Origin of the sequence: Paracoccus zhejiangensis, assembly GCF_002847445.1 — a bacterium.
GTDB lineage: Bacteria > Pseudomonadota > Alphaproteobacteria > Rhodobacterales > Rhodobacteraceae > Paracoccus > Paracoccus zhejiangensis.
The window spans coordinates 721244-776792 of record NZ_CP025430.1 but is presented as its reverse complement, the minus strand read 5'-3'; the positions used below and the strand labels follow the sequence as shown (position 1 = coordinate 776792).

At 66.9% G+C, this 55549-nt stretch carries 55 protein-coding genes (2 of these 55 cut by a window edge); 32 read left to right on the top strand and 23 right to left on the bottom strand.

From position 1 onward, the window contains the following. From tsf to CX676_RS03920, 3 genes are all read right to left on the bottom strand, one after another. On the bottom strand, positions 1-144 hold the beginning of the coding sequence (gene tsf, locus CX676_RS03930) for a translation elongation factor Ts (protein ID WP_101751458.1). The gene continues 768 nt to the left of window position 1, outside the view; only the first 144 of its 912 coding nucleotides appear in the window; the start codon lies at positions 142-144; the stop codon falls past the left edge of the window. 113 nt (positions 145-257) lie between these two features. After that, the gene (rpsB, locus tag CX676_RS03925) at positions 258-1055 is read right to left on the bottom strand and encodes a 30S ribosomal protein S2 (protein ID WP_101751457.1); all 798 of its coding nucleotides are present in this window, start codon (positions 1053-1055) and stop codon (positions 258-260) included. 221 nt (positions 1056-1276) lie between these two features. Next, positions 1277-2833, bottom strand: coding sequence for a trimethylamine methyltransferase family protein (locus tag CX676_RS03920; protein ID WP_101751456.1), 1557 nt, complete (start codon positions 2831-2833; stop codon positions 1277-1279). Between the two features lie 238 nt (positions 2834-3071). Here CX676_RS03920 and CX676_RS03915 point away from each other — a divergent pair, with 238 nt between their 5' ends. Both CX676_RS03915 and CX676_RS03910 read left to right on the top strand, forming a co-directional pair. After that, on the top strand, positions 3072-3716 hold the full coding sequence (locus tag CX676_RS03915; protein WP_101751455.1) for a bifunctional 4-hydroxy-2-oxoglutarate aldolase/2-dehydro-3-deoxy-phosphogluconate aldolase: 645 nt from the start codon (positions 3072-3074) through the stop codon (positions 3714-3716). Between the two features lie 72 nt (positions 3717-3788). Continuing rightward, positions 3789-4979 (top strand): MFS transporter, encoded by a 1191-nt coding sequence (locus tag CX676_RS03910; RefSeq protein ID WP_101751454.1) that lies wholly within the window; start codon positions 3789-3791, stop codon positions 4977-4979. A gap of 55 nt (positions 4980-5034) precedes the next feature. On the opposite strand, the gene xseA is transcribed toward CX676_RS03910, so the two are convergent. After that, the gene (gene xseA / locus CX676_RS03905; RefSeq protein WP_101751453.1) at positions 5035-6588 is read right to left on the bottom strand and encodes an exodeoxyribonuclease VII large subunit; all 1554 of its coding nucleotides are present in this window, start codon (positions 6586-6588) and stop codon (positions 5035-5037) included. 62 nt (positions 6589-6650) lie between these two features. Here xseA and purD point away from each other — a divergent pair, with 62 nt between their 5' ends. After that, positions 6651-7916, top strand: a complete 1266-nt coding sequence (gene purD, locus CX676_RS03900; RefSeq protein ID WP_101751452.1) for a phosphoribosylamine--glycine ligase — start codon at positions 6651-6653, stop codon at positions 7914-7916. Between the two features lie 9 nt (positions 7917-7925). Here the strand turns inward: purD and CX676_RS03895 are convergent, their stop codons facing one another. Beyond that, complete coding sequence (locus tag CX676_RS03895; protein WP_101751451.1) at positions 7926-8804, bottom strand: LysR family transcriptional regulator; 879 nt, start codon at positions 8802-8804, stop codon at positions 7926-7928. A 99-nt stretch (positions 8805-8903) separates the two neighbouring features. Between CX676_RS03895 and CX676_RS03890 the strand changes: the two genes are divergently transcribed. The 3 genes from CX676_RS03890 (at position 8904) to CX676_RS03880 (ending at position 11574) form a co-directional block, all read left to right on the top strand. After that, the gene (locus CX676_RS03890) at positions 8904-10223 is read left to right on the top strand and encodes a serine hydroxymethyltransferase (protein WP_101751450.1); all 1320 of its coding nucleotides are present in this window, start codon (positions 8904-8906) and stop codon (positions 10221-10223) included. 149 nt (positions 10224-10372) lie between these two features. Further along, positions 10373-10930 (top strand): GNAT family N-acetyltransferase, encoded by a 558-nt coding sequence (locus tag CX676_RS03885; protein WP_101751449.1) that lies wholly within the window; start codon positions 10373-10375, stop codon positions 10928-10930. Between the two features lie 56 nt (positions 10931-10986). Next, entirely contained in the window at positions 10987-11574 is a 588-nt protein-coding gene (locus CX676_RS03880) for a hypothetical protein (protein WP_101751448.1), read from the top strand. 3 nt (positions 11575-11577) lie between these two features. Here the strand turns inward: CX676_RS03880 and CX676_RS03875 are convergent, their stop codons facing one another. Continuing rightward, on the bottom strand, positions 11578-12603 hold the full coding sequence (locus CX676_RS03875) for a ribose-phosphate pyrophosphokinase (RefSeq protein WP_101751447.1): 1026 nt from the start codon (positions 12601-12603) through the stop codon (positions 11578-11580). Positions 12604-12688: 85 nt separating this feature from the next. Here CX676_RS03875 and CX676_RS03870 point away from each other — a divergent pair, with 85 nt between their 5' ends. Both CX676_RS03870 and CX676_RS03865 read left to right on the top strand, forming a co-directional pair. Further along, a complete protein-coding gene (locus CX676_RS03870) occupies positions 12689-13285 on the top strand; it encodes a 2-hydroxychromene-2-carboxylate isomerase (protein WP_101751446.1) in 597 nt (198 codons plus the stop codon). Next, entirely contained in the window at positions 13282-14070 is a 789-nt protein-coding gene (locus CX676_RS03865) for an alpha/beta fold hydrolase (RefSeq protein WP_232816577.1), read from the top strand. Before CX676_RS03870 ends, CX676_RS03865 begins: the two co-directional genes overlap by 4 nt. A gap of 9 nt (positions 14071-14079) precedes the next feature. Here CX676_RS03865 and CX676_RS03860 read toward each other — a convergent pair whose 3' ends face one another. From CX676_RS03860 to fnrL, 15 genes are all read right to left on the bottom strand, one after another. Further along, on the bottom strand, positions 14080-14430 hold the full coding sequence (locus tag CX676_RS03860) for an H-type lectin domain-containing protein (protein ID WP_101751445.1): 351 nt from the start codon (positions 14428-14430) through the stop codon (positions 14080-14082). Between the two features lie 260 nt (positions 14431-14690). Further along, positions 14691-15137 carry a F0F1 ATP synthase subunit epsilon gene (locus tag CX676_RS03855; protein WP_101751444.1) on the bottom strand — a complete coding sequence of 149 codons (447 nt, stop codon included), beginning with the start codon at positions 15135-15137 and terminating at the stop codon, positions 14691-14693. 9 nt (positions 15138-15146) lie between these two features. Then, the gene (atpD, locus tag CX676_RS03850; RefSeq protein ID WP_101751443.1) at positions 15147-16571 is read right to left on the bottom strand and encodes a F0F1 ATP synthase subunit beta; all 1425 of its coding nucleotides are present in this window, start codon (positions 16569-16571) and stop codon (positions 15147-15149) included. 17 nt (positions 16572-16588) lie between these two features. Next, positions 16589-17470, bottom strand: a complete 882-nt coding sequence (locus CX676_RS03845) for a F0F1 ATP synthase subunit gamma (protein WP_101751442.1) — start codon at positions 17468-17470, stop codon at positions 16589-16591. Between the two features lie 12 nt (positions 17471-17482). Further along, entirely contained in the window at positions 17483-19018 is a 1536-nt protein-coding gene (atpA, locus tag CX676_RS03840; RefSeq protein WP_101751441.1) for a F0F1 ATP synthase subunit alpha, read from the bottom strand. Continuing rightward, the gene (locus CX676_RS03835) at positions 19018-19584 is read right to left on the bottom strand and encodes a F0F1 ATP synthase subunit delta (RefSeq protein WP_101751440.1); all 567 of its coding nucleotides are present in this window, start codon (positions 19582-19584) and stop codon (positions 19018-19020) included. Before CX676_RS03835 ends, atpA begins: the two co-directional genes overlap by 1 nt. A 268-nt stretch (positions 19585-19852) precedes the next feature. Next, positions 19853-20044 carry a cbb3-type cytochrome oxidase assembly protein CcoS gene (gene ccoS, locus CX676_RS03830; RefSeq protein ID WP_101751439.1) on the bottom strand — a complete coding sequence of 64 codons (192 nt, stop codon included), beginning with the start codon at positions 20042-20044 and terminating at the stop codon, positions 19853-19855. 3 nt (positions 20045-20047) lie between these two features. Beyond that, positions 20048-22159 carry a heavy metal translocating P-type ATPase gene (locus CX676_RS03825; RefSeq protein WP_101751438.1) on the bottom strand — a complete coding sequence of 704 codons (2112 nt, stop codon included), beginning with the start codon at positions 22157-22159 and terminating at the stop codon, positions 20048-20050. Then, a complete protein-coding gene (locus CX676_RS03820; RefSeq protein ID WP_101751437.1) occupies positions 22156-22611 on the bottom strand; it encodes a FixH family protein in 456 nt (151 codons plus the stop codon). The genes CX676_RS03825 and CX676_RS03820 overlap by 4 nt, the downstream gene beginning before the upstream one ends. Then, positions 22608-24137 (bottom strand): cytochrome c oxidase accessory protein CcoG, encoded by a 1530-nt coding sequence (gene ccoG, locus CX676_RS03815; RefSeq protein ID WP_101751436.1) that lies wholly within the window; start codon positions 24135-24137, stop codon positions 22608-22610. The genes CX676_RS03820 and ccoG overlap by 4 nt, the downstream gene beginning before the upstream one ends. A gap of 164 nt (positions 24138-24301) precedes the next feature. Beyond that, a complete protein-coding gene (gene ccoP / locus CX676_RS03810; protein WP_101751435.1) occupies positions 24302-25168 on the bottom strand; it encodes a cytochrome-c oxidase, cbb3-type subunit III in 867 nt (288 codons plus the stop codon). Beyond that, positions 25168-25383, bottom strand: a complete 216-nt coding sequence (locus CX676_RS03805) for a cbb3-type cytochrome c oxidase subunit 3 (protein WP_101751434.1) — start codon at positions 25381-25383, stop codon at positions 25168-25170. The genes ccoP and CX676_RS03805 overlap by 1 nt, the downstream gene beginning before the upstream one ends. A 10-nt stretch (positions 25384-25393) precedes the next feature. Further along, positions 25394-26203, bottom strand: coding sequence for a cytochrome-c oxidase, cbb3-type subunit II (ccoO, locus tag CX676_RS03800; RefSeq protein ID WP_232816576.1), 810 nt, complete (start codon positions 26201-26203; stop codon positions 25394-25396). Between the two features lie 6 nt (positions 26204-26209). Beyond that, positions 26210-27808, bottom strand: coding sequence for a cytochrome-c oxidase, cbb3-type subunit I (ccoN, locus tag CX676_RS03795; protein WP_101751433.1), 1599 nt, complete (start codon positions 27806-27808; stop codon positions 26210-26212). A 291-nt stretch (positions 27809-28099) separates the two neighbouring features. Then, on the bottom strand, positions 28100-28843 hold the full coding sequence (fnrL, locus tag CX676_RS03790; RefSeq protein ID WP_101751432.1) for a transcriptional regulator FnrL: 744 nt from the start codon (positions 28841-28843) through the stop codon (positions 28100-28102). Between the two features lie 55 nt (positions 28844-28898). Between fnrL and hemN the strand changes: the two genes are divergently transcribed. After that, complete coding sequence (gene hemN, locus CX676_RS03785) at positions 28899-30242, top strand: oxygen-independent coproporphyrinogen III oxidase (RefSeq protein ID WP_101751431.1); 1344 nt, start codon at positions 28899-28901, stop codon at positions 30240-30242. Here hemN and qhpG read toward each other — a convergent pair. Continuing rightward, the gene (gene qhpG / locus CX676_RS03780) at positions 30226-31434 is read right to left on the bottom strand and encodes a flavin-dependent monooxygenase QhpG (protein WP_101751430.1); all 1209 of its coding nucleotides are present in this window, start codon (positions 31432-31434) and stop codon (positions 30226-30228) included. The two genes, hemN and qhpG, sit on opposite strands and share 17 nt — an antisense overlap. A 181-nt stretch (positions 31435-31615) precedes the next feature. Here qhpG and peaA point away from each other — a divergent pair, with 181 nt between their 5' ends. The 6 genes from peaA to CX676_RS03750 are packed head-to-tail and all read left to right on the top strand — an operon-like array spanning position 31616 to position 38394. Next, positions 31616-33172 carry a quinohemoprotein amine dehydrogenase subunit alpha gene (peaA, locus tag CX676_RS03775; protein WP_101751429.1) on the top strand — a complete coding sequence of 519 codons (1557 nt, stop codon included), beginning with the start codon at positions 31616-31618 and terminating at the stop codon, positions 33170-33172. Between the two features lie 10 nt (positions 33173-33182). After that, positions 33183-34613: a quinohemoprotein amine dehydrogenase maturation protein gene (peaB, locus tag CX676_RS03770; protein ID WP_101751428.1), complete on the top strand. Its 1431-nt coding sequence runs from the start codon at positions 33183-33185 to the stop codon at positions 34611-34613. Then, positions 34613-34939, top strand: a complete 327-nt coding sequence (qhpC, locus tag CX676_RS03765; RefSeq protein WP_101751427.1) for a quinohemoprotein amine dehydrogenase subunit gamma — start codon at positions 34613-34615, stop codon at positions 34937-34939. Before peaB ends, qhpC begins: the two co-directional genes overlap by 1 nt. 2 nt (positions 34940-34941) lie before the next feature. Further along, entirely contained in the window at positions 34942-36024 is a 1083-nt protein-coding gene (peaD, locus tag CX676_RS03760) for a quinohemoprotein amine dehydrogenase subunit beta (RefSeq protein WP_101751426.1), read from the top strand. A 1-nt stretch (position 36025) separates the two neighbouring features. Continuing rightward, the gene (qhpE, locus tag CX676_RS03755) at positions 36026-36679 is read left to right on the top strand and encodes a subtilisin-like serine protease QhpE (protein WP_101751425.1); all 654 of its coding nucleotides are present in this window, start codon (positions 36026-36028) and stop codon (positions 36677-36679) included. Then, positions 36676-38394 carry an ABC transporter ATP-binding protein gene (locus tag CX676_RS03750; protein ID WP_101751424.1) on the top strand — a complete coding sequence of 573 codons (1719 nt, stop codon included), beginning with the start codon at positions 36676-36678 and terminating at the stop codon, positions 38392-38394. Before qhpE ends, CX676_RS03750 begins: the two co-directional genes overlap by 4 nt. Here the strand turns inward: CX676_RS03750 and qhpR are convergent. Next, entirely contained in the window at positions 38298-39290 is a 993-nt protein-coding gene (qhpR, locus tag CX676_RS03745; RefSeq protein WP_101751423.1) for an AraC-like transcriptional regulator QhpR, read from the bottom strand. The genes CX676_RS03750 and qhpR overlap by 97 nt on opposite strands. Before the next feature lie 133 nt (positions 39291-39423). Between qhpR and CX676_RS03740 the strand changes: the two genes are divergently transcribed. The 17 genes from CX676_RS03740 to CX676_RS03660 form a co-directional block, all read left to right on the top strand. Continuing rightward, entirely contained in the window at positions 39424-40092 is a 669-nt protein-coding gene (locus CX676_RS03740; protein WP_157935841.1) for a cytochrome b/b6 domain-containing protein, read from the top strand. A 39-nt stretch (positions 40093-40131) separates the two neighbouring features. Further along, complete coding sequence (locus CX676_RS03735) at positions 40132-41844, top strand: AMP-binding protein (RefSeq protein ID WP_101751421.1); 1713 nt, start codon at positions 40132-40134, stop codon at positions 41842-41844. Between the two features lie 130 nt (positions 41845-41974). Further along, positions 41975-42778 (top strand): urease accessory protein UreD, encoded by an 804-nt coding sequence (locus CX676_RS03730; protein WP_101751420.1) that lies wholly within the window; start codon positions 41975-41977, stop codon positions 42776-42778. A gap of 9 nt (positions 42779-42787) precedes the next feature. Then, on the top strand, positions 42788-43090 hold the full coding sequence (locus tag CX676_RS03725) for an urease subunit gamma (RefSeq protein ID WP_101751419.1): 303 nt from the start codon (positions 42788-42790) through the stop codon (positions 43088-43090). 22 nt (positions 43091-43112) lie between these two features. Further along, positions 43113-43667 (top strand): HupE/UreJ family protein, encoded by a 555-nt coding sequence (locus CX676_RS03720; RefSeq protein ID WP_101751418.1) that lies wholly within the window; start codon positions 43113-43115, stop codon positions 43665-43667. A 3-nt stretch (positions 43668-43670) separates the two neighbouring features. Beyond that, positions 43671-43988, top strand: a complete 318-nt coding sequence (locus CX676_RS03715) for an urease subunit beta (RefSeq protein ID WP_101751417.1) — start codon at positions 43671-43673, stop codon at positions 43986-43988. Further along, positions 43978-45681 (top strand): urease subunit alpha, encoded by a 1704-nt coding sequence (gene ureC, locus CX676_RS03710; RefSeq protein WP_101751416.1) that lies wholly within the window; start codon positions 43978-43980, stop codon positions 45679-45681. Before CX676_RS03715 ends, ureC begins: the two co-directional genes overlap by 11 nt. A gap of 7 nt (positions 45682-45688) precedes the next feature. Beyond that, positions 45689-46162, top strand: coding sequence for an urease accessory protein UreE (locus CX676_RS03705; protein ID WP_101751415.1), 474 nt, complete (start codon positions 45689-45691; stop codon positions 46160-46162). After that, positions 46134-46793: an urease accessory protein UreF gene (locus CX676_RS03700; RefSeq protein WP_101751414.1), complete on the top strand. Its 660-nt coding sequence runs from the start codon at positions 46134-46136 to the stop codon at positions 46791-46793. Before CX676_RS03705 ends, CX676_RS03700 begins: the two co-directional genes overlap by 29 nt. Then, the gene (gene ureG, locus CX676_RS03695) at positions 46790-47422 is read left to right on the top strand and encodes an urease accessory protein UreG (RefSeq protein ID WP_101751413.1); all 633 of its coding nucleotides are present in this window, start codon (positions 46790-46792) and stop codon (positions 47420-47422) included. The genes CX676_RS03700 and ureG overlap by 4 nt, the downstream gene beginning before the upstream one ends. A 291-nt stretch (positions 47423-47713) precedes the next feature. After that, entirely contained in the window at positions 47714-48982 is a 1269-nt protein-coding gene (urtA, locus tag CX676_RS03690) for an urea ABC transporter substrate-binding protein (RefSeq protein ID WP_232816575.1), read from the top strand. Positions 48983-49038: 56 nt separating this feature from the next. Next, positions 49039-50940 carry an urea ABC transporter permease subunit UrtB gene (urtB, locus tag CX676_RS03685; RefSeq protein ID WP_101751411.1) on the top strand — a complete coding sequence of 634 codons (1902 nt, stop codon included), beginning with the start codon at positions 49039-49041 and terminating at the stop codon, positions 50938-50940. A 3-nt stretch (positions 50941-50943) separates the two neighbouring features. After that, positions 50944-52167, top strand: coding sequence for an urea ABC transporter permease subunit UrtC (urtC, locus tag CX676_RS03680; RefSeq protein WP_101751410.1), 1224 nt, complete (start codon positions 50944-50946; stop codon positions 52165-52167). Further along, a complete protein-coding gene (gene urtD, locus CX676_RS03675; RefSeq protein WP_101751409.1) occupies positions 52164-52904 on the top strand; it encodes an urea ABC transporter ATP-binding protein UrtD in 741 nt (246 codons plus the stop codon). The genes urtC and urtD overlap by 4 nt, the downstream gene beginning before the upstream one ends. A 2-nt stretch (positions 52905-52906) precedes the next feature. Next, a complete protein-coding gene (gene urtE / locus CX676_RS03670; RefSeq protein WP_101751408.1) occupies positions 52907-53614 on the top strand; it encodes an urea ABC transporter ATP-binding subunit UrtE in 708 nt (235 codons plus the stop codon). A gap of 68 nt (positions 53615-53682) precedes the next feature. Beyond that, positions 53683-55455, top strand: coding sequence for a DNA polymerase III subunit gamma/tau (locus CX676_RS03665; RefSeq protein WP_101751407.1), 1773 nt, complete (start codon positions 53683-53685; stop codon positions 55453-55455). A 2-nt stretch (positions 55456-55457) separates the two neighbouring features. Further along, positions 55458-55549, top strand: partial view of a YbaB/EbfC family nucleoid-associated protein gene (locus CX676_RS03660; RefSeq protein ID WP_101751406.1) — the 5' end (the start) only. It continues 253 nt past the right edge of the window; only the first 92 of its 345 coding nucleotides appear in the window; it begins with the start codon at positions 55458-55460; its stop codon lies off the right edge, out of view.

Genomic DNA, 55549 nt, shown 5'->3' with positions numbered 1-55549 from the left:
GGCTTTCGCCAGGCCCTTGGTGCGCAGCCAGTCGATGGCGGCTTCCATGTTGCCGTCGGTTTCGGTCAGCGCCTTCTTGGCGTCCATCATGCCTGCGCCGGTGGTCTCGCGCAGCTCTTTCACCATCGCAGCGGTGATAGCCATGTCATTATCTCCTTCGGATCAATGCGTCAGGCGGGGCATATCCCCGCCTGATGACATTCAGATGTCGTGTTGCTTGGCCCCGCGCCCGGGGGCGCAGGGGCACAACGGTCGGATCAGGCGTCGGCAGCCGACTGCGCTTCGGCAGCAACGGCGGCTTCGTCTTCGTCCAGATCCTCGACCGGCGCTTCGGTCAGCGCGCCCAGGTCGACGCCGGCGGCGCCCATCTGGACCGACATGCCGTCCAGGGCAGCGCGGCTGGCCAGGTCGGTATAGAGCGCGATGGCGCGTGCGGCGTCATCGTTGCCCGGGATGATGTAGTCCACGCCTTCGGGCGAGCAGTTGGTATCGACCACGGCGACGACCGGGATGCCCAGCTTCTTGGCTTCCAGGATGGCCAGGTCTTCCTTGTTCACGTCGATGACGAACAGCAGGTCCGGCAGACCGCCCATTTCGCGGATCCCGCCAAGCGAGGCCTGCAGTTTGGCCTGCTCGCGCTCGAGACCCAGACGCTCTTTCTTGGTCATGCCCTCGGCGCCCGATTCCATCGTCTCGTCGATGGCCTTCAGACGGTTGATCGACTGCGACACGGTTTTCCAGTTGGTCAGCGTGCCACCCAGCCAGCGGTGGTTCATGTAGAACTGCGCCGATTTCTCGGCAGCTTCCGCGACCGATTTCTGCGCCTGCCGCTTGGTGCCGACGAACAGCACGCGGCCGCCCTTGGCAACGGTGTCACGGATGACCCGCAGCGCCTGGTCCAGCATCGGGACGGTCTGGGTCAGGTCCAGAATGTGGATGCCGTTGCGGTCGCCATAGATATACTGGCCCATGCGGGGATTCCACCGCTGGGTTTGGTGACCGTAGTGAACGCCAGCTTCCAAGAGCTGACGCATGGTGAATTCGGGAAGCGCCATTCCATGTCCTTTCCGGTTTGCGCCTTGGCAGAGGATTCAGGGCAAATGCCCCAACCGGTGGACCGCATGCGGATTTCTCCCGCACTGGCCCGCCTCTGCCTGTGAAGTGCGCTGCATGTAGGCCGGGACGGGCGCGGATGCAAGCGCAAAAACGTGGGGAAATTCAGCCCCGGCACACCCGTAGGGTGCGTGCTCGCACGCACCCCCGGCGCCGCCTCACCTCACATGAAGCTGTCGGGAACCGCGGCCTTCTTGCGCGCCACGTAATCCGCCAGCGCCTCGGCCTTGGCCGGGTCGAGATCCGGGGCCTGGTACTCGCCCAGCATCTTCTTGACCTTCAGCGCGGCCAGCGTCGCAGTGTCGCGCGCGCCCTCTTCTTCCCAGGTCTCGTAGGGCTTGTAGTCCAGAACCCCGGTGCGCCAGAAGGCTTCCTTGAAATTGGCCTGGGTATGGGCAGAACCCAGGTAGTGACCGCCCGGGCCGACCTCGCGGATGGCACCCATGGCCTGACCGTTCTCGGAGATATCCACGCCCGCCGCCAGCCGGTGCAGGATGCCCAGCTGATCGGCATCCATGACGAATTTCTCGTAGGAGCTGACCAGCCCGCCCTCGAGCCAGCCGCAGGCGTGCAGCATGAAGTTCACTCCCGACATCAACCCGATGTTCAGGCTGTTCGCCGTCTCGTAAGCCGCCTGCGCATCCGGCAGCTTCGAGCCGCAGAACGACCCGGCCGAGCGATAGGGCAGCCCCAGGCGCCGCGCCAGTTGCCCCGCGCCAAGGGTGATCTGCGCCGCCTCGGGCGTGCCGAAGGTGGGCGCACCCGAGTTCATGTCGATCGAGGTGACGAAGGCGCCAAAGATCACCGGCGCGCCCTTGCGCACCAGCTGGCTATAGGCCACGCCCGCCAGCACCTCGGCCAGAACCTGCGTCAGCGTGCCCGCGACGCTGACCGGGGCCATGGCACCGCCAACGATGAACGGGCTGATGATCGCCGCCTGGTTGGCCTTGGCATAGACCTCCAGCGCGCCCATCATGATCCCGTCGAAGGTCAGCGGCGAGTTGATGTTGATGAGGCTGGTCATCACCGTGTTCTGGTCGACGAAGTCATCGCCGAACAGGATCTTCGACATCTCGACCGAATCCGCCGCCCGCGAGGCTTCGGTGACCGAGCCCATGTATGGCTTGTCCGACAGCGTCATATGCGCGTGCAGCATGTCCAGGTGGCGCTTGTTCACCGGCACGTCGGTCGGTTCGCAAACGGTGCCGCCGGAATGGTGCAGCCATTTCGACATCTGGCCCAGCTTCACGAAATTGCGGAAGTCGGCGATGGTGGCATAGCGCCGGCCACCGGCCTGATCGCGCACGAAGGGCGGGCCATAGACCGGGGCGAGGACCAGGTTCTTGCCGCCGATCTCGACATTGCGGTCGGGGTTGCGGGCGTGCTGGGTGAATTGCGAGGGCGCGGTCTTGCACAGCTGACGCGCCAGGCCCTTCGGAATGCGCACACGCTCGCCATCGACATCGGCCCCGGCCTCTTTCCACAGCCGCAGCGCACCGGGATTGTCGACGAAATTGACCCCGATCTCCTGAAGGACCGTCTCGGCATTGGCCTCGATGATCTCCATCGCCTCGTCGTTCAGGATCTCGAGATTGGGGATGTTGCGGGTGATGAAGCGCGAGAATTCGATATGGGTGGCGGTGCGCTCGGCCCGGCGCGTCGCGCCGCCCCCGCTTCTGCGGCCACCGGCCCTTGCTGTGCGTTCGGTTGCGTCATCCATGCTCGGATCTCCTGTCTGTCTTGGCCCTCTCCTATGTCGCCCGGCGAGGGGTCAGCCGCGCATTTGCGTCAGATGGATGGCGCAAAGCGACATTGCCGCGACGGACTGGACCAACCTCCCCCCTGTGACCCATCTGCCAGCATCCATGTTAGCGGTCACAGTTTTCGCGCCCCAGCCCTTGCATCCCTAGGCCGAGAGGCGCAATTTGCGGGCCGAACCCATCCGGAAAGGTGCTGCCATGACCCCGCAAGAGCAATCGCAGAAATCCCGCGCGCTGTGTGAACTGGCCCCGGTGATCCCGGTCATCGTCATCAAGGATGCGGCCAGCGCCGCCGATCTGGCGCGGGCGCTGGTGACGGGCGGCACGCCGGTTCTGGAGATCACGCTGCGGACCGAGGCCGCGCTGGACGCCATCCGCGCCATGAGCAAGGTCGAAGGCGGCCATGTCGGTGCCGGCACCGTGCTGACCCCCGATGACGCCAAACGCGCGCAGGATGCCGGCGCGACCTTCGCCGTCTCGCCCGGCCTGACCGACCGGCTGATCGATGCCTGCAGCGAGATCGGCCTGCCGCTTCTGCCCGGCTGCGCGACGGCTTCCGAGATCATGCGGGCGCTGGATGCGGGTTATGACATGCTGAAATTCTTCCCCGCCGAGTCGGTCGGCGGCGCCCCGGCGCTGAAATCGCTGTCGGGTCCCCTGCCCCGCGCCAAGTTCTGCCCGACCGGCGGCGTCTCGCCCCAGAACGCGCAAAGCTACCTGAGCCTGCCCAACGTGATCTGCGTCGGCGGCAGCTGGATCGTCACCGATGCCGATGTCAGCGCCGGCAATTGGGACGCCATCGAGGGTCGTTCACGCGCCGCCGCGGCCCTGCGGCAAAACTGAAACCCCGGTTTACGCCGGTCCCGAAACGGGGCATGGTCCCGCGAGATAACCCGCTGAAAAGGTTTCTCTCGCATGGACAGAGCCCATCGCAATGTTGCGGTGCTGGTGGCGGCGCAGGCGGTGCTGGGCGCGCAGCTGCCGGTGAATTTCATCATCGGCGGGCTGGCCGGGCAGATGCTGGCACCCAATCCCTGCATCGCCACCCTGCCGATCTCGATGATCATCCTCGGCTCGGCCCTGACCGCACGGCCGCTGGCCGGGTTCATGCAGCGGCACGGGCGCCGCGCGGGCTTCATCCTTGCGGTGGTCGCGGGCGCCATCGGCGCGATGATCCAGGCGACGGGGCTGTGGCTCGGCTCGTTCTGGATCTTCATGTCGGGCGCGGTGCTGACCGGGGTCTACATGTCGGCCCAGGGCTTCTACCGCTTCGCCGCGACCGATACCGCCTCGCCCGCCTTCGCGCCGCGTGCGATCAGTTGGGTGATGGCTGGCGGTCTGGCCGGCGCGATCATCGGGCCGGCGCTGGTCCGCGCCACCAATGACCTGACGGCGGTGCCCTTCCTCGCCAGCTATGCGGCGGTGGTCGGGCTGAACCTTCTGGGGCCGATCCTCTTCTCCTTCCTCGACATCCCCCGCCCGCCAGCCCCTGCGGCTGACGCGCCGCAGGGCCGGCCCCTGGGCGAGATCCTACGCTCGCCGGTCGTTGTGGTGTCGATGATCTGCGCCATGGTCGCCTATGCGCTGATGAACCTCGTCATGACCTCGACGCCGCTGGCCGTGGTCGGTTGCGGCTTCCAGCCCTCGAATGCCGCCGATATCGTCAGCGCCCATGTGCTGGCGATGTATGCGCCAAGCTTCTTCACCGGCACGCTGATCAACCGCTTCGGCGCGCCGCGGATCGTCGCCATCGGCCTTGCCATCCTCGCCGCAGCCGGGATCGTCGGCATCTCGGGCGTCCAGCTGACGCATTTCTTCGGCACACTGATCCTTCTGGGGATCGGCTGGAACTTCGGCTATATCGGCGCCACAGCCATGCTGACCGCCGCACATAGCCCGGCCGAGCGCGGCCGGGTGCAGGGGGTGAACGACTTCTTCGTCATGGGCGGGGTGTTTCTCGCCTCGCTGTCGTCGGGCGGGCTGATGAACTGCTCGGGCGGCTCGCCCGAGGCGGGCTGGGCGGCGGTGAACCTCGCCATGATCCCCTTCCTCGCACTGGCCGGCGCGGCGCTGATCTGGCTGGCGCGGCGCGGCCGGGCGATCTGAGCGCCGGGGGCTGCGCGCCCCCGGACCCCGCGGGATATTTCGGCCAAGATGATGGTCAGAACAGCGATTTCTGCTGTGGTGTCGGTGCGGATTTCGGCGCTTTCGGTGGTGTGTCGGGGCGCGCAGGCGTGCGGCCATCGGCGAATTCGATCTCGAAACGCGGGGTCTGCGCCGCCACCTCGGCCGAGGTGATCAGCCCGTTCGGGCCATGGACCACGGCAAAGCCGCGCTTCAGCGTCTCGGTATAGCCAAGCGTCAGCCGCGTCCGGTCAAGCCGCAGCAGCGCCTCGCGCCGCTGCTGGATGCCACGCTTCGGGGCCGCATCGAGGCGTCGCGTCAGATCGGCCAGCCGCTCGCCCTGCGTGAGGATGGCCCGGCGGGTTGTCGCCGTGACCCGGGCCAGCGAAGCATCGAGCCGGTGACCGAAATTCTCCATCCGGTCGCGCCGTCGTTCCAGTCTGCGACTGCTGGCGGTCTCGAGGCGGGTGGCCAGACGATCCAGCCCGTGGCGCTTGGCGGCGGTGAAGCCGCGCAGGGTCGCGGCGGGCATCGGGCGCGATTGCAGCTGCTGGCGCCTCGTGCGCACCAGCCCGCGCAAGGCCGGTTCCAGCCGCGCGCCCCAGAGATCGAAGCGCTGGCGCGCCGGTTCGGTCAGCGAGGCCGGACGGCCCAGCACGCGCGCCAGATCGCGCAGCCGCTGGCGCGGGCGGTCGATGCGCAGGGCGCTGGCGCGGGTCATGCGGGCACCGGCCTCGGCCAGACGCGCGGCCAGATCCGCGCGCACCGGCACCGCCATCTCGGCCGCCGCCGTGGGCGTTGGCGCGCGGCGGTCGGCGGCGAAATCGATCAGCGTGGTGTCGGTCTCGTGCCCCACCGCCGAGATCAGCGGGATGGCGCTGTCCGCCGCCGCCCGCACCACGATCTCTTCGTTGAAGCCCCAGAGATCCTCGAGACTGCCGCCACCCCGCGCCACGATCAGCAGGTCCGGGCGCGGGATCGGGCCGGTCTCGGGCAGCGCGTTGAAACCCCGGATGGCGGCGGCGACCTGCGGCGCGCAGCCCTCGCCCTGCACTGCCACCGGCCAGATCAGCACCCGCGTCGGAAAGCGGTCGCGCAGCCGGTGCAGGATGTCGCGGATCACCGCGCCCGAGGGCGAGGTGACCACGCCGATGACGTGCGGCAGGAAGGGCAGCGGGCGCTTGCGGGTCTCGTCGAACAGCCCCTCGGCGGCGAGCGCCTTGCGGCGTTTCTCCAGCATCGCCATCAGCGCGCCGGCCCCGGCCGGCTCGATCTGGTCGACGATCATCTGGTATTTCGACTGGCCGGGGAATGTGGTCAGCCGGCCCGTGGCGATGACCTCCATCCCCTCCTCGGGGCGATGGCTCAGCTTGGCCGCCTGCCCCTTCCAGGTGATCGCGGCCAGCACCGAACGGTCATCCTTGAGGTCGAAATAGAGATGCCCCGAAGACGGGCGCGACACGCGCCCGATCTCGCCCCTCACGCGGACGCGGCCGAACTGATCCTCGATCGAGCGTTTCACCGCGCCCGAGATTTCCGAGACGGTGAATTCATGGGCATTGCTGCCCGGTTCGTCTTCCAGCAAGTCCATGCGTCTTGTTCCCCTTCGCGGGCCAGACTAGAACGCCGCAACTCGATGCGAAAGGGCGGCAGATGAACATCCTGATCCTCGGCGGCGGCGGGCGCGAACATGCGCTGGCCTGGGCGATCCGGCAGAACCCGAAATGCGACCGGCTGATCGTGGCGCCCGGAAATGCCGGCATCGCCGCGATCGCGGAATGCGCCGGGATCAACCCGAACTCGCGCGCCGAGGTTCTTGAACTGGCACAGGAAAATGCCGTCCACCTGGTCGTCGTCGGGCCCGAGGCGCCGCTGGCCGCCGGGGTGTCGGATGCGCTGCGCGAGGCCGGGTTTCTGGTCTTCGGCCCCAGTCAGGCGGCGGCGCAACTGGAATCGAGCAAGAGCTTCACCAAGGAAATCTGCGATGCCGCAGGCGCCCCGACGGCGGCCTGGGCGCAGTTCACCGATGGTCAGTCCGCGCGGGATTACGTCACCGCGCAGGGCGCGCCGATCGTGGTCAAGGCCGATGGGCTGGCGGCCGGCAAGGGCGTTACCGTGGCCGAGACCGTCGAGCAGGCGCATGAGGCCATCGACCTGATCTTCAACGGAGAATTCGGCGATACCTCGGTGGTCATCGAGGAATTCATGGGGGGCGAGGAGGCCAGTTTCTTCGTCCTCTGCGACGGCGTGGATTGCCTGCCCATCGGCACGGCGCAGGACCACAAGCGCGTCGGCGAAGGCGATACCGGCCCGAATACCGGCGGCATGGGCGCCTATAGTCCCGCCCCGGTCATGACGTCTGCGGTCGAGGCGCAGGTGATGGATCAGATCATCCGCCCGACCATGGCCGAAATGGCGCGGCAGGGCATGCCGTTTCAGGGCGTGCTGTTTGCCGGGCTGATGATCGAGAAAGGCCGGGCGCGGCTGGTGGAATACAATGTCCGCTTCGGCGACCCGGAATGTCAGGCGCTGATGATGCGGCTGGGGGCGCAGGCGCTGGACCTGATCCATGCCTGTGCCGAGGGGCGGCTGAAGGAGATGACCGTCAACTGGGCCGAGGATCACGCGCTGACCGTGGTCCTGGCCGCCGAGGGCTACCCCGGTGACTATGTGAAAGGCAGCGAGATCAACGGGCTGGACAGGCTTCCTGAAAGCAGTTTCGAGATGGTCTTCCACGCCGGAACCGTCGAGCGCGACGGCAGGACGCTGGCCAATGGCGGCCGGGTTCTGGCGGCGACCGGACGGGGCGAGACCTTGCAAGAAGCCCATGCGCGGGCCTATGCGCTGGCGGATGCGGTGGACTGGCCCGAAGGCTTCTGTCGCCGCGATATCGGCTGGCGGGCGCTCGGGCGCGCCTGATCCGAGCGGTCAGGCCAGCGCCACCAGCCGCTGCAGGATCGCCGCCAGATCGCGGTTCGCGGCGGGTTGCAGCATCCAGCCATAGAGGTTTCGCGGCAGCCGCACCGCGCGGTCGAAGGGCGCGACTAGCGCGCCCGAGGCGAGATGCGGGGCGACCAGAGCCCGATGCGCCATCAGCACCCCCGCCCCGTTCAGCGCCTCGGCCACGGCCAGCGCATAGAGCGAGAAGACCGGGCCGCGCGGCGCGAAATCCACCCCCGGCATCGCTGCCGCCGACCAGATCGCCCAATCCTCGGCCCATGCGCTGTCAGTGAGGCAGGCGACCTGCCGCAGATCCTCGGGCGATTTCAGCGAGTTTGCCAGTTCCGGCGCGCAGACCGGCAAGATCTCGTCCGCCGCCAGCCACACCGAACCCGGCGGCGCTGTCTCGGCGTAGAAGAGACACAGGTCGAAGGGCACGCGCTTGAGGTTCGGCGGCAGCTCCATCGCGGTGACGGAAATATCGGCCTCGGGCAGCGCCTGACGCAGGGCCGGCAGGCGCGGCGCCAGCCACAGCTGCGCCACCGCCGGCAGCGCGGCGATATGGGCGCGACGCGGTGCGGCCTCGCGTCGCAGCTCGCGCATGGCTAGCCCGAGCGCGTCGAAGGCCCCGACAAAGCCCGGCAGCGCCCGTTGCCCCAAAGCGGTCAGGCGCACGCCGCGCGCATGGCGTTCGAAGAGGGCCGCGCCCAGTTCATCCTCCAGCGCCTTGATCTGGGCGGTGATGGCGCCGGGGGTGACGCGCAATTCCTCGGCGGCGGGCGCGAAGCCCCCGAGACGCGCGGCGGCCTCGAAGGCGCGGAGCGCATTCAGCGAGGGCAGGCGCGGAAAGGGCGGCAGGACGGCCATGGGATGCCTCAGATTTTCTGACCCTAGTATTTCTGAAATCTGATTTGTGGAAAAGCCCCTTTCCACCGATCCTTGACCCATCAGCAAGGAGACACGCACATGACCGCCCATCAGACCCGCCCCTGGCTGCCCGCAGCCGCCGCCACCCGCATCGACACCATCGCCCCGGTCCGGGGTCAGGATGCCGCCACCGTCACAGCCCGGATCGAGGCGTTGGCCGAGGAGAACCGCGCCATTCACGAGGACCGGGCCTTCAACCTGAACCCGGCCACCAACGTGATGAACCCGCGCGCCGAGGCCTTGCTGGCCAGCGGTCTCGGGTCCCGCCCGTCGCTCGGCTATCCGGGGGACAAATACGAGATGGGGCTGCAGGCGATCGAAGAGATCGAGGTGATCGCCGCCGATCTGGCCTGCGAGGTGTTCCGGGCGAAACATGCCGAGATCCGCGTGGCCTCGGGCGCGCTGGCCAACCTTTACGCCTTCATCGCCACCACCAAGCCGGGCGATGCGATCATCGCGCCACCGGCCAGCGTCGGCGGCCATGTCACCCATCACAAGGGCGGCTGTGCCGGGATGTATGGCCTTATCACCCATCCCGCGCCGGTCGATGCCGATGGCTATACCGTCGATCTCGACGCCCTGCGCAAGCTGGCCCATGAGGTGCGTCCCAAGCTGATCACCATCGGCATGAGCCTGAACCTCTTTCCGCATCCGGTGCGCGAGATCCGGGCGATTGCGGATGAGGTGGGGGCGCTGGTGCTGTTCGATGCCGCGCATCAATGCGGCATGATCGCCGGCGGGGTCTTTGCCGATCCCCTGGCCGAGGGGGCGCATCTGATGACCATGAGCACCTATAAGAGCCTTGGCGGGCCGGCCGGCGGGCTGATCGTCACGAATGACGATGCGCTGGCCGAACGGCTGGAGGCCATCGCCTTCCCCGGTCTGACGGCGAATTTCGACGTGGCGAAATCGGCGGCGCTGGCGGTGGGGCTCCTGGACTGGCGCGACTTTGGTGCGGCTTACGCCCAAGCCATGGCGGCGACGGCGCTGGCGCTGGCCGAAGGGCTGGCGAAACGCGGCTTGCCGGTCTTCCGCACGCGGCAGGGCTTTACCGCCTCGCATCAATTCGCGTTGGAGGCGGCGGATTTCGGTGGCGGCCAGGCGGCGGCGCGGCATCTGGAGCGGGCGGGGTTCCTCAGCTGCGGCATCGGCCTGCCGATCGCGCCGGTGGCGGGCGATGTGAACGGGCTGCGCCTTGGCACGCCGGAACTGGTGCGCTGGGGGATGACGGTCGCCGATATGGACCGGCTGGCCGACCTGATCGCCCGTGCGCTGGCAAGCCGCACCCCCGAGACGCTGGCCGGTGAGGTGGCAGAGTGGCGGCAGGGGTTCAACCAGATGCACTTCATCCACGCCTGAAATAGCACCTGCCCGGAAACCGGGCAGGCTGCGATGCTCGTCCCCCGCGCCGCGTCGTTTCGCCGCGTCACGATTGACTGTTCCGGCGCGGCCCCCAGATTCCGGGGGCCGCGTCCTTTTGTTGCGCGGCGCGACACGAGGATCTGCGGATGCTGCCGCTGCGACTGAGAGCAGAACATCGGGACGGGCCGCAAAGCGGCATGGGTCTGCTGGCGCGGCATCCGGCCCGGTTCCGGCTGCGCGGGCTGAACCGCCCGGATGCGCCGCTGCTGGCCGCGCATCTGCTGCGCCTCTCGCCCGAGGATCGCCGCGCCCGCTTTCACGGCGGGATGAGCGAATCCGCGATCAATGGCTATGTGAACCGGATCGACTGGCACGGCGCCTATGTCTTCGGCACCTTCATCGGCGGCGAGCTGCGCGGGGTGGCCGAACTGGTGCCGATGGGCGACGGCGACGCCGAGATCGCCGTCTCGGTCGAGCCGCGCTTTCGCCATGACGGGCTGGGCCGGCTGCTGGTCGTCGCGGCGATGCTGGCGGCAAGGCGGCTGGGGATGGCGCGGGTGGTGCTGGATTACCTGCCGCGCAACACCGCCATGGCGGCGCTGATGAAGGAGTTGGGGGCGAGGACGCAGTTCAAGGGTCAGGTGATCGAGGCGGTCATCACCTTGCCTGCACGGCAGGAAGCGGGCGCGACCGAGGAGGCTTGACCCTCGCCAGATGGCTGCGCTTGACTGGGGATGACAGCCCCAAGCCGGAGCCGATCATGACCGACCAGACGCCGCCCAGTCCCGAGGCCAGCCACAATCTGAAGCAGGCCAATCAGTTCTTCATCTCGGCCATCCTGATCGCGCTGGCGGTCTGGCCGATGGCCTTCGACTTCGGCGCCTATGGCACGGTCTTCTATGACAGCCTGATGCAGATGGTGGTGGTGTCGCTGGTGGCGCTGGGGGCCGGGCTTTATGTCGGGCGGAACACGGTCGGGCGGCCCTACCTGTCGTGGCCCGAGCGGCTGGTGCTGCTGCTGCCACTTCTCTGGGTGCTGGCCGAGGTTCTGGCCGATGCCATCCCGGTGCCGGTGACGCGCGGGCTGAGCATCCTGCTGTCGCTCGCGACCGCGCTGCTGGCCTTGCCGCTGATCATCCATATCATGATGCGCGTGACGATGCCCGAGGCGACGCAGGTGCGCAATCCGCGCCTGTCGCGCGGGCTGGTGCTGGTGGCGGTGCTGGTCGCCGCGAGTTCATGGCTGGTCGGCCGGCACAATTACCTGGTTTTCACCTGCCGCGACTTCACCGTCTCGGGGGATTTCGAGCCGGAAAACTGCTGGAAATCGCCCGATCAGTTCCGCTGAGGCTCAGGCGCCGCCGGCGGTGTAGAGGCCTTCATAGATCGGGCCGAGCGTGTCGGTCTCGAACAGGCTCGAGACCGAGGTGCCGTTCCAGATGTTCAGGATGGCTTGGGCAAACATCGGCGCGGTCGGGACGATGCGGATATTGCGCGCGGCCTTCACTTCGTCCGAGGCCTGGATCGAGTCGGTGACGACCAGCGATTTCATCACCGAATTGCCGATCCGCTCGACCGCCGGACCCGAGAGGACGCCGTGGGTGATATAGGCATGGACCTCGGTCGCGCCATTGTCGGTCAGCACCTGCGCCGCCTTCACCAGCGTGCCGGCGGTGTCGCAGATGTCGTCGACGATGATGCAGGCCTTGCCCTTCACATCGCCGATCACCGTCATCTCGGCCACTTCACCGGCCTTCTCGCGGCGCTTGTCGACGATCGACAGCGGCGCGCCGATGCGCTGCGCCAGTTCGCGCGCCCGGGCCACGCCGCCGACATCGGGCGAGACCACCATCAGGTTGTCCATCTTGCCCTTGAAGTGATGCTGGATATCCAGCGCAAAGACCGGCGCGGCGTAAAGGTTGTCGACCGGGATGTCGAAGAAGCCCTGGATCTGCGCGGCGTGCAGGTCCAGCGTCAGCACCCGGTCAACGCCCGCCTCGGTCAGCATGTTCGCGACGAGCTTGGCGGTGATCGGCGTGCGGGCCTTGGCGCGGCGGTCCTGGCGGGCATAGCCGAAATAGGGAATGACGGCGGTGATCCTTGCGGCCGAGCTGCGCTTCAGCGCGTCGGTCATGATCAAGAGTTCCATCAGGTTGTCATTCGCCGGGTTCGAGGTCGGCTGAATGATATACATGTCCTCGCCGCGGACATTCTCGAACACCTCGACGAAGATTTCCTGGTCGTTGAAGCGTTCCACCCGCGCATCGACGAGGCTGACATTCATGCCGCGATGCATCGACATCCGCCGGGCGATGGAGCTGGCCAGCGGCTTGTTGGCATTGCCGGAAATCAGCTTGGGTTCGGTCATGGCGGGCATCGGGATGGGCCTTTTCTCGGGATTCGCGCGATTGCGCAGGGCTTATCACCCGGCTAGCTTGCCCGCAAACCAAACGGAGCAGATCATGGCACATATCGACTATTACCTCGGCACCATCAGCCCCTGGTGCTATCTCGCCGGCAACCGGCTGGAGGAAGTGGCCGGCAGGCATGGCGCCACGATCACCTACAAGCCCGTCGACCTGATGCAACTGTTCGACCGCACCGGCGGCACCAAGCCCGCCGACCGCCACCCCTCGCGGATGGAGATGCGGGCGCAGGAACTGACCCGCTGGTCTGACTATCTGGGCGTTCCCTTCAACCTGAAGCCGGCGCATTGGCCGGTGAACATGGCGCCCTCGTCCTATGCGGTGATCGCGGCGCAAGACGCCGGCGGCGATGTCGGCGGGCTGGTGCAGGGCTTCCTACGCGCGGTCTGGGCGGAACAGCGTGACATCAGCGATGATGCGGTGATCCGCGAGATCCTGGCGGCTTCGGGATTTGACCCGGCGCTGGCCGACAAGGGGCTGTTCATCGGGGCCGAGACCTATGGCCGCAACCTGGAACAGGCGGTCGAGGCCGGGGCTTTTGGCGCACCCTTCTACGTGGTGCGGGAAAGCGGGCAGCGGTTCTGGGGGCAGGACCGCCTGGACTTCCTCGAGCGGCATCTGGCCAGCCTGTGAGCCTGCCGGAGATTCACCTGCGCGAATGGCCGGGCGATCCCGACCGGCCGGCGCTGGCGCTGCATTGCATGATGGGCAATGGCCGTTACTGGGGCCCGATCGCGCAGGACCTGGGCGGGCGGATCGACCTCAAGGGGTTCGACCTGCCGGGGCATGGCCGGTCCGCGCCCTGGTCCCCTGCGCCGGGCGATCCCGATTACCACACGGCGGTCACCCGGATCGCGGCGGGAATGATCGACCGGCCGCTGGACCTGATCGGCCACAGCTTCGGTGCTACCGTCGCCCTGCGCCTTGCCGTCGGCGCGCCCGAGGCGGTGCGCAGCCTGACGCTGATCGAGCCGGTGCTGTTCGCCGCCGCGCGGGATCACGCCGGGGTCGATGCGGAGCTGGGCGAGGCGCTGAAGGCGCTTCTGGCCGAGGGGCGCGACCACGAGGCCGCGCGGGCCTTCCTGTCGATCTGGGGCGACCAGCCCTTTGACAGCCTGCCGCCGGTCTTTCAGGACCAGATGGCCGACCAGGTGCGGCTGGTGGCAGAGACCAATGACACGCTGATGGAGGACAAGGCGAATATCCTTCGGGATGGCGGGCTGGAGGGGATCGATGCGCCGGTGCTGCTGATCTCGGGCGCGGAATCGCCCCCGGTGATCAGCGCCATCGCCGAGGCGCTGGCCGAGCGCCTGCCCGATGTCGGCAGGGCCACCGTGCCGGGGGCCGGGCATATGCTGCCCATTACCCATCCCGCGCAGGTGGCCGGACTGATCGGGGTCAATCTCGACCGGGCCTAGATCCCGGGCCTAGATGCCGACGAAATCATCGCCATGACGCACCGGGCCGATGGCCATCCAGTCGGCCCGGATGCGCGCCACGCGGGTATCGCCCCAGGTGCGGAAGACGATGCGGAAACCGTGGGCCGAGACCTCCTCGGTGGAAATATCGGCCCGCGCGTTCTGCGATGACCCCATGTCCCACATGTTGATGCTGACATGCACCACCGGCTCGGACAGAAAGGCCTCGTCGAAGGTCACCGTATGGCTGGCGACCCGCGGCCCCTGCCCGGTCCACATTTCGCCATTGTTTTCAAACGCCGAGAAGACAAGGGCCGTTCCCTTGACCACGCCGACCGCAGAACCGTCAATTTTCAGCATGACATATGATATCGGTTAACAATCTGTAAATCAGGCTAAATCCTTGGACGGAGGATTGTCCACCGCGCAGAAGCCGGCCTGTCCGAAAATATAACTCAAGCTGTTTCGAACGGCGGCATGAATAAGCTGATATGTCTGCAGATGTTCTGGCAGGAAGGCTTGGAAAAGCGACAGCAAGCGCTGTTGACCAAGCACAAGCGCCCAAGAAAAAACCCCGGACCTTTCGGCCGGGGTTTTCGTTATCTAAAGCCCGCAGCCAATCAGCGCGGGAAATTCGCCTGGTTCGGGTCGAGGCCGATATGGGTGCCCATGGCCTCCATATCCGCCAGAAGCTTCACCGCGGCGGCGACGACTTCCTCGCCGGCCGTGTGCTTTTCCTCGACCACTTTCCGCCGGCGATGCGCCTCGGCCATCATCTCGTTGAAGATGTCCTGGGTCATCTCGGCCCGCGCATGGCCGCGTTCGGCCAGCAGCGAGACGGAGGTGTTGTTGATCTCGGCAAAGCCGCCGGTGACGGCGAACTCGGTCTCGGTGCCGCTTTCGTCAACCACCACCACCATGCCGGGGCGCAGGTTGACGATGACGGGCGCATGGCCGGGCATGACGGTCAGATCGCCATCCGTGCCCGGCAGGCGCACCTCGCGCACCGGAACGGAGACGAGGCTCCGTTCGGGCGAGACGAGGTCGAACTGCATGTTATCGGCCATATCGCCCCCTTACGCGGCTTCTGCAGCCAGACGCTCGGCTTTCGCCTTCACATCCTCGATGCCGCCAACCATGTAGAAGGCCGCTTCGGGCAGGTGGTCGTACTCGCCTTTCACGACCGCGGCGAAGGACTTGATGGTGTCCTCCAGCGGCACCTGAACGCCGTCCGAACCGGTGAAGACCTTCGCAACGTCGAAGGGCTGCGACAGGAAGCGCTGGATCTTCCGGGCGCGGGCCACGGTCAGCTTGTCCTCTTCCGACAGCTCGTCCATGCCCAGAATGGCGATGATGTCCTGCAGCGACTTGTACTTCTGCAGGATACCCTGAACGTCACGGGCAACCTGGTAATGCTCCTCGCCGACGATGGCCGGGTCGAGGATACGGCTGTTCGAGTCGAGCGGGTCCACGGCCGGGTAGATGCCCAGTTCCGAGATCGCGCGCGACAGCACGGTCGTGGCGTCGAGGTGGGCGAAGGTCGTGGCCGGTGCCGGGTCGGTAAGGTCGTCGGCCGGAACGTAGACGGCCTGGATCGAGGTGATCGAGCCGTTCTTGGTCGAGGTGATGCGTTCCTGCATCGCGCCCATGTCGGTGGCCAGCGTCGGCTGGTAACCCACGGCGGACGGGATACGACCCAAGAGCGCCGACACTTCCGAACCCGCCTGGGTAAAGCGGAAGATGTTGTCGACGAAGAACAGAACGTCGGTGCCGGTGGCATCGCGGAACTGTTCGGCCACGGTCAGACCGGTCAGCGCAACGCGCATCCGGGCTCCCGGCGGCTCGTTCATCTGGCCGTAGACCAGCGCCACCTGCGATTCTTCCAGGTTGTCCGGCTTGATAACGCCCGATTCCACCATCTCGTGGTAAAGGTCGTTGCCTTCACGGGTGCGTTCACCCACGCCCGCGAACACCGAGTAACCCGAGTGCACCTTGGCGATGTTGTTGATCAGTTCCATGATCAGAACCGTCTTGCCCACGCCGGCGCCACCGAAGAGGCCGATCTTGCCGCCCTTGGAGTAGGGAGCCAGCAGGTCGATGACCTTGATGCCGGTGACGAGAATCTCCGAGCTGGTCGCCTGCGACGCGAAGTCGGGGGCCGGCTGGTGGATGGCGCGGGTTTCGGTAGAGTTGACCGGACCGCCCTCGTCCACCGGCTCGCCGACGACGTTCAGGATGCGGCCGAGCGTCGCGTTGCCGACCGGCACCGAGATCGGGCCGCCCGTGTCGGTCACCGGAGCACCACGGACCAGGCCTTCGCTGGCGTCCATGGCGATGGTGCGGACGGTGTTCTCGCCCAGGTGCTGGGCCACTTCCAGAACCAGCCGCTTGCCGTTGTTCTCGGTTTCCAGAGCGTTCAGAATCGCGGGAAGCGGGCCGTCGAACTGCACGTCGACGACGGCGCCGATCACCTGCGTGATTTTACCTTTGGCCTCTGCCATGTCTTTACCCCTACGTGTCAGAGCGCCTCGGCGCCCGAGATGATTTCGATGAGTTCCTTGGTGATCGCGGCCTGACGCGAACGGTTGTACTGGGTCGTCAGGCGGTCGATCATGTCACCCGCGTTGCGCGTGGCGTTGTCCATGGCCGACATCCGGGCGCCCTGTTCAGAGGCCGCATTCTCAAGGAGCGCCGCAAAGATCTGCGTCGCGACCGAACGCGGCAGCAGATCAGCCAGAATGGCATCCTCGCCGGGTTCGTAATCATATTGCGAATCCGCACCGCCGGTCGCGTCACCGCCCTCGGCCGTCACCGCAGGAATGATCTGCTGTTCGGTCGGAATCTGGCTGATCACCGATTCAAAGCGGTTGTAGAAGATCGTGGCCACGTCGAAGCCACCATCCTCGAAGCGCGACAGCACCTCGTCGGCAATGCCGCGGGCATTGTCATAGCCGATGCGCTTCACCTCGGAGAGATCCACGTGATGGATCATCTGCTTGGCGAACTCGCGCTTCAGCTGCTCGCGGCCCTTCTTGCCGACGGTCATGATCTCGACCTGCTTGCCCTGGGCGCGCAGCAGCTCGGCCCGCTGGCGGGCCAGCTTGACGATCGAGCTGTTGAACCCGCCCGCGAGGCCGCGTTCCGAGGTCATGACAACCAGCAATTGCCGGTCATCGCTGCCGGTGCCGGCCAGCAGGCGCGGCGCATTGTCCGAACCCTGGGCACTGGCGGTCAGGCCGGCCATGACGGCCGACATGCGCTCGGCATAGGGACGCGCGGCTTCCGCCGCCTCTTGCGCACGGCGCAATTTGGCGGCGGCGACCATTTGCATCGCCTTGGTGATCTTCCGCGTGTTCTTGACGCTTCCGATCCGGTTCTTGAGGTCCTTAAGGCTGGGCATATCTCAGCCTCCTTAAGCGCGGGTCTTGGCGTATTCGTTCAGCGCCGACTTGATCGCATCCTCGAGATCACCCGAGACCTTGCGGTCATTGGTAGTGATGTCGTCTAGCAGCGACTGCTTCTGGTTGCGCAGGAACTGGATCAGGCCCTGTTCCCAGGCCACCACGTCGCGCACCGGGACGTTATCCACGTAGCCCTTGGTGCCGGCATAGATGACGATCACGATCTCGGCGTTGGTCAGCGGCTGGTATTGCGGCTGCTTCATCAGCTCGGTCAGGCGCGCACCGCGGTTCAGCAGCTTCTGCGTCGCGGCGTCGAGGTCCGAACCGAACTGAGCGAAGGCAGCCATTTCGCGATACTGGGCCAGTTCCAGCTTGACCGGACCGGCGACCGATTTCATCGCCTTGGTCTGGGCAGCCGAACCCACGCGGCTGACCGACAGACCGGTGTTCACGGCCGGGCGGATGCCCTGGAAGAACAGGTCGGTTTCCAGGAAGATCTGGCCGTCGGTGATCGAGATCACGTTGGTCGGGATATAGGCCGACACGTCGCCCGCCTGGGTTTCGATGATCGGCAGCGCGGTCAGCGAACCGGCGCCGTTGTTCTCGTTCATCTTGGCCGAACGCTCGAGCAGGCGCGAGTGCAGGTAGAACACGTCGCCCGGATAGGCTTCACGGCCGGGCGGACGGCGCAGCAGCAGCGACATCTGGCGGTAGGCAACGGCCTGCTTGGACAGGTCGTCATAGATCATCAGCGCGTCCATGCCGTTGTCGCGGAAATATTCGCCCATCGCGGTGGCCGAATAGGGCGCCAGGTACTGCATCGGCGCCGGGTCCGACGCGGTAGCGGCGACGACGATCGAGTATTCCATCGCGCCGGTTTCTTCCAGCTTCTGCACCAGCTGGGCCACGGTCGAGCGCTTCTGGCCGACGGCGACGTAGATGCAGTAGAGCGACTTCATGCCCTCGGCTTCGCGGCCGTTGTAGTTTTTCTGGTTCAGGATCGTGTCCAGGGCCACGGCGGTCTTGCCGGTCTGACGGTCGCCGATGATCAGCTCGCGCTGGCCGCGGCCGATCGGGATCATCGCGTCAACCGACTTGAGGCCGGTCGCCATCGGCTCGTGCACCGATTTGCGCGGCATGATGCCGGGAGCCTTCACGTCGGCGATGGCCATGATCGGGTCAACGATCGGGCCCTTGCCGTCGATCGGGTTGCCAAGCGCGTCGACGACGCGGCCCAGAAGGCCCTTGCCGGTCGGCACTTCCACGATGGCGCCGGTCCGCTTGACGGTGTCGCCTTCCTTGATGTCACGGTCGTCGCCGAAGATCACGACGCCGACGTTGTCGGTTTCGAGGTTCAGCACCATGCCGCGAATGCCGCCGGGGAATTCGACCATCTCGCCGGCCTGGACCTTGTCGAGGCCGTAGACACGGGCGATACCGTCACCGACCGACAGCACCTGGCCGACTTCGGCCACCTGGGCATCCTGCCCGAAATTCTTGATCTGATCCTTGAGGATCGCCGAAATCTCGGCTGCCTGGATTCCCATTATCCAACCTCTTTCATAGCGTTCTGCAGGGAAGCGAGCTTCGAGCGGACCGAACTGTCGATCATCTGCGAACCCAGCTTGACAATCATCCCGCCGATGAGAGCCTCATCGACGCGGGTATTCAGCTTGACGGTCTTGCCCGATTTCTTGGCGAGCGTTTCGGTCAGCTTGTTTTTCTGCTCGTCGCTCAGCGCGACGGCGCTGGTGACATCGGCTGTGATCTCGCCGCGCGCATCGGCGATCAGGCCGCGCAGCTGGGCGATCAGCGCCGGCAGCACGAACAGCCGGCGGTTCGAGGCCATCAGCTGCAGCGTATTGGCCAGCGTCGCGCCAAGGCCCATCTTCTGCGCCAGCGCGGCGATGGCCTTTTTCTGGTCGTCGCGCGAATACAGCGGCGATCCGATCACGTCGCGCAGTTCGGCGCTGTCATCCAGCGCGCCCTGCAATTGGTCCAGTTCCGTGGCGATGCGGTCGATGCCGCCTTCGTCACGCGCGAGGTCAAACACAGCCTGTGCGTAGCGCCCGGCGATGCTTTGGGACATGGAAGCAGTGTTGGCCACGGTCATCCTTCACGGTTTGCGCATACCCCACTGGCGGGCCGGCCTAGGCCGGTCTGTCGCGGGGCTTGCGGGTCGGGGGGCCGGCGGCGTCGGGACTGCCTGCCCTGAAAATCTGGGGCGTCTCTAGCAGGTGATTTGGTGACCTGCAACTGTGAAGGACACGGAATTGAGAGGCTTGCGCCGCCCTGCGGCATTGCGACCGCGTCAGGCGCTACCAAGGTCGTGGGGCCGTGCGGTCACTGCCCTGCGTCAGCCTGTCGCAGTTGCGAGGGATTCAGCGCTCTGCTGTCGTCCGGGTGATTCCCTGGCGCGGCCCGGCGGGTCGCTGGTCGTCGTCCAAGAGCACCCGGTTGGCCGCACCGTCGGGATCGTCATATTGATCGGCGCGCAGCGTCCAGACGAACAGCACCAGCGCCAGCCCGCCGAGGAACAGCGAGACCGGGATCAGGATCAGAAGGATGTTCATGGCCTATCTCACACGCAGCGCATTCAGGGTGACCGTCAGCGAGCTGATCGACATGACCACGGCGGCCAGCAGGGGCGAGGCAAGGCCCAGCACCGCGACCGGAATCGCCACGACGTTGTAGATCCCCGACATCCACAGGTTCTCCAGCATCCGCCGGCGGGCCTTGTGGGCGGTGCAGAGCACCTCGGAGATCAGCCCGATCTCGCCGGTGACCACCACGTCGGCGGCGCTGCGGCTGACATCCAGCGCATGGCCCGGCGCGATGGAGGCATTGGCGGCGGTCAGCGCGGCGGCATCGTTCAGCCCGTCGCCGACCATCAGCACCCGGCAGCCCCCTGCCCGCAGCCCCTTGATCACCTCGATCTTGTGGCTGGCGGTCATCTCGGCCCAGATCCGGGTAATACCCAGCTCGGCCCCGATCTGCCGCGCCCGGCAGTCGCTATCGCCGCTGAGCAGGCCGATCTCCAGCCCGTGCTTCTGCAGGCCCGCGACCAGTTCGGCGCCGCCGGGCACGATCCGCTCGATCCGCTCCAGCTTGATCTTCTTCCGGCCGATCGACAGGATCGAGGCACAGCCATCCTCGGCCGCCATCAGCGAGACCGGGGTGCCGTCCCAGATCGCGCTGACACCCTTGCCCGGCAGCTCGCGCATGTGTTCCAGCGGGGCCGGCGTGACCGTGCGCAGGCTGGCCCGCAGCCCGCGCGACAGCGGATGATCCGAGACATTGGCAAGGCCGCGCAGCACCTGGCGGACGGTATCGCTGAGCCCATCGGGCAGCATCAGCTCCTGCCGGGTCAGGGTCCCGGTCTTGTCGAACACCACCATGTCGATCTGCGCCAGCCGCTCGAGCGCAGTATCGTTCCGCACCAGGCAGCCGTGGCGATAGAGCCGCCCGGTCGCCGCCGCCGAAACCGCCGGGATGGCGAGGCCGAGGCCGCAGGGGCAGGTGATGATCAGCGTAGCGATGGCGACGTTCAGCGATTGCCGGACATCGCCGGTCACCACCAACCAGCCGATGAAGGTGATCAGCGCGACCACGTGGATCACCGGGGTATAGATCGTCGCGGCGCGTTCGGCGAGGCTGGCAAAGCGGCCGCGCGCGGTCTCGGCGGTGGCGATCAGCCGGGCCATGCGGCGCAGGGTGGTGCTTTCGCCGACGGCAGTGGCGCGGATCACCACCGGCCCGGTCAGGACCACGTCACCCGCCACCAGGTCCTGCCCCGCCCGCCGCTCGACCGGATCGGATTCGCCCGTCATGGCGCTGCGGTCCAGCTGCACACTGGCATCGACCAGCAGCGCATCGACCGGCACCCGCGCGCCGGCAGCCAGCCACAGCTGGTCGCCCACCCGGATCTCCTCGATCGGGCGCGAGACGCGCTGGCCTTCCTCGATCCGGTGGACCCGGCGCGGCTCCAGCGCCGCCAGATCGGCCGCGGCGGACCGAACCGCCTGCCGCATGGTCTGGTCGAGATAGCGCCCGGCCAGCAGGAAGAAGGTCAGCGACAGCGCCGCCTCGAACCAGGCATGGCGGCCGCCATAGATGGTTTCCCACAGCGACATGCCGCTGGCCCCGATGATGGCCAGCGAGATCGGCAGGTCCATGTCCAGCCGGCCGGCCTTCAGCGCGTTCCAGGCATTGCGGAAAAACGGTTGCGCGGCATAGGCGGTGGCGGGCAAGGCGATCAGCGCGCTGACCCAGTACATGAAGTTGCGGGTCACATCCGCCGCACCCGACCAGACCGCGACCGACAGAAGCATCACGTTCATCATCGCAAAGCCCGAGATGCCCAGGTGCAGGGCGAGATCCGGCCCCTTCTCGACCGGGATCTGGCCAGCCGCGACCTCGTGCGCCTCGTATCCAGCCTCGGCCAGCGCCTCGACCCAGCGGCTCGGGTCGGCATCCGGCGCAGCAGTCACCCAGGCGCGCTTGCGGGTCAGGTTCACCCGGGCGGTCTGCACGCCGGGCGCGGCGTTCAGCACCGTCTCGATCCCCGAGATGCAGGCGGCGCAATGGATGCGCGGCAGGACCAGTTCGTAACCGGCATCCTGCGGTTTCGTCGAGGGATCGGGCGCGGCTTCACCAAGGGTGCAGCCCGGGCAGGCGGCGACGCTCATTTCGGCACCCACAGGTCATGGCTCTGCTTGAACAGCGTGCCATCCCCCGCCTCGGCGGTCAGCCAGAAGCGCCAGGCCCCGGGCGCCAGCCCCGGCACCTCGGCGAAATAGACGCCGTTACCCTCTTGCATCTCGAGCATCCGGTCGTCGCCGGCAAAGCTGGACCGGCCCAGTTTCGCCTCGATGATCCGTGCCTTGACCGGGCCGGAGCGATCGCCGATGCCAAGCCGCAGCACCCCGTCCTTGACCGTGACGCCCACCTGCCAGCCAAGCGCATCCTGCGCCGCCCGGTCATGGTCGAAGCTTTGGCTGGCGACATAGGAATTCTTGACCTCGAGCCCGGGAAAGGTGCGGATCGCCTGGGTGGCCAGCACCAGGTTGACGGCGATGATGATGGCGAAACACGACCCGAAGATCAGCGCCACATGATAGCCCTTGAGTTCTCGGCTCATTCTGAACCCTTTCCGTTGAAGACGCTGCCGACCTCGACGCTTTCGCCCGAGACCGGCTCGGTGATCAGGAAGCTGACCGGCGAGGCATCGGCCGCCGCCGGGGCAGAGCCGGCCGGAGCGGTGACGTAGACGCGGTGCAGCGCGGTCATGTCGGCGGGCACCATCACCTCGTCGCCGCTGGCCCCTTCCAGCGTGACAGCCAGCCCGCTGCCCTCTGCCAGCACGATGCGGAAGGGGCGTTCGTCGCCATGCTTGTTCCGCAGCCGGATGTCATAGGCGTTGCGGATGGCGCCGTCGGACAGGGTGACGAATTGCGGGTTGCGGATCGGCGAGACGGTCACGTCGATCTCGGGCCGCACGAACAGCGCCCAGAGAAGGCCGAGGCCGAAGACCGCCCAGATCGCGGTGTAAAGCAGGGTGCGAAAGCGGAAGACATGCTGGCGGATCGGGCGCGGCGGATCGCCCGCGCGCTCGCGCGGCTCGTCCGACAGCGCCAGGTAGTCGATCAGCCCGCGCGGCTTGCCAATCTTCACCATCACCTCGTCGCAGGCATCGATGCACAGCGCGCAGGTGATGCAAGCCATCTGCTGGCCGTCGCGGATGTCGATGCCCATCGGGCAGACATTCACGCAGGCATTGCAGTCGATGCAGTCCCCCGGCGTTTCCCGCGCCAGCACCGGCGCGACGGCGGCCTGTGCCAGACCCGGAACCGGAATCACCGGCGAGCGGCGGCCACCGGTCTCGCCCCCGGCATAGGTCTCAGCAGCAGCAGCGCGGCGGCGCATGCCCTTGCCGCGCGGCTCGCCCCGCCAGTCGCGATAGGCCACGGTCAGCGTGTCGGGATCCATCATCGCCGCCTGGATGCGCGGCCAGGGGCACATGTAGATGCAGATCTGCTCGCGCATGAAGCCGCCGAAGATGAAGGTGGTGGCGGTCAGCACGGCGACGGTAGAATAGGCGACAACCGGCGCTTGAAAGGTCAGGAAATCGCGCAGAAGCGTCGGCGCATCGGCGAAATAGAAGATCCAGGCCCCGCCGGTCGCCACCGCGATCATGAGCCAGACCAGCCATTTCGTCAGCCTCAGCCGCGCCTTCCTTGCAGACCATGGCGCGTTCCACAGCCGCACGCGGGCGTTGCGATCGCCCTCGATCCAGCGCTCGACGAGGATGAAGAGATCGGTCCAGACCGTCTGCGGGCAGGCATAGCCACACCAGACCCGGCCAAGCGCCGAGGTGAAGATGAAGAGGCCGATCCCGGCCATGATCAACAGGCCGGCAACGAAATAGAATTCATGCGGCCAGATCTGGATCCAGAAGAAATAGAAGCGCCGATGCGCCAGATCGACCAGCACCGCCTGATCGGGCAGGCTTGGCCCGCGATCCCAACGGATCCAGGGGGTGATGTAATAGATCACCAGCGTGATGCCGAGGATCCACCATTTCAGCTGGCGGAACTTGCCCGAGACCCGCTTGGGAAAGATCGGCTCGCGTGCCGCATAGAGGCTGCCGGAATTGGACTCGTTCATGAAATGTGACCTGTCTGTTCGCGCGCGCAGCTTGTCATCTGGCGACAGAGGCGGCATTGATCTGGATCAAGTCGGGCAAAAAGTGGTGCCCCGGTCCCGGACAAGTTGCGAACAGATCACCGGACCGGGGCACCGCCGGGACCAGCCCGGCCAAGGAGGCGGGATTACTCACCGCCCCCAAGCTGGTGGACATACAGCGTCACCGCCTTGATCTCGGCATCCGAGAGGCGCGGCCCCCAGGCCGGCATGACGCCGAAGCGTGCGTTGGTGATGGTTTCCGTCACCGCCTCGCGCGTGCCGCTGTAAAGCCAGATCGCATCGGTCAGGTCGGGCGCGCCCTGTTCGCGGTCGCCGGTGCCCGTTTCGCCATGGCAGCTTGCGCAGTTGTCGGCGAAAAGCGTGGCCCCCGCCTCGGCCTTGGCCGCGTCGTGATCCTGTCCCGACAGGGCCAGCACATGTTCGGCGATCTCGGCGATCTCGGGCTTGGTCAGCATCTCGCCGAAGGCCGGCATCTGCGAGAAGCGGGCATCAGCGTCGATGTCGTTGCGGATGCCGTGGCGCACGGTGTATTCGATATCGTCCAGCGTGCCGCCCCAAAGCCAGCTGTCATCCAGCAGGTTCGGATAGCCGACCCCGCCCGCCGCCCCTGCCCCGTGGCATTGCGAGCAATTGGCGCGGAACACCGCCGCCCCGCCCGAGACGCCGAATTGATAGGCCGGGTCATCGACCGGCAGCGCGGCCAGATCGGCGGCGGCCAGCGTGGCGCTGACCTCGGCATTGCGGGCATCGACGGCGGCGATCTCGGCCGCGACCTCGCCACGGGTGGAATAGCCCAGCAGACCGGATGTGGCGCCCTGGACCAGCGGCCAGGCCGGATAGGCGATGGCATAGCCGATGCCCCAGACGATGGTGCCGTAGAGCGTCCACAGCCACCAGCGCGGCATCGGGTTGTTCAGCTCTCTGATGCCGTCCCATTCATGGCCGGTCGTGTCGACGCCGGTGACGGGGTCCCGCGTTTCTTTGTCGTCCATCAGGCTTTCCCCTTCGTCGTCTGGTCGGCTGGCTTGGTCGCGTCCGGCGTCACGCCGGGCGCATTCTCAAATCGGAAGGGCAGGCTCGCCGCCTCGTCATGGGCCTTGCGCGAACCGGGGCGGAAGACCCAGAGGATGGCGCCGATATAGAAGGCGGTCATCGCGGCCAGCGCCCAGCTGTCGGCGAATTGGCGCAGCAGGGTATAGGTATCCATCGCGCCCTCCCTACCGGCTTGCGTCCGGGGTGAAGGTCGAGAAATCGACCAGCGTGCCCAGCATCTGCATATAGGCGATCAGCGCATCCATCTCGGTCAGCTGCGGCTGGCCGTCGAAGTTCGACACCACCGCACCGGGATAGCGTTCCAGAAGGCCGTCGGTGTCGGCATCCGGGTTGGCCTGCGCCCAGAAATCCGCCTTGGCCGAGGCCACCATCTCGTCGCTATAGGGAACGCCGACGAGGCGATGGGTCTTGACCAGCGCCTCGGTATGGGCCGGCTCGATCTTCGTCTCGGCGAGGAAGGCATATTTCGGCATCACGCTTTCGGGCACCACCGATTGCGGGTCCTTCAGGTGATCGACATGCCAGGCGTCGGAATAGCGCCCGCCGACCCGCGCCAGATCCGGGCCGGTGCGCTTGGAACCCCATTGATGGGGGTGGTCATACATCGACTCGGCGGCCAGCGAGTAATGGCCGTAACGCTCGACCTCGTCGCGCATCGGCCGGATCATCTGGCTGTGGCAGGTATAGCAACCCTCGCGCACATAGATGTCGCGCCCGGTCAATTCGAGCGGCGTATAGGGCCGAACGCCCTCGACCTTCTCGATGGTGTTCTCGAGATAGAACAGCGGCGCGATCTCGACGATGCCGCCGATCGACACCACGGCGAGCGAGAAGATGAACAGAAGCGAGGCGCTGCGTTCGATCAGGGCGTGCCGGTCAAGGATGGACCGGCGCGGCTTGGTCGCAGTGGTCCCGGCACTGGCGGAGGCTTCGGCGGTTTGCGCCGGGCTGGTTTTCGGGTCGTTTGCCATCATCGTCTCTCACTCTGCCGGGACTTGCGCCGGGGCCGGGGCGCGGACGCCCCCCCGGATGGTCATCCACATGTTCCAGCCCATCAGCACACCCCCGGCGAGGAACAGCGTTCCGCCCAGTGCGCGCACCACGTACATCGGGAATTTCGCGGCTACGGTGTCGGCGAAGCTGTTGACCAGGAAGCCCTGGGCATCGACCTCGCGCCACATCAGGCCCTCCATGATGCCGGTGACCCACATCGAGCTGGCGTAGAGAACGATGCCGATGGTCGCGAGCCAGAAGTGCCAGTTGATCGCCGACATCGAGTACATCCGCTCGCGCCCCCAGAGCCGCGGGGTCAGATAGTAGAGCGCGCCGAAGGTGATCATGCCGTTCCAGCCAAGCGCGCCGGAATGCACGTGTCCGATGGTCCAGTCGGTGTAATGGGACAGCGAGTTGACCGAGCGGATCGACATCATCGGCCCCTCGAAGGTCGCCATGCCGTAGAAGGCGAGGCTGATGACCATCATGCGGATGATCGGGTCGGTCCTCAGCTTGTCCCAGGCCCCGTTCAGCGTCATCAACCCGTTGATCATCCCGCCCCAGCTGGGCATCCACAGGATGATCGAGAAGACCATGCCAAGCGTCGCGGCCCAATCCGGCAGGGCAGTGTAATGCAGGTGGTGCGGACCGGCCCAGATATAGAGGAAGATCAGCCCCCAGAAGTGGATGATCGACAGCTTGTAGCTGTAGACCGGGCGCTCGGCCTGTTTCGGCACGAAGTAATACATCATGCCGAGGAAGCCCGCCGTCAGGAAGAAGCCCACCGCGTTGTGGCCATACCACCATTGCGTCATGGCATCCTGCACGCCGGCAAAGATCTGCACCGATTTCGAGCCCCAGATCGAGACCGGGATCGAGATGTTGTTGACGATGTGCAGCATCGCCACGGTGATGATGAACGAGAGCAGGAACCAGTTGGCGACATAGATGTGCTTCTCGCGCCGCCGCGCCAGCGTGCCGACATAGATCGCCAGCAGGCAGACCCAGACGATGGTCAGCCACCAGTCCACATACCATTCCGGCTCGGCATATTCCTTGGACTGGGTCGCGCCCAGCACATAGCCCGTCGCCGCCAGCACGATGAACAGGTTGTATCCCCAGAACACGAACCAGGCGAGATTGCCGCCCCAGAGCCGCGCGCCCGAGGTGCGCTGGACGATGTAGAAACAGGACATGATCAGCGCATTGCCGCCAAAGGCAAAGATCACCGCGCTGGTATGCAGCGGACGCAGCCGGCCGAAATTGGCGAAGGGCTGGGCCCATTCGATGTTCAGCGCCGGGAAGGCCAGCTGAAAGGCGATGACCACGCCGACCAGGAAGCCGACGATGCCCCAGAAGGCGGTGGCGATGGCGCCCGCCCGCACCACGTCATCCATGTAGCCCGTGGTATCGACGGGCTTTTTCGGCTTGTCGGCATTGCGCATGATATTGATGGCCAGCCCCGCCGACAGGGCCATCAGGATCAGGGCATGGACCTGATAGGCGAGATCATGCGCCCAGTTCGCGGCAATGGCCATGAACAGGGCGACGAGTCCGAGCCCGGTCAGTTTTGCGGCATCTGTCATCGGAAATCCCTCGTGAGTCTCGGCGCGCGAAAATGACGCGCGCTTCTGTTCGCAGGGTCTCGCTAGGGCCGCGGCGATCACGGTGCATTGATCTAGATCAAGGTCTGGCGATGCCGCGACGGATAGGGAAAAGGAACGGGAGGGAGGCCGGTCATTTGTTGACGGGACGGCACGGACCGGGGTCGACGGCACCCGGCCTGTGCCGATTTGTCGCAGCCTCCGGGTCGACGGATAGGGCGGTTGCGACGCTGTTCAGGGATGATTTTGGCCGCTCGGGCGGCGCCTCGCGACTCAGTAGTCGACGCCGCCATCGGTGTCGTCGCCGGTCTCGGCCAGCAGCGCCGAGAGGTCGGGCACGTGGATACCGCGTTTGCCCTCGATCTGGATGATGCCTTCCTTGGCCAGCCCGGTCAGCTGGCGACTGACGGTCTCGATCGTCAGGCCAAGGAAATTCGCCATCATCTCGCGGGTGATCGGCAGGTCGATCTGGCAGCCCTCGCCCTGCAGATCCATCGGCAGGTTGGCGCGTTTCAGAATCAGCGCCAGCAGGCTGGCGATGCGTTCACGCGCGGTCTTGCGGCCCAGAAGCAGCATCCAGTCACGCGCCGCATCGAGCTCGTCCAGCGACATTTCCAGAAGCCGTTCGCCCACATGCGGCATCTCGAGCAGCAAACGCTCGAACGGACGCTTGTGAAAACAACAGAGTGTCACATCGGTGATGGCGGTGATGTCATAGGGCGCCGCCTCGCGGCCCGGACGGCCGATGAAATCCGAGGGCAGCAGCAACCCGATCATCTGCACCCGCCCGTCATTTATCGAACGGGTCAGCGAGGCCGTGCCCGCGACGATCGAGGCAACGATGTCCAGCTGTTCGCCGCGGATCGCAATGACCTGGCCGGCGGTGAAGGTCTTGTAGAACTTGATCCGGTTCAGCTGCTCCAGCTCGTCCGTCTCGCATTTCGCGCAGACCGCGCGATGGCGGATCGGGCAAGCATTGCAGTCGACACGGTGAGACAGGGAATGCAGCGCGGTCATATTTTTTTGATCTGGATCAAGGCGGCGTTTAATGCGGGGCATAGTATATCACTCCATGAGCATCCGATCCAAGCTTCGCCGCCACGGCCTTTTTGACGCACGCGTTCCGCGCTTCACCAGCTACCCACCCGCCACCCGGTTCACGGCTGCGGTCGGGTCTGCCGACTATGCCGCCTGGCTGGGGCAAGTGCCCTCAAAACAGGCAATATCGCTCTATGTCCATGTTCCGTTTTGCCGCAGGCTCTGCTGGTTCTGCGCCTGCCGGACCCAGGGCACCAAGACCGGAACGGCGCTTGGAGGTTACGTCGCCTCGCTTCTGTCCGAGGCGGCGCTGATCCGCCGACAGCTGCCGCCCGAGATCAGGATCACCCGGTTGCACCTGGGCGGCGGCACCCCCACGATCCTGCCGCCCGAGTTGATCGACCGGCTGCTGGGCGGGTTGGACCGCGTGTTCGGTCTTGGCGCGCTCGACGAGTTTTCGGTCGAGATCGATCCCACCGAATGCGACCGCGAGCGGCTGGCCATGCTGGCCCAGTACGGGCTGAACCGCGCCAGCATCGGCATCCAGGATTTCGAGCCGCGCGTGCAGGTGGCCATCGGCCGGGCGCAATCGCTGATGGTCACCACCGAGGCCATCGACAGCCTGCGCGACCTCGGCATCCACGCCATCAATCTCGACCTGCTTTACGGCCTGCCCTACCAGCGGCGCGATACGCTGTCGCGGACGCTGGACCATGTGCTGCAACTCGATCCGTCGCGGCTGGCGCTTTATGGCTATGCCCATGTGCCATGGGTCTCGAAGCGGCAAGTGATGATCCCGACCGAGGCCCTGCCCTCGCCCGAGGAGCGGCTAGACCTGACCGAACTGGCGCAGCACTGGCTGCTGGGTGCGGGCTTCCGCCAGATCGGCATCGACCATTTCGCCCGGCCCGATGACAGCCTTGCCATCGCCTTCAACGAACGCCGGCTGGCGCGGAATTTCCAGGGCTATACCGATGACCGCGCCCCGGTGCTGATCGGGCTTGGCGCCTCGTCGATCTCGCGCCACCCGGCGGGCTATGCCCAGAACGAGCCCTCGACCGGCCGCTATCAGGCCCGGGTTGCCCGCGGCGAGTTGCCCATCGCCCGCGGCACGGCGCTGACGGAGACCGACCTTCTGGTCGGGCACATGGTCGAAAGCCTGATGTGCTATCACGACCTGAGGATCGAGGAATTCGGCGCTTCGGCTGGCGAGGCCGCAGCGCGGGCCGCGCAGCTGGTGCAGGACTTCGGCGATTGCGTCGAGTTCGATGGGCGGCTGCTGCGGGTCAAGCACTGGGCCTGGCCGCTGACCCGGATCATGGCCGCCTCGCTTGGCTCGACCAGCGAGCCGGGGCAGCGTTTCAGCGCGGCGGTCTGACGGCATCCGCCTGCGCCTTCCGCAACAGATCGACGGCACGATCCGGTCCGACCCAGGCCATGCCTGCCGGGCTGTGCGACGTCACCACCACCTCCGCCTCGGCCAGCACGCCATCCTCAACCACGATGCGGCGGGCGATATGGCTCTCCGCCGGTGCCTCCAGCGGAGTGTCATCGGGAAACCCGGCGCGGCGGGACCAGAAGGGCAGATGCAACCGGGCTGATTGCTGCCGGATGAAATCCCGACCCAGACGGGCTTGGCGCGGGTAAACATCGGCGTGCCGCTGCGCGAGGAAGCGCAGGGCCAGATCGCGGGTCTCGGCGTCATCACGCCGCATCAGCGTGCGCCGGACGGCGGTGGCGGCCAGCGCCGAGGACACCGCCCAGAACATGCCGTGCCCTGACAGCGGGTCCATCGCCGAGGCTGCATCACCGATGGGCAGCACCGCCAGCTCCTCGGCGGGCGCCGCAAGAACCGGCGTGGCGTCGCGGATCAGCGGATCGCCTTCGACCCCCAGAACCAGCGGCAGTCCGGCACTCGCCGCCCTCAGACCTTCCGCCAGCCGCGCCTCGGCGGCACGGCCCTCGGGATCGGCAGCATCCAGCGTCAGCTGCGCCCAAGCGGTGCCATCGCCCCGCGCGGCCAGCCAGAGCCACCCCTGATCCAAGGGCAGAATCCGGCTACCCGCCCCCTGCCCGGCCTCCACCTTCAGCGCCGCGCCGATGGCAATGGTGGCCGGCCCCCGCGTGACCAAGGACCGCGCGCGATGGGCGCGGCGACCCCTCGCGTCGATGACAAAACGCGCCGTCAGCCCCTGCCCGCCGTCCATCTCGGCCCGGCCCGGCAAGGGCAGCGCAGTGCCCTCGATGACCCGCACGTCCGCCGCCCCGGCCATGCGGCGCAGATGCGCATCAACCGCGGCGCGGTCCACGATCAGCTCGGCATTGGCCTGAACCGGCGGGCCATCCCAATAACTGCTGCGCGGCGCCGTGACCGCCCGCATCGCCGGCGCGTCGAACAGCCCCGCCTGCTGCAACCAGCCCTGAAGGCGCGGGCTCATCCCCTCGCTGCGCGGCACGCTGCGGTTCGGGTCGATCAGCGCCACCCGGCAGCCGTCGCGGGCGGCAAGCAGGGCAAACACCGCCCCCGCCGGGCCACCGCCGACCACCAGCACGTCATAGTCATGGGCCATCGGCACCCCCTTGCCGGCAGCATCCGCATCCCGCGCAACGGAAAGGTGACATTTGCGGCCATTCTGCCCCGCCGGTCCACTGTGTCCGAAAATGTCAAGTTTTCGCCTGCGGCCCTCTGCTTCACTCCGCGTCAACTCCAGTCCCGCGGCCCGGCCGCCCAGCCAGAGGATCATCGACGCGATGCACCGCACCTCCCTCGCCACGCTTCTCGCCTCCGCCGCCCTCCTGACCGCCGCGCCTGCGCTGGCACAGGATGGCGAAGAGGTCCTGTCGACCGTCTGCGCCGCCTGCCATGTGCAGGGCGAGGATGGCAAATACTCCCGCATCGATGACAGCCGCCGCACCCCCGAGGGCTGGGAGATGAACGTGGTGCGAATGATGCGCAATTACGGCGTGCCGCTGAGCGACGAGGAATTCGTCTCTGTCGTGCGCCACCTGGCCGATACGCGCGGGCTGACCATCGAGGAGACCGAGGGCCGGCGCTATATCCTCGAACAGGAACCGAATGCCACCGACCAGGGGCCCGACCAGCTGATGAGCGAGACCTGCGGTCGCTGCCATTCCTATGCCCGGGTGGCATTGCAGCGGCGCACCGGCGATGACTGGAAGAAGCTGATCAACTTCCATCTCGGCCAATATCCTTCGCTGGAATATCAGGCGCTGGCGCGGGACCGCGACTGGTGGGCCATCGCCAATGACCAGGTGCTGAAGAACCTGACCGAGGCCTATGTCCACGGCGAGGCACCGGCGAAATCCGACGCCGATCTGTCGGGAGAATGGCGCATTGCCGGGCGGCAGCCGGGGCGCGGTGCCTATGACGGCACGCTGACCATCGCCAAGGAGGGTGATGGCTATACCGTCACCCAGTCCCTGACCTTTGCCGATGGCTCGACCGAGGAGCGCAGCGGGCAGGCCTATCTCTACGGGGCCGGCGAATGGCGCGCCTCGATGACGGCGGGCGAGCAGAGGCTGCGCGAGGTGATGGCACTTCGCGCCGATGGCTCGATGGAAGGGCGCTGGTTCCACACCGGGCAAAGCTCGGTCGGCGGGCGCATCCATGCCGTGCGCAGCGACGGGGCGGCGCAGATCCTGTCGGTCGCGCCCGACCATGTGAAGGCCGGCGAAACGGTCGAGATGCGGATCGCCGGTGTCGGCCTCTCGGGTGATCCGATCCTGCCCGCCGGGCTGACCGCCGAGGTGGTCAGCAGCGATCCGGCTGCCGTGGTGCTGAAGGTCACCGCCGCCGCCGATGCCGCCGCCGGTCGCGGCGAGATCGGCGTGGGCGAGGCGAAGCTGGCCGATGCCGTCGCTGTCTATACCGCGCTTGACCGGGTCTCGGTCGAGCCCGCCACGACCTATTCCCGCGTTGGCGGGGCCGATGGCCCGATCCCGAAACAGCCCGCCACCTTCGACGCGATCGGCTGGCTCAATGGCGCCGATGGCAAGCCCGGGACCGAGGATGACATCCGCGTTGGCGCGCTGACGGCGGAGTGGAAGGTCGAGGATTTCGACAAGATCGCCGCCGACATGAAGGACGCACAATTCGCGGGCGAGATCGACGCCAGCGGTGTCTTCCACCCCGCCGATGCCGGCCCCAATCCCGAACGGGTGATGGGCACCAACAACACCGGCAACCTCGCCGTCATCGCCACCGTCAAGGATGGCGAGACCACGCTGGAGGGTCGCGGGCATCTTTACGCCACGGTCCAGCGTTTCGTCGACACACCGATCCGCTGAGGGGGGCATCATGGGTTCGCTGACACTGATCAAACACAATGCCCACCGCGTCGATGTGGATGGGCTGGCCATGCTGATGCATGTGCCGACCTCGAGCCTCTTCGAGATGGATACGGTAAGCGCCTCGGTCTACGAGCTTTTCCGCAAGCTGGGCGTGGCTGACGCCGGCACGCTGCAAAGCGAGCTGGGCCATCGCTTCCCGCCCGCCGATCTGGCCGAAAGCGTGCAGAGCCTGATCACCCTCGATATCCTCAGGGACAGCGCCGATCCGGGCCGGCCGATCACCGTGCAGAAGGTCGAGGACATTCCCCTGTCCACGATCATCCTCAACGTGAATACCGGCTGCAACCTCGCTTGCACCTATTGCTACAAGGAAGACCTGACCACGCCCGCCAAGGGCGAGAAGATGGACTTTGCCACCGCCCGCGCCGCGATCGACCTGCTGCTGAAACAGGCGGCCAGCCGCGACAAGGTGAACGTGGTCTTCTTCGGCGGCGAGCCGCTGTCGAACATGCCGCTGATCCGGCAGGTGGTCGATTACACCGAGGCGCAGGTGGCCGATCTTGGCAAGACGGTCGATTTCACCCTGACCACCAATGCCACGCTTCTGACCGAGGAAATCGTCGACTGGCTGAACGCCCATCGCTTCGGCTTGACGGTCAGCATGGACGGGCCACGCGCGCTGCATGACAAGAACCGCAAGACCGTGGGCGGGCGCGGCACCTATGACGTGGTGGCGAAGAAGGTCGCGATGCTGCTCTCGCGCTATAACGCACGGCCGGTGGGCGCGCGGGTGACACTGACCGCAGGCGTGACCGATGTGCTGGCGATCCATGATCACCTGATCAACGATCTGGGCTTTGCCGAGGTGGGCTTTGGCCCGGCGACCTCGGGACCGATCGCGGTTTTCAACCTGCAACCCGAGATGCTGAAATCGGTCTTCGAGGACATGAAAACCCTTGGCCGCCGCTATGTCGAGGCGGCGATCCGGGGGGAGAATATCGGCTTCTCGAACATGCACCAGCTGCTGTCCGACATCGCCAGCGGCATGAAGAAGGCCGTGCCCTGCGGCGCCGGCCTTGGTCTTCTGGCGGTGGACAAGGAGGGCGACCTGCACCTCTGCCACCGCTTCGTCGGCTCGAACCAGCCGACCTATGGCAATGTGAACAAGGGCATCGACGTGCCGAAGCTGGCTGCCTTTGTCGAACAGGCGCAGGACCGCAGCAATTTCGGCTGCAAGACCTGCCGCATCCGCTCGATCTGCGCGGGCGGCTGCTATCACGAAAGCTATGCCCGACAGGGCGATCCCTTCGCGCCAGTCTATCACTATTGCGACCTGCTGCGCGATTGGGTCGATTTCGGCATCGCTGCCTATACCCGCATCATGCGCGCGAACCCCGGGTTCTTCCGCGCCCATCTTCAGCCCAGGAGTGCCGCCTGATGAAACATCTGACCCCCGCCAATGCCAAGGCCCAGCAATTCACCGAGGCCGCCGCCGAAGGCAAGGAGGACGAGGTCGTCGCCATGAACTCGATGGTCGGCTGCACCACCTCGTTTGATCCGGGATGGGAGATCGACGCCTTTGGCGGCGTCGGCAACCTGTGCCAGCCGATGGAGGCCGATCTTTATGGTTGCGCCGATCCCTGCTGGTGGCCGGCGCAGGTAGCCGACACCATGAACACCTATCCGAACTGGTCCGATGATGCCGCCGATGTCCACAAGGACTGGCGCCAGCTGCAATCCGTCTTCCCCGAAAGCAAGGTGTGACCATGACGCTCCGCCCCGCCAAGATCGCCACCGCCCTTGCCGCGCTGATGGCGACCGCCCTGCCCGCCATGGCCAAGGATTACCTGATTGTGCCATCGCGGCCCGACAAGCTGGTCATCGTCGATGCCGAGGCCATGGCCATCGACAAGGTGATCACGCTGGAAAACGCCGGCCCGGTCCCGCAATTGCCGGTGGTGAATGCCGAGGGCACCCGCGCCTATGTGATGATGAACAAGCTGGAAAGCATCGCCATCGTCGATCTGGTCTCGGGCGAGACGGTGAACCGCATCGACATGACCAGCGCCGACGAGCGGGTGAAGGGCATGTTCGGCATGGACCTGTCGCCCGATGGCAAGACGCTGGTGGTGTTCCAGAGCCCGGTGAAGATGCTGGCCGACGAGTTTCAGGTGCAGCCCTCGCGGCTCGCGTTCTATGACGCCGAGACCGGGGCGCTGAAATCCACCGTCGAGGCGCCGAGGCAGATCGGTCTGCTGGCCTGGTCCACCGACGGCACCAAGATCTTCGGCATGGGGCGCAAGATGTATGTCTTCGACGCCACCGGCAAGCAGATCGAGGAAAAGCCGATCCATGGCTGGGAGACCGAGAAATATTCGCAGCCCGACGTGCTGGACGCCTGGTCGCAATTCGAGCAGGCCGATGTGATCTCGACCCCCTTCTATGCCGCGCGGCTGGACCTGCCGGGCGATCCGACCGCCTTCCGCACCGGGATGCTGACGCAGGACCTGACCACCGGCGAGCTGAAGATGCAGGAGGTCGAGGTGGCCGATATCTTCTATTTCTCCTCGGCGGTCAGCCCGACCGACAAGACCCGGCTCTATGCCGCCTATAACAACCTTTCCAGTTTCGACCTTGCCACCTCGAAGCCGATCAAGCGGGTGCCGCTGCCGCACAGTTACTACTCGGTGAACGTCTCGAGCGATGGCAAGACCGTCTATCTGGGGGGCGCGATGGGCGATGTGGCGGCCTATGATGCCGAGACGCTGGAGCGCAAGGGCGAGGTGCTGATGCCCGACGGCGCCTCGATCTCGCTGGCCTCGACCCGCGTGTTCCAGCGGGACGAGTGACATGGCGGCGCGCGCGCCCCTGATCGGTATCGTGGACAGCGGCGGCCCCGCCGGCCAGATGCAGGATTCGCGCGCCTTTCATGCCGAGGGCGATGGCCCGGCCCGGCCCGACCGGCTGGGGCATGGCAGCGCGGTTGCCGCGATGCTCAAGCGCGCCGCGCCGGACGTTCGCTTGCGTCATGCGCAGGTGTTCGACGAAAAGCCGGTGACCAGCGCGGACCGGGTGGCGCGGGCGGTGGACTGGCTCGCCGCGGATTGCGACCTGATCCTGTTGAGCCTTGGTCTTGCCGCTGACCGTGCCGTTCTGCGGGATGCCTGTACGCGGGCGGCGGAGCGGGGCGTCATCCTCGTTGCCGCCTCGCCGGCCCGTGGCGCGCCCTGCTGGCCCGCCGCCTATCCGGACGTGATCGCCGCCACCGGCGATGCGCGCTGTGGCTGGAATGACCTGTCCTTGCTGCCCGGAAACATCATCGGCGCGTGGTGCGCCTCGCCCGAACAGGGCGGGAAGGGCATGGGCGGCGCCAGCCTCGCCGCCGCCCGCGTCGCCGGGCATCTGGCCGCGCATCTGGACGAGGCGCGGGGCGATCCTTTCGGCTGGCTCGCCGCGCAAGCCATACATGTCGGCCCCGAGCGCCGCCGGGCCGCCGCCCGATGAGCGCCCGCGACTGGTTGGCCGCGCAATTGCTGCGCGGCGTCTTCGGAGGTGCGGCGCGGCCGTGGCTGGTGCCGGTGCTGGCCCGCGCCCTGCCGGGCATCGGTATCGTGCTGGCGGGATCGCTCATGGCGGCGCTGGTGGCGCTGCTCCCGCCTTGGCTCACAAAAATGCTGATTGATCAGGGGCTCTTGGCTCAGGATTGGCCGGCGGTCCTGCATTATGCGGCGCTGACCTTTGCCGTCGGGCTGGTGATCCTCGCCAGTTCCGTGGGCAACAGCCTGATGCACCTGCATTTCTCGGCCCGGATGCTGGTGGACCTGCGCGGGCGGATACTGGACGCGCTGCTGTTCCGCCGCCCTGACCAACCCCAGCTGACCCTTGGCGAGACCATGGCGCGGGTCGATGGCGACACGGCTGAAATTCAGCGTTTCGGCTTTGACACGGTGCTGGCGGCGGCCTCATCGGTGTTCCGGCTGGTCGGCGGCACGGTGATGCTGTTCGTCCTCGACTGGCGGCTGGCGCTGATCCCGCTGATGGCGGCACCGCTGAACCTCGCCTTTCTCAGCTGGGCGCGCCCGCGCACGAGGCAGCGCGCCGAGGAGATCCGCAGCAACCGGGGCGAAGTCAGTTCCTATCTCGCCGAGGGTTTTTCCGGGCTGACCACGCTGCGGACGCTCGGGGCGCAGCCGCTGCGCGCCGCCGGATTCGCGCCGCTGCAATCGCGGCAGATCGCGCTGCTCATGCGCCAGCGCCGCTGGTCGGAATTCGTCAGCGCCGTGCCGCAGATCACCGGCGCGCTGGTCCGCGTCGGCATCCTGCTGGGCGGCGGCTGGCTCGTCGTCACCGGGCAATGGCAGGTCGGTGCCTTGATCGCCTTTCTCAGCTATGTCGGCATGATGACCGGGCCGTTGCAGAACCTCTTGGGTCTCTACCACGCGCAGGCACAGGCGCAGGTGGCGCTGGCGCGGCTGAATGCACTGGCCGGACCCGAGATGGACGAGCGCGGCGGCCGCGCGCCGTCGCCCGGTCCCGGTGCCTTGCGCTTCGTGCGGGCGCGCGGGCGCACGGGTAAGCACCTGCCGGTAAGCCTCACCATTCCCGCCGGTTCGCGGGTGCTGATCGACGGACCGTCGGGCATCGGAAAATCGACGCTGACCGGACTGGCGGCGGGACTGTCGGCCCCGGCAACCGGCGCAAGGGTCTATCTCGATGCCGAGGATGTGGCCGGGCTGGACCCGCTGGCCCTGCGCCGCGCGGTCGCCGTTGTCCCGCAATCGGCCACCCTCTTTCGCGGCACCATCGCCGAGAACCTGCTCCTCGCGGACCCCGAGGCCAGCGATGCGCAGATCGCCCAAGCCCTGACCCTCGCCGCGATCGACCTGCCCGCCGACACCCCACTGACCGAGGCCGGTCGCAATCTCTCGGGCGGCGAGCGTCAGCGGATCGCGCTGGCGCGTGCGCTGATGCTGCCCTTTCGCGTGCTGGTGCTGGATGAATGCCTATCCGAGGTCGATGCGCCCACGGCGCGGACCATCTTGCACGCCATCCTGACGACGTTCCCGGACCGCACGATCCTGATGATTGCCCACGCCGGCCCCGCCCGCGAACTGGCCTTTGATCAGGTGGTGACGCTGGAGCCCGATCCCGCCGCCTTGCGGATGTCGCGCGGCGACATGCCGAACCAGCGCGAGAACGCCCGCGAGAACGCGGTATGATCGGAATAGCCAAGACGCAGCGCGATCTCGATCATCGGCAGCTCGCTGCGGGTCAGCAGCGCGCGGCCGATATTGCGGCGGCAGATCTCGTTCAGCTCGTGGAAGGAACTGTTCTCGCCCTCGAGCTTGCGGCGGAGCGTGCGGCGCGACATGCCCATGGCGCGGGCGATGGCATCCTGATCCGCCGCCTCCTGCCCCATGCGGCGCAGCAGGAGGTCGATCACCCGGTCGCTGACCGGCTGGTTCACCCGGACCTTGCGCAGATGCTGGTCCAGCGCCTGAATGGCATCGCGGAAATCAGTGGGCGGTTCCGTCTCGACCCGGCGCGGGCTGCGATCCATCAGCCGCGCGGGAAAGATCAGCGCATTGTAGGTGCCGCCCCGGATCGGCCGCGCCAGATGCGCCGAGATCGCCCGGGCCGAGCGGCAATCGCTGTCCTCAAGCTGGGCCGCCAGCACCCGGTCGGCATCGGGGGCAAAGCGCCTGACCATGCCGGCGACCAGCCCCAGCGTCAGCTGCGCATCGGCGGCGCGCGGCCAGATATCCTCGTCCAGCACGCGATAGCGCACCCGCACCAGATCGCCGTCCTGTTCCAGATCCAGCGATGTGGCCGATTGCACGGTGCCGAAATAGCTGACGAAACAGCGCAGCGCCGCGCCAAGCGTGGGGGCCGCCCCGACCGCGACGCCGACCGCGCTGAGATGGGCCAGGTCCATCACCTCGCCGGCGCGCCAGATCGCCGCCGGATCGACCAGACCCGAGGCCATGCGTTCAAGGCTGGCAACGAAATCGCGCAGGGGCATGGTGCCGTCGGATCGACAGTCAGAGGCCACGCCCCCGGTCGTGATCGCCTCGACCGCCGTCAAGGGACCCGAGATGATCCACGGGCTGTCCATCACCAATTTCCCCCCGCCCAAGGGTTAGCGGCAGGGCGACGCTACGTCAACGAAAACCTGCGTGTCGAGCCGCCGATGAAATCACTCAACATCTTGAAATATCGTGACTAATCAGGACACGGATCGAAAACCCGTGCAAGCTGCATCGCGCGCGGCCAGACCGGGGCGCCGGCTCTTGCGGCTGGCCGAGCGGACCTTCCACTGGATTCTCGCCCCCGGGCTGGTTCTGGCCATCGGGATCAGCGAATACGGCAACCTGCTGCCCTATGCGGCGGGTCGCGAGGCGGCCTGGACGGTCACCATTTATGGATTGCACAAGACTGTCGGACTGGCGATGCTGTTCCTCGTTCCCGGCCTCGCCATAGCCTTGCGGCCCTGGCGACGGCGGGCGGTGCCGACGGGCCGGGTGGGCTGGGCGCCGGTGCTTGACCGGGTGGTCTTCTGGGGGCTGATGGTGGGGGCGTTCGTCATTCCGGTGTCAGGGCCGATCCTGCATGGCATGGGACCGGGCTGGGGCTATGCGCCGGTCTGGTGGGGCTTGCCGAACCGGGTGCCCTTCGTGCCCGAGCGCCTTGCCGCCGGCCCCGTCACCCGCGATTTCCACATCCAGAGCTTCTGGCTTTTCTCGGCGCTGGCGATCACCCATGTGATCCTCGCCTGCCGCGTCTGGCTGATGCGCCGCCAGCCGAGCCCGCGCCGCTGGATCCGGTTGCGCCTGCCGCCCCTCGCCCATCGGCTGGCCCCGCTGATCGGCGCGGCGCTGTGGGTCGGGCTGGCGATCTATTCATGGACAACGGCCTGAGGCGCGCTGCGCCCGGCCAATCGCTGAAAGGACAAGGCAATGAGCATCTACCAGGAGGCGCCGGTCAGCGCCGCGGAAAGCCGGGTCGCCGGGCCGGTCGACAGCCCGCTGCGCGAGGAAACCATTTTTGAGCTGCTACAGGGGGCGATGGCCGCCCATCCCGACCGCGAGGCGCTGATCTTTCCCGAGCACGGGCTGCGCCTGACCTATGCCGAGTTCGGCGCGGCGGTGGACCGGCTGGCGACGGGGCTTCTCAACCTCGGCATCACGCGGGGCGACCGCGTCGGCATCTGGTCGCCGAACCGTCCCGAATGGGTGCTGACGCAATTCGCCACCGCGCGGATCTGTGCGGTGCTGGTCAACGTGAACCCGGCCTATCGCGTGGGCGAACTGGAATATGCACTGCGCCATGTCGGCGTCCGCGCGCTGGTCTTGGCCGACCGCTTCAAGAGCTCGGACTACCTGGGCATGATCCGGCAACTGGCACCGGAACTGGACACCGCCCAGCCCGGCGCACTGATGGCCGAACGCCTGCCCGATCTGCGCATGGTCATCCGCATGGGCGACGGCACCGACATCCCCGGCATGCTGAACTTTGCCGAGATCGCCGCCACCCCTTCCGATACCGCCCGGCTCGACCGGATCAGCGCGGTGCTGTCACCCGATGACGCGATCAACATCCAGTTCACCTCGGGCACCACGGGACTGCCCAAGGGCGCGACGCTGAGCCACCGCAACATCGTCAACAACGGCCATTTCGTCACCCGCACCATGGGCTTCACGCCCGAGGACCGGCTGTGCATCCCGGTGCCGCTTTACCATTGCTTCGGCATGGTGATGGGGGTGCTGGGATCGGTCTCGAAGGGCGCGACCATGGTCTTTCCGGGCGAGGGCTTCGATCCCGAACAGGTGCTGACCGCCATCGCCGCCGAACGCTGCACCGCGCTTTACGGCGTGCCGACCATGTTCTCGGCCATGCTGGACACCGAGCGCTTCCACCATCACGACCTGTCGAGCCTGCGCACCGGCATCATGGCCGGCGCGCCCTGCCCGATCGAGGTGATGAAGCGCGTCGTCAGCCAGATGCACATGGCGGAAGTGACCATCGCCTATGGCATGACCGAGACCTCGCCGGTCTCGTTCCAGTCCCATACCGATGACCCGCTGGAAAAGCGCGTGACCACGGTCGGGCGCATCCATCCGCATCTCGAGGTCAAGCTGATCGATGGCGAGGGCCAGACCGTGCCGGTCGGCACCACCGGGCAGCTGTGCACACGGGGTTATTCGGTGATGAAGGGCTATTGGAACGAACCGAAAAAGACCGCCGAGTCGGTCGATGCCGAGGGTTGGATGCAGACCGGCGACCTGGCGGTGATCGACGACGAGGGCTTTTGCAACATCGTCGGGCGGGTCAAGGACATGCTGATCCGCGGCGGCGAGAACATCTATCCGCGCGAGATCGAGGAATACCTGTTCCAGCATCCGGCGGTGCAGCTGGTGCAGGTCTTTGGCGTGCCCGACGAGAAATACGGCGAAGAGGTCGCCGCATGGATCGTGCTGAAGCCGGGCATCAGCGCAACGGAAGAGGATATCCGCAGCTTTGCCAAGGGCTTGATGGCGCATTACAAGGTGCCGCGCTATGTCCGTTTCCGCCCCGAACTGCCAATGACGGTGACCGGCAAGGCGCAGAAATTCGTCATGCGCGATGCGATGATCGAGGAATTGGGGCTCAGCGAGATCAAGACCGCCTGATCCGCCCCTTGCCCGAAATTCGGGCGGCTTGCCGCGATTGCGGGCACTCCGGCCCGATTTGGTGAACAGAGCTTCGGCGCGGGCCGGGCGCCCCTTTTGGGCGCCCCCGCCCCGAGCCTAGCCTTCGGGCATGTTCGATGCACCCGTCCTTCAACGCAGCCATGGTTCCGCCCTCGTCCATCTGGACCGGGGCCGCCTGCGTGACCTGAGCCAGACCGGCTCGGCCAAGGCAATGCTGCCGCGCACGCATGGCGACCGGCCCGAGATCGTGTTCCTGAACACCTCGGGCGGGCTGACCTCGGGCGACCGGCTGGCCTATCGGGTGGAACTTGGCGCGGGAACGCGGGCGGTGGCGACCACCCAGACGGCGGAACGGGCCTATCGCGCCGATGGGCCGGTGGCCGAGGCGCGGGTTGACCTGGTGCTGGGACCGGGCGCATCGCTGGACTGGCTGCCGCAGGAGACGATCCTCTTCAATGGCGCCGGGCTGGCGCGTGAGGCGCGGGTGGAGTTGGGCGCGGAAGCGCGGTTTCTGGGCATCGAGACCGTGGTGCTGGGCCGCGCGGCGATGGGTGAAGAGGTCGGGCAGTTGCGCTTCAGCGACCGGCGGGTGATCCGCCGCGAGGGGCGGCTGGTGCTTCTGGATCCGTTCCGACTCAATGATGACGCGCTGACCCGCGCCGGGAACCCCGCGCTTCTGAACGGCATGCGGGCGATGGCGGTGCTGCTGCTCATCGCCCCCGATGCTGCCGATGCCCTACCGGCCCTGCGCGCCCAACTGGATGAACCGGGCGTCACCGCCGCCGCCTCCGCCCTGCCCGGTCGGCTGGTGCTGCGCGCCCTTGCCCCGGACGCCTGGCCGCTGCGCCGACAGATGATCCGCCTGATCGAGACATTGCGGCCGGGTGCACTGCCCCGGGTCTGGCAGAATTAGGAGACACCGATGAACCTGACGCCACGGGAAAAGGACAAGCTGCTCATCAGCCTCGCCGCCATGGTGGCGCGCGGGCGGCTGGCGCGCGGGGTCAAGCTGAACCACCCCGAGGCCATCGCGCTGATCACCGATTTCGTCGTCGAGGGCGCGCGCGATGGCCGCAGCGTTGCCGACCTGATGGCCGCCGGCGCGCAGGTGATCCGGGCCGAGGAGTGCATGGCGGGCATCCCCGCGATGATCGAGACCGTGCAGGTCGAGGCCACCTTTCCCGATGGCACCAAGCTGGTGACCGTGCATCATCCCATTCGCTGAACCGATTTTGACAGGAGCGATCATGAAACGCCTTCTTCCCCTGCTGCTGACCCTGACCCCCGGCATGGCGCTGGCCCATGCGGGTCACGAGACCGGCAGCCTTGCCACCGGCTTCGCCCATCCCCTTGGCGGCGCCGATCACCTGCTGGCCATGCTGGCGCTTGGCCTTCTGGCGGCGCAGGCGGGCGGTCGGGCGCTGTGGCTGCTGCCCGTCACCTTCGTCGGCGCGATGTTGGCCGGCGGCGTCGCGGGCGCGGCGGGCATCGGCTTTCCGGCGGTCGAGCCGGTGATCCTCGCCTCGGTCATCATTCTGGGCGCGCTGGTGGGTTTTGCCCTGCGCCTGCCCCTCACCGCGATGGCGGCGATGGCCGCGGTCTTTGGTTTTGCCCATGGCTGGGCGCATGGGGCCGAGGGACCGACGAGCGGGCTGGCGATCTATGCCCTGGGCTTTGCCGCCGCCACCATGGCGCTGCATATCGTGGGCATCGCGGCGGGCAGGGTGATCCCCAGCCTCAGCCTGCGGGTTCTGGGCGCGGGCACCGCGCTTGGCGGCCTTGCCCTCGGTCTGGCGGGCTGAGCCATGATCCCCGGAGAGATCATCCCCGCAGAGGGGAACCTGACCCTGAACGCCAACCGGCCCGCGATCACGCTGATGGTCGCCAATACCGGCGACCGGCCGGTGCAGGTGGGCAGCCATTACCATTTCGCCGAAACCAATGCCGGGCTTGACTTCGACCGGGTGTCGGCGCGGGGGATGCGCCTCGACATCGCCGCCGGCACCGCCATCCGCTTTGAACCCGGTCAGCGCCGCGAGGTGCGGCTGATCCCCTATGCCGGGGCGCGGGCGGTCTGGGGCTTCAATGCGCAAGTCATGGGGGCGCTGGACGATGCCGGTTGAGATCTCGCGCGCGGCCTATGCCGACATGTTCGGGCCGACCACGGGCGACCGGGTGCGGCTTGGCGATACCGATCTGGTGATCGAGGTCGAGCGCGACCTGACCATCTATGGCGAAGAGGTGAAGTTCGGCGGCGGCAAGGTGATCCGCGACGGCATGGGCCAAAGCCAGATCAGCCGCGCCAATGGGGCGATGGACACCGTCATCACCAATGCGCTGATCCTTGACCACACGGGCATCTACAAGGCCGATATCGGCCTTCGCGCCGGGATGATCGCGGGCATCGGCAAGGCCGGCAATCCCGACACCCAGCCCGGCGTCACCCTGATCATCGGCCCCGGCACCGAGATCATCGCCGCCGAGGGGCGCATCGTCACCGCGGGCGGGATCGACTGCCACATCCATTTCATCTGCCCCCAGCAGGTCGAGGACGCGCTGCATTCCGGAATCACCACGATGATCGGCGGCGGCACCGGCCCGGCGCATGGGACGCTGGCGACCACCTGCACGCCGGGGCCCTGGCATATCCGCCGGATGCTCGAGGCGGCCGACAGCCTGCCCATGAACATCGGGCTGGCCGGCAAGGGCAATGCCTCGCGACCCGAGGCGCTGGAGGAACAGGTGCGCGCCGGGGTCTGCGCCATGAAGCTGCACGAGGACTGGGGCACTACCCCCGCCGCCATCGACTGCTGCCTGTCGGTGGCCGAGCGGATGGATGTGCAGGTGATGATCCATACCGACACGCTGAACGAGTCGGGCTTTGTCGAGAACACGCTGAAGGCCATCGGCGGACGCACCATCCACGCCTATCACACCGAGGGCGCGGGCGGCGGCCATGCCCCCGACATCATCCGGGTGGTGGGCTCGCAGAACGTCATCCCGTCATCGACCAACCCGACCCGACCCTATACGCGCAACACCATCGAAGAGCATCTCGACATGCTGATGGTCTGCCACCACCTCGACCGCTCGATCCCCGAGGATGTGGCCTTTGCCGAAAGCCGCATCCGGCGCGAGACCATCGCCGCCGAGGATATCCTGCATGATCTGGGGGCCTTCTCGATCATCTCGTCCGACAGTCAGGCGATGGGGCGCGTGGGCGAGGTGGTGACGCGGACCTGGCAGACCGCCCACAAGATGAAGGTCCAGCGCGGTCGGCTGGAGGGCGAGGCCGGCGCGAACGACAACCTGCGCGCTCGGCGCTATGTGGCGAAATACACCATCAACCCGGCCATGGCGCACGGCATTTCGACCCATGTCGGCAGCGTCGAGGTTGGAAAACGCGCCGATCTGGTCATCTGGCACCCGGCCTTCTTCGGCGCCAAGCCCGAGATGTCGCTGATCGGCGGGCAGATCGTCATGGCGCAGATGGGCGACCCGAACGCCTCGATCCCGACGCCGCAGCCGATGCAGTCCCGCCCGATGTTCGGCGCGCTTGGCCGCGCCTGCCAGTCAGCTTCGGTCAGTTTCGTCTCGAAGGCCGGGCTTGAGCGGGGCTGCGGCGAGGGCCTTGGCAAGGCGATGATCGCGGTCGAGGGGACGCGCGGCATCGGCAAACCCGACATGCGGCTGAACGATGCGACGCCGCTGATCGAGGTTGATCCCGAAACCTATGAGGTCAGGGCCGATGGCGTGCTGCTGACGGTCGAGGCGGCGGCGGAATTGCCGCTGGCGCAACGCTATTTCCTGTTCTGAGGTCGGCATGGATGTTTTGACGAAAGAGAAACCCGAAGATCTGGGCGTGGCGGGCGCGGTGCTCGAATCCGGCCATGGCCGGGCCGTGGCGGGCCGGGTGGTGCTGGATTACGAGGGCCGCTGCCTGAGGCGCAAGCGGCTGGTGACGGATGCGGGCGCGGGCTTCCTCGTCGATCTGCCGCAGGCGGTCAGCCTGCCCGACGGCGCCGCCTTTGCGCTGGCCGATGGCCGCGCGGTCGAGGTGATCGAGGCGCGCGAGCAGGTGCTGGTGATCGAGGGCGACCTGCCGCGCCTCGCCTGGCATATCGGCAACCGCCATTGCCCCTGCGAGTTGCATGGCGACCACCTGGTCATCCGGGCCGATCCAGTGCTCGAGGCGATGCTGGCGCAACTGGGCGCACGGATCACCCGCAGCTTCGCCCCGTTCCGGCCCGAGGGAGGCGCTTACGGTCATGGACGGACCTTCGGCCATTCCCACTGAAACCGGCAGGCTGCTTGCGGTTCAGCTTCTCTCCCCGGCCTTTCCGACCGGCGCCTTCGCCTATGCGCAGGGGCTGGAATGGGCGATGGACTGCGGCGCAGTCAGGGATGGCGCGTCGCTGACCCGCTGGATCGGGGATGTGCTCGAGCATGGCTCGGGCTGGTCGGATGCGGTGATCCTGTCCTTGTCGCTGCGGCCGGAGGCGGACCACGCGGCGCTGGACGATCTGGCGCGGGCGCTGTGCCTGACCTCGGAGCGGTTGACCGAAACGCTGGAACAGGGCGCGGCGTTTGCGCGGGTGGCGGCTGTGCTGACCGGAACGCCGGAAACCCCCACGGCCCTGCCGGTCGCGGTCGGGCGGGCCTGTGCCGGGCTGGGGCTGCCGCGTACCGACATCATCGCGCTCTACCTGCAGGGTCTGGCACTGGCGCTGGTGCAGGCGGCGGTGCGGTTCCAGCCACTGGGGCAGACCGAGGGCCAAAGAATTCTCGCCGGGCTTTCGCCGCTGATCCTGCAACTGGCGGTGCGCGCCGAAACCGCAAGCGAGGCCGATCTGGGTGGCTGCGCCATCGGTGCCGAGATCGCCTCGGCCCGGCACGAATGCATGGAAACAAGGATATTCAGGACATGAGCCCCCCCTCTTCAGGAACAGGACCCCTTCGCGTCGGCATCGGCGGCCCGGTCGGCGCGGGCAAGACCACGCTGACCGAGAAACTGGCCCGCACCCTCGCCCCGCGCCTGTCGATGGCGGTGGTCACCAACGACATCTACACCCGCGAGGATGCCGAGGCGCTGATGCGGGCGCAGGTACTGCCGGTCGAGCGCATTCGCGGTGTCGAGACCGGCGGTTGCCCCCATACCGCCATCCGCGAGGACGCGAGCATCAACCTGGCCGCCATCGCCGATCTGAACGCCGCCTTTCCCGATCTCGATCTGGTGCTGATCGAATCCGGCGGCGACAACCTGGCCGCAACCTTCTCGCCGGAACTGGCCGACCTGACCATCTATGTCATCGACACGGCGGCAGGTCAGGACATTCCGCGCAAGAAGGGTCCGGGGCTGGCGCGCTCGGACCTGCTGGTGGTGAACAAGACCGATCTTGGCCCCTATGTGGGCGTCGATACCGATCTGCTGGAGCACGACGCGCGGACCTCTCGCGCGGGGCGGCCGGTGGTGATGGCCTCGCTGCGCCACGATCAGGGGGTTGAGGCGATTGCCGATTTCCTGATCCGCGAGGGGGGGCTGAAGCCGCGCGGATAGGCGGGCTGCCTGCTTCTTGACCAGCGCCGGGTTGCCGTGGCGCAAAATGCGGCAGCAGCCGGCAGGGCGATGAAAAGCCGCAGCAAGTCGTTGCCCTTGGTCGAGCCAGCGGTTTTTCTGCAGATGCGAAAGGTCGGAAGCGACCGGAAGTGTGCGGCGGCGAGCGCCTGGAAACGACACCGCCGCACGGGTGCAACAAAGTTGCCGCGTCACACTATCACCGCGCCCCGGCAGGGGAAAGCGGCGGGATGTCTGCGGCCAATAATCTGGGGACGAAGAATGACGCGAGTGATGACGGGCCTGCTGGGCGGCTGCGCGATGATGGCTCTTGCCGGGGCGGCATGGGCTCAGGATGACACGATCAAGATCGGCGTGCTGCATTCGCTGTCGGGAACGATGGCCATTTCCGAGACCACGCTGAAGGACACGGTCCTGATGATGGTCGAGCAGCAGAACGCCAAGGGCGGGCTTCTGGGCAAGCAGATCGAGGCGGTGGTGGTCGATCCGGCCTCGGACTGGCCGCTGTTCGCGGAAAAGGCGCGCGAGCTGATCTCGGACCAGGGGGTTGATGCGATCTTCGGTTGCTGGACCTCGGTCAGCCGCAAGTCGGTTCTGCCGGTGATCGAGGAGTTGAACGGGCTACTCTTCTACCCGGTGCAATACGAGGGCGAGGAAAGCAGCAAGAACGTGATCTATACCGGCGCCGCGCCGAACCAGCAGGCGATCCCGGCGGTGGACTACATGACCGACGAGTTGGGCGTCGAGAAATGGGCGCTTCTGGGCACCGATTACGTCTACCCGCGCACCACGAACACGATCCTTGAAAGCTATCTGAAGGGCAAGGGCGTGGCGTCCGAGGATATCTTCGTCAACTACACCCCCTTCGGCCATTCCGACTGGTCCAAGATCGTCGCCGACGTGGTGGCGCTTGGCAAGGATGGCAAGAAGGTCGGCGTGGTCTCGACCATCAACGGCGATGCCAATGTCGGCTTCTACAAGGAGTTGGCGGCGGCCGGGGTTTCTGCCGACGATATCCCGGTCATGGCCTTCTCGGTCGGCGAGGAGGAACTGTCGGGTCTCGATACCGCGAACCTTGTCGGCCACCTGGCGGCCTGGAACTATTTCGAAACCGCCGAGAGCGATGCCAATGCCGCCTTCATCGCCGAGTGGAAGGCAAAGATGGGCGAGGACCGCGTCACCAACGACCCGATGGAGGCCACGATGATCGGCTTCAACGCCTGGGTCGCGGCGGTGGAGAAGGCCGGCTCGACCGAGACCGATGCCGTGCTGGAGGCCATCGTCGGCGTCGAGGTGCCGAACCTGACCGGCTCGACCGCTGAAGTGCTGCCGAACCACCACCTGACCAAGCCGGTCCTAATCGGCGAGATCCGCGCCGATGGCCAGTTCGACATCGTCAGCGAAACCGAGCCGGTGGCGGGCGATGCCTGGACCGACTTCCTGCCGGAGAGCGCGGTGCTGGATGCCGACTGGCCGGGCAAGGACTGCGGCATGTGGAACACGCAGACGAACAGCTGCGTGCAGGTTCAGTCGAACTACTGACGGCAACGGGGCGCGGCTGAACGCTGCCGCGCCCGACCATTTGCGGACGGAACCCCATGCGTCATCTTCTCCTCTCCCTGCTGCTGCTCTTTGCCGCCCCGGCCTTCGCGCAGGATCTGGCAACGGTGCTCACGACCCATCGCGACCAGATCGCCAAACCCTCGCGCCAGACCATCGGCCCGGTGATCGAAGCGCTGGCCGCCGCCGGTCCCGAGGCTGGCCCGGTGCTGGAAGCCTGGGCCGACCGGCGGCTTGGTCTCGCGGGTGATCGCTTCGTCATTGTGGACGGCGAGGCGGCAAAGGATGCCGTGACCGGCGCGACGGTTCCGGGCGAGGCGAAAGTGCTGAAACCCAATTCCGGCGTGCGCGGGCTGATCTCGGCGGCGCTGGTGCAGTTCCAGCTGACCGATCCCGACCCAGCGCGCCGGCGCGCCGCGCTGGAGGCGATTGCCCGCCAGCCCGACGCCAGCCAGTTGCAGGCGCTGCGCGAGGCCGCGCCCGAGACCGACCCGGCACTGGCCGCACGGCGAGACCGGCTGACCCGGCTGCTGATCATCGGTCACGACGAGAACCCAGAGGCGCGGCTTGCGGCCATCGAGAGTTTCGGCTCGGAAACCAGCGCCGATTTTCAGGCGGTGCTGAACCCGCTGCTGGCAACCCGCCGGGTGGCGGCGGCCTCGCTGCCCGAGGAGGCTAATATCGCAGCAGAGCTGTCGCCCGGCAGCGAGGCCCTGCCCCGCGCCGAGGCCTATGCGCTGCTGGTCGATGCCGGACTGGCGCCACCGCGTCCCGGTGATGCCGAAGTCAAGGCGGTGCTGGCCGCCCATCTGGCCGATGGTCAGGTTGGCGGCGTGCCGGTGGCAGAGCTGTCCGATCCCGCGCGCCGCGATGACGCCTATGCCGCGCTGGCCGCCGCCGGCACGGTTGCCGCCATCGCCACCGCCGAGGACGTCACGGAGGCGCTGGACAGCCATCGTTTCGCCGATCTCTATGCCGAGCCGAATGCCCAGATCACCAGCGCCGCCCGCGCCGCGCTGCGCGGGATGCAGACGCGCGAGGGCATGGCGCAGGCCGCCGATCTGACGCTGGATGCGCTGTCGCTCGCCTCGATCTATTTCCTCGCCGCGATCGGCCTTGCCATCACCTTCGGGGTCATGGGCGTCATCAACATGGCGCATGGCGAGTTCATCATGATGGGCGCCTATACCGGCTACGTTGTGCAGACGGTCATCGCCGACCGCACCCTCTCGCTGGTCGTGGCCTTGCCCGCCGCCTTCGCCGTCACCTTCCTCGCGGGTGTGCTGCTTTACCGGCTGGTCATCCGCCATCTGGCGAAACGGCCGCTGGAAACACTGCTGGCGACTTTCGGGGTCTCGATCGCGCTGCAGCAGATCGCCAAGAATATTTTTGGCACCCAAGCCCGCCCGCTGACCGCGCCGGCCTGGCTGGAGGGCTCGATCAGTTTTGGCGAGACCGTCTCGATCAGTTCGATCCGGGTGGCGATCTTCGTCCTTGCACTTCTATTCCTCGGTCTCTTCCTTCTCATCATGAAGCGCACTCGGTTGGGGGTGCAGGTGCGGGCAGTGACGCAGAACCCGGGCATGGCGGCCAGCATGGGCATCAACCCTGACCGCATCGCCATGATGACCTTCGGCCTCGGCTCGGGCATTGCCGGCATCGCCGGGGTGGCCATCGGGCTCTTCGCCAAGGTCACCTCCGAACTGGGCAGCGATTATATCGTGCAAAGCTTCATGACCGTCGTGGTCGGCGGCGTCGGCAATATCTGGGGCACGCTGGCGGGCGCCGCGCTGATCGGCGGGCTGCAGAAGGGCATCGAGGTGCTGAACCCCGGCAATACGCTGGCGGCGCAGACCTGGATGATCCTCTTCATCATCATCTTCATCCAGTTCCGGCCGCGCGGCATCATGCCGCAAAAGGGCCGCGCGGCAGAGGCCTGAGACATGTTCATCCGCAAGAACCCTTCCGTGCTGATCTTCCTCGCCGTGCTGGCGGTCTTTACCCTGACCGTCACCCTGATGTCCGAGGCTTACGGCTCGGGCGCGGTCCCGACCTCGATGGTCAAGACCCTTGGCAAGACCCTGTGCCTCGCGCTCGCGGCATTGGCGATGGATCTGGTCTGGGGCTATGCCGGCATCCTGTCCTTGGGGCACATGGCCTTCTTCGCCCTTGGCGGCTACATGATCGGGCAATGGCTGATGTATGCCCGCACCGGCGAGATCGTCGCGGCGACGCTGGCCAATGCCCCGATCCCGCCCACATCCACCGAGATCCGTGACGGCATTGCCGGGCAGATCTTTGGCGTCGTCGGATCGGCCGACCTGCCGCTGACATGGAGCTTTGCCGGAAACCTGCCGGTGCAACTGCTGCTAGTCCTCGCGGTGCCGGGGCTGTTCGCCTTCCTCTTCGGCTGGCTGGCCTTCCGCTCGCGGGTGAACGGGGTTTACCTGTCGATCCTGACGCAGGCGATGACGCTGGCCTTGGCGCTGTGGCTTTACCAGAATGACAGCGGCTTTCGCGGCAATAACGGGCTGTCGGGGCTGCAGAACATCCCCGGCCTCGCGCATGTGCCGCAATCCGACCTGTCGGTCTGGTTTCTTTGGGCCTCGGCGCTTGCACTTGCGCTGGCCTATCTGCTGGCCGCTTGGCTGGTTTCGGGGAAATTCGGCAGCGTCATCCGCGCCATCCGCGACGATGAAAGCCGCGTCCGCTTCCTTGGTTACTCGGTCGAGGGCTACAAGCTGACCGTCTTCACGCTGACGGCGATGATCTGCGCCATTGCCGGCGCGTTCTATTACCCGCAAGCCGGGATCATCAACCCGGCGGAACTGGCGCCCATCGCCTCGATCTATCTGGCGGTCTGGGTGGCGATCGGCGGGCGCGGGCGGCTCTATGGCGCGGTGATCGGCGCGGTGGTCGTCTCGTTGCTGTCGAGCTGGTTCACCGGCGGGCGGGCGCCCGACCTGAACCTCGGCCTCTATACCGTGAAATGGGTCGACTGGTGGCAGGTGCTCTTGGGGCTGGCCTTCGTCTGCGTCACCCTGTTCGCGCCGCGCGGGCTGTCCTCGATCATCGATGCGGTGAAGGGCTTCCGCGTGCCGAACCGGCGCGGGCGCGACCTTGGTCCGGATCTCGGCGCCCTCAGGGAGAAGGAGGCCGAGGCATGACCGCGCTTCTGGAAGTGAACGGCATCTCCAAGACCTTCGACGGGTTCCGGGCGATCAACAACCTGTCGTTCAACATCGGCGCGGTCGAGCTCAGGGCGGTGATTGGCCCGAACGGCGCCGGCAAGACCACCTTCATGGACATCGTGACCGGCAAGACCCGCCCCGATAGCGGGCAGGTGTTGTGGGGCGAGCGGTCGCAATCGCTCTTGAAGCTCAGCGAGGCACAGATCGCCCGTGCCGGCATCGGCCGCAAGTTCCAGCGCCCGACAGTCTTCGAGGACCAGACGGCGGCCGAGAACCTGACCATGGCGCTGAAGGCCCCGCGCGGGCCGTTCCGGGTGATGCGCTGGAAACCGTCCAAGGACAGCGCCGCGCGGGTGGCGGAACTGGCCGGCGAGGTCGGACTGGTGCAGCGGCTGGATCACAAGGCGGGCGAGTTGAGCCACGGTCAGAAGCAATGGCTGGAGATCGGGATGCTCTTGGCGCAAGAGCCGCGCCTGCTGCTGGTCGATGAACCGGCGGCGGGGATGACACTGGCGGAACGCGAGCAGACGACGACCCTGCTGCGCCGACTGGCCGAGACCCGCGCCGTGGTGGTGGTCGAGCATGACATGGACTTCGTGCGGCGGCTGAATTGCAAGGTGACCGTGCTGCATCAGGGCGCGGTTCTGGCCGAGGGATCGCTGGACCATGTGTCCGCCAATCCCGAGGTGATCGAGGTTTATCTGGGGCGCTGAAGATGATCGAAGCCGAAAACGTGACCCTGCATTACGGTGGCTCGCAGATCCTGCACGGGGTCTCGCTGACCGCAGAGCCCGGGCAGGTCACCTGCGTCATGGGCAATAACGGCGTGGGCAAGACCTCGCTGATGAACCTTCTGGCCGGGCGGCATCCGCGCTCGGATGGCGAGTTCAGGCTGATGGGCGAAAGGCTGGGCCGGGTCTCGGCGCAGGAGATGGCGCGGCGCGGCGTCGGCTATGTGCCGCAGGGCCGGGCGATCTTCCCGATGCTCAGCGTGCGCGAGAACCTCGAGACCGGCTTTGGCTGCCTGCCGCGCGGGTCGCGCAAGGTGCCGGACGAGATCTTCGACAGCTTCCCGGTCCTGGCCGAGATGGCCCATCGCCGGGGCGGCGACCTGTCGGGCGGCCAGCAGCAGCAATTGGCCATCGCCCGCGCGCTGGTGATCCGGCCGCGCGTGCTGTTGATGGACGAGCCGACCGAGGGCATCCAGCCGAATATCATCGCCCAGATCGGCCAGGTCATCGCCGCGCTGCGCGACCAGGGCGAGATGGCGATCGTGCTGGTCGAACAGTATTTCGACTTTGCCTGGGATCTCGGCAATCGCTTCGCGCTGATGGAACGCGGCGCGGTCGTGGCCGGCGGCCCGAAGGCGGGGCTGAGACGCGAGGATCTGCATCAACGCCTGTCGGGGCTGGCGGCGGCCTGAGCCCAACGCCCGGCGGTTGCCGCCCCCTCACCGCCCGGCTAGAGTGGCGCGGCAGAAACGGGGCGGGCATGAGCGACAGCGAACAGAACTACCAGGTGCTGGCACGGAAATACCGGCCCGAGACCTTCGCCGACCTCGTCGGGCAGGACGCGATGGTCAGGACGCTGAAGAACGCCTTTGCCGCCGACCGCATCGCGCAGGCCTTCGTGATGACCGGGATTCGCGGGACGGGCAAGACCACCACCGCCCGGATCATTGCCAAGGGCATGAACTGCATCGGCCCGGACGGCAGCGGCGGCCCGACGACCGAGCCTTGCGGGAAATGCGAGCATTGCGTGGCGATCAGCGAGGGGCGCCATGTCGACGTGCTGGAAATGGACGCGGCCTCGCGCACCGGCGTCGGCGATATCCGCGAGATCATCGAATCGGTGCATTACCGGGCGGCCTCGGCGCGCTACAAGATCTACATCATCGACGAGGTGCACATGCTCTCGACCAGCGCATTCAACGCGCTGCTCAAGACGCTCGAGGAACCGCCCCCGCATGTGAAATTCATCTTCGCCACCACCGAGATCCGCAAGGTGCCGGTCACCGTGCTGTCGCGCTGCCAGCGCTTCGACCTGCGCCGGATCGAGCCCGAGGTGATGATCGCGCTGTTGCAGAAGATCGCCGGGGCCGAAGGCGCCTCGATCACCGATGACGCGCTGGCGCTGATCACCCGCGCCGCCGAGGGCTCGGCCCGTGACGCGACCAGCCTTCTGGATCAGGCGATCAGCCATGGTGCGGGCGAGACGACGGCGCCACAGGTGCGCGCCATGCTGGGTCTCGCCGATCGCGGCCGGGTCATCGACCTGTTCGAGATGATCCTGCGTGGCGACGCGGCCGCGGCGCTGAACGAACTTGGCGCCCAATATGCCGATGGCGCCGACCCGGTGGCGGTGCTGCGCGACCTAGCCGAGATCACCCATTGGGTCTCGATCGTGAAGATCACCCCCGAGGCGGCCGAAGACCCGACCGTCGCCCCCGATGAACGCCGGCGCGGTCAGGCACTGGCGCAGGACCTGCCGATGCGGGTGCTGACGCGGCTGTGGCAGATGCTGTTGAAGGCGCTGGAGGAAGTCTCCGCCGCTCCGAACGCGATGATGGCGGCGGAAATGGCGATCATCCGGCTCACGCATGTCGCCGACCTGCCCGACCCCGAGGCGCTGATCCGCAAGGTGCAGCAGGCGCAGGCGGCGGGCGAGTTTGGCCGGATGCAAGGGGCGGGTGCCGGCAATGGTCAGGCCCCGCGCGCCAGCGCCCGGCCCGCGCCTGTCGCCATGCAGCCCTCGGGTCAAGCGGTCGCTCTCGCGGTCGCGCCCGAGGCTTTCGCCGCCTATCCCGATTTCGCCTCGGTGATCGAGCTGATCCGGCGGATGCGCGACATGATCCTGTTGACGCAGGTGGAAAATCACGTGGCGCTGGTCCGCTATGGCCCCGGCCGGATCGAGTTCGAACCACGCGGCGATGCCCCCCGCGACCTGGCACAGCGTCTGGCCGAACGGCTGCGCGGCTGGACCGGCGGCCAGCGCTGGGGCGTCAGCGTGGTGAATGACGGCGGCGCGCCGACCATCACCGAGACCCGCGAGGCCGAAAAGGCGCGCGATCAGGCAGAGGCGATGGAGAACCCGGTGGTGCAGGCGGTCTTTGGCGCCTTTCCCGCCGCGCGGATCACCGCGATCACCCGGATCGTGACCCCGGACCCGGTTGAAACGGCGGAAGCCGGGGCTACATCGCATGAGACGACCGATGGCGTCATTGCCGAGGTCGAGGAATGGGATCCCTTCGAGGACGAGGTATAGAGATGCTGAAAGGTTTGGGCGGTCTGGGCGACATGGCCAAGATGATGCAGGCGGCCAAGGACATGCAGGACAAGGTCCAGCGGCTGCAGGACGA

What these genes read in the sequence shown, in the direction of transcription:
- rpsB (WP_101751457.1), bottom strand. Translation starts at nt 1,055, where the DNA reads ATGGCGCTTCCCGAATTCACCATGCGTCAGCTCTTGGAAGCTGGCGTT.
- CX676_RS03920 (WP_101751456.1), bottom strand. Translation starts at nt 2,833, where the DNA reads ATGGATGACGCAACCGAACGCACAGCAAGGGCCGGTGGCCGCAGAAGC.
- CX676_RS03915 (WP_101751455.1), top strand. Translation starts at nt 3,072, where the DNA reads ATGACCCCGCAAGAGCAATCGCAGAAATCCCGCGCGCTGTGTGAACTG.
- CX676_RS03910 (WP_101751454.1), top strand. Translation starts at nt 3,789, where the DNA reads ATGGACAGAGCCCATCGCAATGTTGCGGTGCTGGTGGCGGCGCAGGCG.
- xseA (WP_101751453.1), bottom strand. Translation starts at nt 6,588, where the DNA reads ATGGACTTGCTGGAAGACGAACCGGGCAGCAATGCCCATGAATTCACC.
- purD (WP_101751452.1), top strand. Translation starts at nt 6,651, where the DNA reads ATGAACATCCTGATCCTCGGCGGCGGCGGGCGCGAACATGCGCTGGCC.
- CX676_RS03895 (WP_101751451.1), bottom strand. Translation starts at nt 8,804, where the DNA reads ATGGCCGTCCTGCCGCCCTTTCCGCGCCTGCCCTCGCTGAATGCGCTC.
- CX676_RS03890 (WP_101751450.1), top strand. Translation starts at nt 8,904, where the DNA reads ATGACCGCCCATCAGACCCGCCCCTGGCTGCCCGCAGCCGCCGCCACC.
- CX676_RS03885 (WP_101751449.1), top strand. Translation starts at nt 10,373, where the DNA reads ATGCTGCCGCTGCGACTGAGAGCAGAACATCGGGACGGGCCGCAAAGC.
- CX676_RS03880 (WP_101751448.1), top strand. Translation starts at nt 10,987, where the DNA reads ATGACCGACCAGACGCCGCCCAGTCCCGAGGCCAGCCACAATCTGAAG.
- CX676_RS03875 (WP_101751447.1), bottom strand. Translation starts at nt 12,603, where the DNA reads ATGCCCGCCATGACCGAACCCAAGCTGATTTCCGGCAATGCCAACAAG.
- CX676_RS03870 (WP_101751446.1), top strand. Translation starts at nt 12,689, where the DNA reads ATGGCACATATCGACTATTACCTCGGCACCATCAGCCCCTGGTGCTAT.
- CX676_RS03860 (WP_101751445.1), bottom strand. Translation starts at nt 14,430, where the DNA reads ATGCTGAAAATTGACGGTTCTGCGGTCGGCGTGGTCAAGGGAACGGCC.
- CX676_RS03855 (WP_101751444.1), bottom strand. Translation starts at nt 15,137, where the DNA reads ATGGCCGATAACATGCAGTTCGACCTCGTCTCGCCCGAACGGAGCCTC.
- atpD (WP_101751443.1), bottom strand. Translation starts at nt 16,571, where the DNA reads ATGGCAGAGGCCAAAGGTAAAATCACGCAGGTGATCGGCGCCGTCGTC.
- CX676_RS03845 (WP_101751442.1), bottom strand. Translation starts at nt 17,470, where the DNA reads ATGCCCAGCCTTAAGGACCTCAAGAACCGGATCGGAAGCGTCAAGAAC.
- atpA (WP_101751441.1), bottom strand. Translation starts at nt 19,018, where the DNA reads ATGGGAATCCAGGCAGCCGAGATTTCGGCGATCCTCAAGGATCAGATC.
- CX676_RS03835 (WP_101751440.1), bottom strand. Translation starts at nt 19,584, where the DNA reads ATGACCGTGGCCAACACTGCTTCCATGTCCCAAAGCATCGCCGGGCGC.
- ccoS (WP_101751439.1), bottom strand. Translation starts at nt 20,044, where the DNA reads ATGAACATCCTTCTGATCCTGATCCCGGTCTCGCTGTTCCTCGGCGGG.
- CX676_RS03825 (WP_101751438.1), bottom strand. Translation starts at nt 22,159, where the DNA reads ATGAGCGTCGCCGCCTGCCCGGGCTGCACCCTTGGTGAAGCCGCGCCC.
- CX676_RS03820 (WP_101751437.1), bottom strand. Translation starts at nt 22,611, where the DNA reads ATGAGCCGAGAACTCAAGGGCTATCATGTGGCGCTGATCTTCGGGTCG.
- ccoG (WP_101751436.1), bottom strand. Translation starts at nt 24,137, where the DNA reads ATGAACGAGTCCAATTCCGGCAGCCTCTATGCGGCACGCGAGCCGATC.
- ccoP (WP_101751435.1), bottom strand. Translation starts at nt 25,168, where the DNA reads ATGGACGACAAAGAAACGCGGGACCCCGTCACCGGCGTCGACACGACC.
- CX676_RS03805 (WP_101751434.1), bottom strand. Translation starts at nt 25,383, where the DNA reads ATGGATACCTATACCCTGCTGCGCCAATTCGCCGACAGCTGGGCGCTG.
- ccoO (WP_232816576.1), bottom strand. Translation starts at nt 26,203, where the DNA reads ATGATGGCAAACGACCCGAAAACCAGCCCGGCGCAAACCGCCGAAGCC.
- ccoN (WP_101751433.1), bottom strand. Translation starts at nt 27,808, where the DNA reads ATGACAGATGCCGCAAAACTGACCGGGCTCGGACTCGTCGCCCTGTTC.
- fnrL (WP_101751432.1), bottom strand. Translation starts at nt 28,843, where the DNA reads ATGACCGCGCTGCATTCCCTGTCTCACCGTGTCGACTGCAATGCTTGC.
- hemN (WP_101751431.1), top strand. Translation starts at nt 28,899, where the DNA reads ATGAGCATCCGATCCAAGCTTCGCCGCCACGGCCTTTTTGACGCACGC.
- qhpG (WP_101751430.1), bottom strand. Translation starts at nt 31,434, where the DNA reads ATGGCCCATGACTATGACGTGCTGGTGGTCGGCGGTGGCCCGGCGGGG.
- peaA (WP_101751429.1), top strand. Translation starts at nt 31,616, where the DNA reads ATGCACCGCACCTCCCTCGCCACGCTTCTCGCCTCCGCCGCCCTCCTG.
- peaB (WP_101751428.1), top strand. Translation starts at nt 33,183, where the DNA reads ATGGGTTCGCTGACACTGATCAAACACAATGCCCACCGCGTCGATGTG.
- qhpC (WP_101751427.1), top strand. Translation starts at nt 34,613, where the DNA reads ATGAAACATCTGACCCCCGCCAATGCCAAGGCCCAGCAATTCACCGAG.
- peaD (WP_101751426.1), top strand. Translation starts at nt 34,942, where the DNA reads ATGACGCTCCGCCCCGCCAAGATCGCCACCGCCCTTGCCGCGCTGATG.
- qhpE (WP_101751425.1), top strand. Translation starts at nt 36,026, where the DNA reads ATGGCGGCGCGCGCGCCCCTGATCGGTATCGTGGACAGCGGCGGCCCC.
- CX676_RS03750 (WP_101751424.1), top strand. Translation starts at nt 36,676, where the DNA reads ATGAGCGCCCGCGACTGGTTGGCCGCGCAATTGCTGCGCGGCGTCTTC.
- qhpR (WP_101751423.1), bottom strand. Translation starts at nt 39,290, where the DNA reads ATGGACAGCCCGTGGATCATCTCGGGTCCCTTGACGGCGGTCGAGGCG.
- CX676_RS03735 (WP_101751421.1), top strand. Translation starts at nt 40,132, where the DNA reads ATGAGCATCTACCAGGAGGCGCCGGTCAGCGCCGCGGAAAGCCGGGTC.
- CX676_RS03730 (WP_101751420.1), top strand. Translation starts at nt 41,975, where the DNA reads ATGTTCGATGCACCCGTCCTTCAACGCAGCCATGGTTCCGCCCTCGTC.
- CX676_RS03725 (WP_101751419.1), top strand. Translation starts at nt 42,788, where the DNA reads ATGAACCTGACGCCACGGGAAAAGGACAAGCTGCTCATCAGCCTCGCC.
- CX676_RS03720 (WP_101751418.1), top strand. Translation starts at nt 43,113, where the DNA reads ATGAAACGCCTTCTTCCCCTGCTGCTGACCCTGACCCCCGGCATGGCG.
- CX676_RS03715 (WP_101751417.1), top strand. Translation starts at nt 43,671, where the DNA reads ATGATCCCCGGAGAGATCATCCCCGCAGAGGGGAACCTGACCCTGAAC.
- ureC (WP_101751416.1), top strand. Translation starts at nt 43,978, where the DNA reads ATGCCGGTTGAGATCTCGCGCGCGGCCTATGCCGACATGTTCGGGCCG.
- CX676_RS03705 (WP_101751415.1), top strand. Translation starts at nt 45,689, where the DNA reads ATGGATGTTTTGACGAAAGAGAAACCCGAAGATCTGGGCGTGGCGGGC.
- CX676_RS03700 (WP_101751414.1), top strand. Translation starts at nt 46,134, where the DNA reads ATGGACGGACCTTCGGCCATTCCCACTGAAACCGGCAGGCTGCTTGCG.
- ureG (WP_101751413.1), top strand. Translation starts at nt 46,790, where the DNA reads ATGAGCCCCCCCTCTTCAGGAACAGGACCCCTTCGCGTCGGCATCGGC.
- urtA (WP_232816575.1), top strand. Translation starts at nt 47,714, where the DNA reads ATGACGGGCCTGCTGGGCGGCTGCGCGATGATGGCTCTTGCCGGGGCG.
- urtB (WP_101751411.1), top strand. Translation starts at nt 49,039, where the DNA reads ATGCGTCATCTTCTCCTCTCCCTGCTGCTGCTCTTTGCCGCCCCGGCC.
- urtC (WP_101751410.1), top strand. Translation starts at nt 50,944, where the DNA reads ATGTTCATCCGCAAGAACCCTTCCGTGCTGATCTTCCTCGCCGTGCTG.
- urtD (WP_101751409.1), top strand. Translation starts at nt 52,164, where the DNA reads ATGACCGCGCTTCTGGAAGTGAACGGCATCTCCAAGACCTTCGACGGG.
- urtE (WP_101751408.1), top strand. Translation starts at nt 52,907, where the DNA reads ATGATCGAAGCCGAAAACGTGACCCTGCATTACGGTGGCTCGCAGATC.
- CX676_RS03665 (WP_101751407.1), top strand. Translation starts at nt 53,683, where the DNA reads ATGAGCGACAGCGAACAGAACTACCAGGTGCTGGCACGGAAATACCGG.